Source organism: Cyclobacterium plantarum, from assembly GCF_011290685.1.
Lineage (GTDB): Bacteria > Bacteroidota > Bacteroidia > Cytophagales > Cyclobacteriaceae > Cyclobacterium > Cyclobacterium plantarum.
In genome coordinates this window covers 1-50,010 of record NZ_JAANYN010000008.1, presented here as the reverse complement: position 1 = coordinate 50,010, position 50,010 = coordinate 1, and the positions used below count along the sequence as shown (strand labels likewise).

The window sequence follows — 50,010 nt, the reverse complement described above, 5'->3', positions numbered from 1 at the left end:
TTGAGGAAAAAATCCTGGTTCCAAATGATTATTCCTCAATTGGAATGCGGCTTTAGGCCATTACTTTTTTGGATGTATGTTTTACCCTGGACAAGCCCCAGGCGAGCAACAGGCCGGAAATCATATCCCAGATGCCCCACCATCCGGCGATGATGGCCATGCCTCCCAAGCCATCAAAAAAGTTGAAGACCAGCACCAATGCAATGCCTGAATTTTGAATTCCCGTTTCTATGGTGATCGCCTTTTTATCCGGAATGGATAAACCAAAAAGTTGTCCCAGACCAAATCCTGCTCCATAAGCAAGGCCATTATGTAATAGTACTATGAGCACAATGAAATGAATGTATTCCAGAAAAATCGCAAAATTAGCAGCAAAGGCACCCACGATAAAAGCGATAAAAATAAGCATGGAGAGGATGCGGATCGGCTTGCGGATGGTAGCGATTATTTTGGTGAAATAATGATTGAGCAACATGCCCAGCAGCAAGGGAATGCCCACGATCAGCAGTATGGTTTCCAGCATATCCATAAAACTGATGTTAATCTGTGGTAAGGAAGTTCCACCGCTCAGGTACAGATTTCCCCAGAAGGTAAAATTGGCCGGAGTAGCGATCACGGCTGCCAGGGTGGCAATGCTGGTCAGGCTTACAGATAAAGCCCCATTGCCGCCGGCCATCACGGATAACAAATTGGATAGGTTACCTCCTGAGCAACTGGCCACCAAAAGCATTCCCAAAGCAACACTGGGAATAGGGTCAATGAATAAAATCAGCAAATAGGTCAACAAGGGTAAAGCCAGGAATTGGGCCATTAACCCGATAATTAAACTTTTGGGCTTTTGCCATACATTTTTGAAGTCAGATAGACTTAATTCTATGGCTACGCCAAACATGACCAGACCCATGCAGATGTTCAGCAGCAGCAGGCTATCCCGGTTAAAATTTAGCCTGATCTCATCTAGTATTTCCATGGTATTTAGCTGTTCTGTTTAAAGGTTCTGATAGCAATGGCTTTATTTTTCCCGGCTTTAACATCCTCTTATGCTGGTGCCAGGCTTCCATAATACAAAATAACTTATATTCAGGCAATCTGCTAAAAATATTTACAAGCTATTGTCTTGCAGGCTATAAGTTGTGGAAATAATTCTGAATAAGAGATAGTGATCTATTTTTTTAAAACACCTGGAAAAATAAGGAGGTTTTGGTCAAAATTATTCCATCTTAAAAGGAATGCAGCTTTTGCCGAAATGGATAAAATTGTGTAATATGGATTTGAAGGGTTATGGATAAAGGGTTTGGCTAAAGCCAATTTTGCATAAATACCAGGTTGCCCACAGCTAAAGCAGTGGGCAATTGAGGGAAAAAAAACCTTTTTTTAAATGATTATTACTCAATAGAAAATAGCCCATTCCTAAATGTTTGAACAAGCCCTCCTGGCTTTAGCCAAAATGGATGAACGGGAAATCTATAGGAGTATACATAATCCGGACGGCATTTTATCGGACAATGAAAGATTGTTTATACAAAAACACTACATAGAGCATACCTGGTAACAAATAGTTGAAGATAATATCGGAGCTATTACATCTAAAAGCTCTTTCGTTTGTACTGGCTGTACCATGTTGGCCACCGGGCTTATTTTTGTCCGATTGGTTTGGTTCCGGTTTTTTTAACTCTCTGCTCTATATATTTCAATAATTCTTCGAAGGTCATATTCTCTGTCTCTGAGCTTATTTTTACCCGGATTTCACGCTGAATTTTCACAGCATCCAATGTTTTTTCTTTAGTCGTTTTCATATCTTAAAAGGTCTTTGGGGCTTCGTATCTCGAGTATATGGTGTCCTTCCCGCATATTAACTGAATTGTATCCTTTTATTCTCTCTAAGTTCACTATATGTTTAAAATTCCAGCTTGCAAGTACGTCAACCTTATTTATGGTCGCAAGAGCAATATGCCTGCAATCTTCAAGGCTTGTTTTCCCCACAACTTTCTCTGCAATGTAAGCATTTGCCAAGTCAATTGCTTCTTGGGTCAGATTAATTCTCTCAAACTTATCGGGCGAAAATTTATGCAACAATTGTTTTACTTTTTCAGGGGCAAAAGTCAGTTCCAAATCAAGCAAATCGGAAACAACGAAGATTATTTCCTGTCTCTCAAGTCGGTCAAACAGTTGTCTGGTCGGCTCTTCAAATTCTTCGTCAAAGTATCCGCCTACCACTGAAGTGTCAACATAAATTCTCTGTTTCATACTTCAAATATAGGAAGAATTGTCCTTTAAAAAATCTGTGAAATCCCTTGTTTGCAGGGAATTAGGTTTATTGCCAACCTACTCCGGATTTGCATTCAGGCGGATTTCGAAGCACAAAGTGGATACCTTATTGCCACTCACTTAATAACTGCACCAAACCCACCCCTCTTCTTTGCCTTTTCAAATTAATCATTTCGGATTCGGAGGCAAGCGGCATGTTGACATTTCCTCAATGCCACTTTTGCCTGCATCACCAAAAAAAAGATTCCAGAAGGAATATGATGAAATTATTGTGAAATATGGATTCGAGCAGTTTAAGAATTAATGATAAACCCAAGGATCCTGGCATATCCAAGTTCCCTCAGTAGCAAAATTTGGCTAAAGCCATAGAGGTGGAATATCCTTATTGCCTCCAGCTATCGGGCAATACCGAGGTTAATCCGATCGCATTCATCTTCAATAGGAAATAGCCCATCCCCTGAAATAGCATTACCTACCCCGGCTTAAGCCGAAATGGATAAAATTGTGAAATATGGATTTGAAGGGTTATGGGTAAAGGGTTTGGCTAAAGCCAATTTTGCATAAATACCAGGTTGCCCACAGCTAAAGCAGTGGGCAATTGAGGAAAAAAATCCTTGTTTTAAATGATTATTACTCAATAGGAAATAGCCCATTCTTAAAATTGGAATAGAATAATCCCTGGCTTTAGCCAAAATAGAAAAAATTTATTTCATTTATTGATCTCATCGTAAATGATGTCACCATGCCATACTATTCGTGCCACGTGCTTACTTTTTCCGAAGGGATCTAATGGTGTCCAATGTTTGGCATAAAATATTTCCACTTCTGACCGCTTCATTTCGCTGCTTAGATTAACTATATCCCGAGCTCCATCAAGTCCGCGATTTATGTAATAATTTTTATTGTAACCTTCAATTTTCAATGAAATATCCCTCGTTTTTTCATTGCTAACAATTGAGACCAAATTTCCCTGAATCACTTCCGTGTCTTCCAATGTGCTGGTAGAAATTGGCCTTAGCCCAAAAATTATGGTCAAAAGGAATAGAAAGATCGAAAACCCAATAAAAATTGTTCGCTTTTTCATGTTGTTCAGGATTGATGTAGGCACAATGTGAATAACTATCAGACAAAAGGCAGGAAAATCCAATATGACCGGAAACTCCATAAAACTTATTCTTTTATCAGGCAGTTAGGATTTATAAATATAAAAAATTTATTTAATTTTTGACTAAAGCGAGGGATATCGGTTGAAATACTCCCTACCGATCATTTATTGCTGCCTTTTGTCCCCAAAATTCATTTATACATGGGGAATACCCATCATCATCAAAAAACAGATCTCCAGACATCTCCATCATTTGTCCAATTTTTCAGGAAATGCAAATTGTCCATTCCATAACTTTCTTCTGCAACGCCTAATCCACACAGAATCATCATATATTAAGGCTATAATGCATAATCAGGGGCTCTTTTCGGGGGATGGACAAGATAGGGTAAATAATCCTTGTTTTTACCCTCCAGGGTGACATTGGATTAAAACGCTTTAACCTGACTTTTGTGTAATAGCGCTTGCCTTCGCTAAATAGCACTTTCACAGAAGCGGTATTTTTACGGATCTTCAATTTGGTAATGGTACCGCTTATGGGAGTATCACATCTCTCCGATTTTAACTCCACAGTTCCCTCACCAAAAGAATAATACCCGGATTTACCGTACAGCACAAAACTAGTGGTATCCACCCCACCATAATCTGCCATATACCTGCCCACAATGGAGTCAGCCAATACGGTATGCACTACCCTGCTGGATGGGCTTTGTGCAGAAGTGACGAGGGGTAGAAAAAATAAATGCAAAATAATCAGGTACTTCATGATAATATTTTATTTAGGAATAAAATCACATAGATGGGTTACCATCTAAATAGTTATTGCGAACAATATAGTTGGTTTTTTTGGGAATGTCATAGAAATCGGAAAAAAATTCCAATTGGCCCGGGCATTTACCGGTACTGGCTTACATCCAAAAAATCTATTCTTTGATTTGTTTTCTCAGTAATAACTTAAATTGACTTAGATCCAACCATTCACATATTTATTTGGTTATCGGTTTGTCTATCAATACTCAATGGTTACAGTTTCTATCACTTTTCTTCTCATCTCTTTAGGTTTAACCATGTCAATTCGTTTAAGAAATTTATTGTGAACTTCAAGCGTAAATGAATTAGGAGAAAGGTCCTGCATTTTAAAAGAAAGTCTTTGCCGTTTATTACTTAAAATTAAAGAGTCCTCAAATACTTTATAGGTGAATTTTCTTCCTTTAAACAATAACTGACCCAATTCCTCAGAAACAGTGAAAGTTGAATCTCCAAGGACCCTGATATAGGGTTCATTAGCTAATAAGTATTTAACAGAATCATGATAAGTAATATCCTTTACCTGATAACCCATTAAATGATATTCACTAGGTTCAATAAACTTCTGTGAGGTGTCTTGTGATTTTTTACTGCAAGAGGCAGCAACAATTGAAACTATTAATAGAACGAAGAGATTTTTCATGATGGATTGACTTGGATACTTATTTTTGAATTGTTTAGATGGTTGGTTTTGTGGGTCTTATAGGTAATGAAGAAAATGATCCCTATATTTATCGAAATAAAAAATATTTTCAAATAGGAATGGGTATTAACATCATACAAAAAAGAATTCCATTCTTTTCCAACGAAAGCTTGCTTATTTAAAATGATGTACCCAATTCTAAGAACATTTAAAGTTCTAAACACAAAATAGACTATCAACCAACTAACTTGAATTGAAAGCACTTTTAAGCCTAATCTATGGACACCTTTAATTTGTTTCTTATTTAAAATCCATAATACCCATGGAACGATAACCGCCAAAATCGGATTCACAATGCAAAGAATAGGGGAAAAAGCGAGGATCAGCAAAAAATTAGCATTTTCGTTTGGCTCCCATTCCATGAAATAATCCAGATCCACTCCCAATGCAGTAGCCATTTTTTTCAATGAGTCTCCTGAGGGCTTCCGATTTTCATTTTCTACTCGCTGTATCGTTCTAAGGCTAAGGCCTGCAAGCTCCGCAAGAGCTTCTTGAGAAAATCCCCTCCTTTTTCTAAGAAGTTTTACTTTATGTGCCAATTGATTTTTGTTCATTGCTTAATAATCTGGTACCTCAAAATTAGAAATTTCATTTATTAAATAATTGACTATCATTACGTCAATTTTATGACACCCTAGTGACATTCTCTTTCTTCTACCTACACACCATGCCAAAATGCATAAAAATATAAATGGTGAAAACCAAAAACCCAACTCCCTTTTAAAGCCACATTTTAATTATTATCAAACTCATAAAATTGTGTTGGTCATCGATTTTACGGGGAAAATTCGCCAAAAACTCAAGATATTCCTACCTAAAAGATTGCCTTTTATAATGGTTCCTACTACTCGTCTAAATACCAGACAAAAGCCATAAAAACCCAATCAAATCCGCCAGGAAATTTCTGGTAAACTTATCTTTTCATCAAAAATAAAAATACTAAAGATTTCTTTAATACACATCAAGTGCAGCTATTATTCGCTGGAATGGTTTGTCCTGATCATCTTTTCACATAGCACGGTAATAAATCGGAAAAATATATCATTGTCCACAAACGGCTTGCTTGACATATGCATCGACTAACCAACTCGTCCTCAATAGGAATGTGGCTTTAGCCCATCCCCTGAAAAAGCATTACCTACCCCGGCTTAATCCGAATTAGATAAAATTGTGAAATATGGATTTGAAGGGTTATGGATAAAAGGTTTGGCTAAAGCCAATTTTCCATAAATGCCAGATTGCCCACAGCTAAAGCAGTGGGCAATTGAGGAAAAAAAACCTTTTTTTAAATGATTATTACTCAATAGAAAATAGCCCATTCCTAAATGTTTGAACAAGCACTCCTGGCTTTAGCCAAAATGGATGAACGGAAAATCTATAGGGGTATACCTAATCCGAGCAGAATTTTATGGGGAATGGGACGATCGTTTGGGAAGTTCAGCCAAAAAGAAACATTGGTGTTGGCGGCTGACATTTTTTCACTTAATTATCTTTTTTTTCTAAAAGTGTCAACTGCTGCTACCCAATCCTCAATAGGTTTATTCAAATCCGGAATAACATCTTTGTCGGTAAGTCCTACTCCAAAAGTTCTGAATAGACTTTCTAATCCTTTTGCTCCGCCTGGCGTCATAGTTCCAAATATTTTTCCTTTGTACCCACCTGTGTTTTTAAAACTATGTTCTACATGTGGCGGTACACTTATAAATGCTCCTTTTTTACATTTTATTCCTTTATTCATATCTTCAACGTAAAATATGAATTCGCCCTCAAGTATATAAAATGTTTCAGCTTCCGGGTGTGAATGAGGTTCAACATATGCTTTTGGGGGCAATTCTGTTTCACATATCATAAAGTTATCATTGGTCTGGTTTGATGCCACTTTAAAAGTCATTAGTCCAATACGAAAAAGTACTTTCTCGCCCTCGTCTGCTTGAAGTATTATCGGTTTCCAATTTTTATTCTTTTCATTCATTTCCCGAAGCTCTTTTTTGTTGCCGCCAACTCGTATACCTGTTAAACAAAGGGATACAATTCCGTCCCAGTTGTGATAAATCTGAATACCTTATTGGCACTGACCAAAAAGCATCAACTGCACCAAATCTCCCCTATTTTCTTTGCACTTTCAAATTAGTCATTTCGGATAAGTAGGCAAGCGGCATGGTGATATTTTTTTGATGCCAGCCTTGCCAGAACGTTGTGTTCTCAGGAAATAAAAGGTTATCGAATAGGAATGCGGCTTTAAGCCCATTCCGAAAAACAGCACTCCAAAAAATCCGGCTTTAGCCAAAATGGCTGAACTGAAAACCTTTTGGGCTATACAACATCCGGGCGGAATTTTAACCCTTATTTTGACCGGCCTGGGAGAGCTATGTACCAGCCGTCAAAAAACTTCGATAAGAGCCAGGGAGTGGCTGAAATAATCCTGTTTTTTACTTTTTAAATGAATTTTGGTATCGGTAATTCACTTTTTGACCTGACATGGCACCTTAGGCGACCCAAAAATCTCAACTCAAACATCAAAAGCACTTCACCGGTTTACCCGAAAAGATCGGGGCAGGCCGCTAATGATTGGTATTACAAGCCGCACAGCCTGATCCGCCTGAGCGGGGAATATTTATTTGTTGGCAACTGGCTTTATTTTATCAAATTGTAATTTAATTCTTTTATGTGATTTTCTAAATCCTCAAATCTTCATAATTTTCTGGTGTTATAGGTCTTTTTTGTCAGTCGATTTCTGGCATATGCCTCATTTTTATGATTTCAATTGAGTTATCAGAATGAAGATTAAGATGAGGATGTTCAATAAACATAGATGCGGCTTGCTCGTGGGATTCAGCGTGCACTATTGAATATGCTATCATTTTATTTTCCTTATCGGTAACTCCTGTCTGATTGACAGATTTAGCTCTTCCAAGGGGGCGTCCAAAATCAACTACTGAATCTTTGTGATTTTCTGCCCATTTCGCCCAGGCGTCCATAAATTCTTGTTGTAAGTTCTCATTCATTGGCGTGGATTTCTCTGATTCAGTCGCCCCTCCGAAATAAATTGCCAAATATTTTTTCATACTGTTGTATTGAATTTTATTAAACATAAAACAATTTCATCCATTTACTTTAGAAAGTCACAAAACACTCAGCACTAGGTGAGTCAACTTGTTACCAACTCGTATTTTTGTTAACCCAAGGTATATAAATCAATATACATTCTTGGTACTTTAAGGGAATCACCAACTGTGCCAAAGTTTACCCTCTAAGGAAGTACTCTGGCAACCTAAGCAGAACTGTGAAGGTCGCTCCGCAGGCTTATGGCCTGCGGCCATCCACTCGATTGGCGTTTCGTGTTTTTAATTTTAAAATGCATTTCTAATTTTGGCAATCTCATATCTCAACAGATTGTTAGATTCAAGTTCTTCATCAGATAGCTGATTGAGATTGATAATATTCATTTCAGGAGTTCTATCTCGATTAATGTATTTTTCTAGTTTACGGATAGCTGATAGAGGAATGTCATATTCACTCAACGCAGCTATATTAGGGTGTAAGAAACCGTTTTCTATGCTGCTTGATAGAAAGGAGTAGTTCCCATGACTAAGGTTGTTTTTCTTGAAAACATATTCTTGCAGATTGGATATAACGTTCAACCATTTCGGAAGTTTGTAATCGAACCAATGGCGAGTAATGTGAAGGATTGAATATGTTGCAGTGTCTATTCGTTTTTGTCTATCTGGAATTTTTTTAATCCAAAAGTCATTGTTGATATAGCTATTGATAACGGCACTAATGGATTTCAGGTTGATGTATGAAAAGGTAAAACTTGTTAACCATCGTGCAGATAGTCTACCTATTCCATCGATGTATGTTTTGTCTCCTGGGCCTGTAAGCGTATCCCAACATAGGTCAATAACTGTACTAAGATTATCAAAATTGTTTGGAAGGGATTTCCAAGCTAGTTGGCTATGATAAAAATTGAGATTTGATTCTATTTTATCTACGATAGCCATTTGAGCTTCTATTGAAATACCCGAGTTTAATTTGATTACTTCTTTTAAATCGTCAGGTAAGCTATTGAAGTTTTCAAGTCTAGGCTTTGCTTTGTCTTCTATTTCTTCATCTTCTAAGCCAATTAATATTTCTAAGGGTGCTTCTTCTTGATTAAAAAGTGGAATATCAACGATTAATTCCATTTGCTCAGGTTGGTCTTCAAATCGAATTACATTTCCAACAAAATGTTGTCTCATCCTACCTGACCTGCCTGCGATATTTTTATAATCAAAGAAATCAATTGGTTTAGGGCCTTTTTTCTTATCGAATAGAACGACATTCTTTGCAGATGTATTTACGCCTTCAATAAGAGTAGAAGTACAGAATAACCATTGGACTGAGCCATTATTAAAGCAGTCAACTATTGTGCTTCCTAAGTGTCTAGGAACGGCACCATGATGGAATGCAACACCATATTCAAGAGCTTCATTTAATGACCAACTGTCATTTATATTCTCTTCAATCCATTCAACAACATCACTATTTTCTTCTAGAAAAGGATTGTTTATCGAAATAGCGTTCTCTTTTAAAAATTGGAGAAATTCTAAGGCAAGATTTGTAGTTCTATTTGGTGCTGAGCAGTAAATAATTGTTTGTTCATTCTGCGAGATCAAATAATTGAAAAGATTGAGCTTTTTCAGCTCTTTCTTCTCTGTGGCTTTATGTTTACCTTCTACAGTATTATTGATTTCATCTACTGCAACTGTGGCAAACTCAGTAGGAAACCAAGTAAGTTCAAACTTGTTTTTGAAGTTTACGGGGATGTTTTTAATCATAGGCCCCAATAAATAGAACTTGTTTGTGAATTTTAGAAGTCTGTGAAATGCTTGGTTTAAAGCTATAGCTCTATCATCATCTCTATCAATGCTGAGCTTGTAGAATTCATCAATTACAAAAAAATCAATTTGAGAAAACTTATCATACTCTACAACTCTCTCACCTGTGAAAAGAAAGATGTTTCCTTTTTCTTCATCAGGTTCTTGGCTCGTGGACACAACTACCTTGTAGGAATCTTTATATTTAAGAAGTTTTTTTCTTGTTTCATCGAGCAGGGCAAGTGTTGGTTGGATCACGACAATCTGCTTATACAATTGACTGGCAATAACTTCTTCGATTAAAAGACTTTTGCCAAAGCTGGTTGGAGCACTCACTACAAGTGATCTTTTACTTTGTAGCTCAACAGATAATTGCTGTTGTTCTTCGTGTAGGTAAACTCCTTGCAAAAATCGAGATTTATGGTACTCGTATCGGAGAAGACCACTCTTGGATAAATATTCTGGATTAACATATGGATATAATCCTGCGGACTCGGTGATGTCGTTCCATATTGGCTTTGTGCTTTCAGGGAGCAGATTCCAACTGTCGTGGATCCGAATTACTAAATCTCTTCCTTCTTTTTCACTGTTGCGAAGAAGGTATGAGCAATACTTAGACAAGTCGAAACTATCTTCAATTGATATTTCCTTTTTCTGCATTAGAAAATCAATAGCTTGGGTATAAGATTCAAAACTCATATTCTCTGCATTGATTTTAATCTTTTGTCTAACTCACCATTTAGAGCATCTTTATCTGGAACAGGTAGAAGTAGGAGGATTATTTCTACATCTGATGTTGGTTTACCTTTATTGAACCGATCGCATAAATCATTACATTCTGCTACAAAGTCTTCAAAATATTCATTGGTGTTATCATTATGATTTTTAAAAAGGTCGCTGTTGTACGAGCAAACCATTGGGATTACAATGTTGGAGAATATCGTGTCTAGGCGTTGATGTTTGTCCATAAGCTCACGCCAATATTCAATTTCGGGAACCGCACTAGGAAGTTTTCTGGATATAAGATTAAATTCCTTTCTGATGTAATCTTCGTTTACATGTTTTGTAATGTCATCGAGCAAATCTCTTATGCCACCTTTACCTGTTTTATAGAGTTTAGATTCTCCTAGCCATAGTTTTTTCTCATCTCCGTTGATAGTGATTTGTACACCATCAAAACCATGAGCAGGTACGTTGTGTGAATCTTTAAAGTACATTTTAGAGATAAGTGGTACCGTATTGTGAAAGTCTCTAAGCAGTAAGTGTAGGATTAGCTCTCCAAATTCACCCCGTGTCTGATACTTCTCTGTCAGATATACAGTTTCAGCAGCTTCTTTGAGCCTTTCCACTATCTCCGTCAACGGGATGTTTTCTCCGCAATGATATCCTAGTGAGAACTCTGGTATTACGTTTCTAATGATGTCAACTAGAGGAGCAAACCTAAATTCATTCTTGTCAAAACCAACATGATAAGCCCTAATACCAACATCTGATATTTGTTCATTGATTACTAAATCACTTTTAAAAGGTCTTGCCATTTGTTATTCAAATTTTCTCTATAGTGTCATTTTACATAAACGCACAACGTTATCGGCTATGCGTAGTGCGGGATTTCAAGGCACTTCACTTTCCGGTTAGCAGTTAGTTTATTTAATGTGATTACTTTAATATCAGTACTTTCGCCCGCATTACGTATAGCCATTGTTGGGCAATCGTACTTTTTTTTCGTCCGTCTGTCAGCGTTGGCAAAGACATACTCTTTTGCAATTTTTGGTTGCAGCGTTGGCTGGTGCGAATTGCAAATGTGTATGGCTTTATGCGTTGGCATTATTCATTCATTTTTTTATAAACCTTTTTCATCATCAACTCTTTCACTAAGTTTCCAAATACTTTGTCTTCAAGGATTTTCTCAAAGATTTCCTGATTTTGGTCCATTCTGTCAATTAGTTTTGTGATGAACAAGTCCTCAAAAGCGTATTTAAACGTGTCAATCTTATTTACTTTTGCCTGTGTTTGAAGCGTTTCATCTTCCATTAATTCCGCTTCTATTTGGTCAAAGAAAAGTTTGTCGGCTTCTTCAAATTCAGTTCCAAAACGGTCGTTTAGTACATTGATAATTTCAGAAAGCAACGCTTCTTCATCTTTTGCTCTTTTCAAGCCTGCTTCTGTTGTTCCGCTTAATTCTCCTGTTTCGCCAGTTAGTAAATCAATTGAGCCTTCTTTAATTTTTTGTAAGCGATAATATTCCAAAGCCACTTCATCGTCTAAATGCAAACTTTCAGAAAGTTCTCGTTTTGGCAATCTTGTTTGCAACAGTTTAGCATAAGCATAAAAACGTTCGAAATCTGGGTCAACGAAAGGCATAATTTGAGCCAAGAAAGCATAAAGATTTGTCCATGTGCGTAATCCTTTTTTAAACTCGTCTTGTTTTTCTTCTTCCTCAATTTCCCTAAATCTATCAACAGCAGGGTCGGTAAATGAATAAAGGTATTTTTGTTGTTTCGGGTTGTTAAGTTTTGTTTCAGGATTGAAATATACATTTGCAAAGGCTTCAATTTCTGTTTCCCAATAAATCTGAAATTCATCTAATCTTGCTTTTAAGTCGTACAAGTGATTGATGTCCGTTTCTTCTGTAACCGTTGTGATTTCATAATAAGGCTGAAACGATGCAAAAATAGTTTCACGGTCATTTGCAAAATCTAAAACGAATGTATCTTCTTTACCTGCACAAGTCCTGTTTAACCGAGATAATGTCTGTACTGCTTTTACTCCCGAGAGTTTTTTATCTACATACATTGTTTGCAAAAGTGGCTGGTCAAATCCTGTTTGGTATTTGTCTGCCACAATTAAAATCTTGTATTCTTCCCTGTCAAAAATTTCAGGTAATTCTTTTTCGCTATATCCTGTCATTTGTGGTTCAGAAACGCCATCAGGTGTGTTGTTATCTATCACTTTACCCGAAAATGCCACAAGGATTTTAATATCATTTTGATAGCCTTTTTCTTTTATGTACTTATTAAATTCTTCAAAATAGCGTTTAGCGTGTAATCTAGAACCGCAAACCAACATTGCTTTGGCTTTTCCTCCAATTTTATGAGAAACAATTTGCTTGAAATGCTCAATAATGATTTCAGTTTTTTGAGCCAAATTATGCGGATGTAAGGAAACAAATTTACCAATTGCTTTTGCCGCTTTCTTTTTGTTCAAATTGGGGTCATCTTCAATGGCTTTGGTTAGTTTAAAGTAAAGTTCGTAAGTGGTGTAATTTTTTAAAACATCTAAAATAAAACCTTCTTCAATAGCTTGACGCATTGAATACAAATGAAAGGGTTGTGGTTTGCCTTCGGCATCTTTATGACCAAAAACCTGTAATGTTTTATACTTTGGCGTAGCCGTAAATGCAAAAAACGAAATATTACTTTGCTGACCTCTTGCCTGTGCAGAACGCTCTATTTGTTCTCTTACAAAATCATCTCCCGTATAGTCGTCCGTGGTGTCTTCAGTTGTTGCTTCTTCTAAGGATTTTGCAGCTAAAACCTCTTTCATTTTTTTACTGGCTTCGCCTCCTTGTGAGCTGTGTGCTTCGTCAATAATTACTGCATAATTTCGGTCGGGCAACTCACCAACTTTATCCACCACAAAAGGAAATTTCTGTAAAGTGGTAATGATGATATTTGTTCCATAGCCCAAAGCAGAAGCTAATTGTGTGCTGTCTTTATCTATTCGCTGAACAACGCCTGTTTTATGCTCAAATTGATAAATGGTATTTTGCAATTGTTGGTCAAGTACTTTTCTATCGGTAACCACAATCACCGAATCAAATATTCGCTTGTCTGTGTTATTATGCAAACTTGAAAGCCTGTAAGCCAACCAAGCAATGGAATTACTTTTACCTGAACCTGCCGAATGTTGTATTAAATAATTTGTACCTGCTTCTACTTCAAGTACGTTGTTACTGATTTTACGAACGGCATCTAATTGATGGTATCGTGGAAATATTAATTTTTCTTTCTTGTAAATTTTGCCGTTAGATTCAAATTCTTCCGTTTCTAAATGCAAGAAACGCTGCAAAATTTCCATCCAACTATCTTTCTGTAAGATGTATCCCCATAAATAGGCTGTTCGGTAACCATTTTCATTTTTAGGATTTCCCTTTCCGTTGTTTGCTCCTTTATTGAATGGTAGCCAATAGGTTTTGCTCCCATCTAATTTGGTGGTCATAAATACTTCATCTTGGTCAACAGCAAAGTGTACCAAGGTTCGTTTTTTGAAAGCAAACAACAATTCTTTATTGTCTCTGGTGGTGCTGTATTGTTTTAAAGCATTTCCAACATCCTGACCTGTAAACTGGTTTTTGAGTTCTAAAGTAGCCACAGGAATACCGTTAAGTGCCAAAACAACATCTACCGAGTTTTTATTCTTGGTGCTGTAATAAATTTGGCGGTACACTTTTAGGCTGTTTTTATTGTATAAATCAACAGCATCAGGGTTGAGACCCGAAGCTGGTTGAAAATATGCCATTTGGAAACGCACTCCATAATCTACAAATCCATTTCTAAGTACATCTAAACTGCCTCTTAAATCGAGTTCTTTGTAAAGACGTTGTATAATTCTATTATTGGTATCGGCTCCGTGAATGGCAGAAATTTTAGCCCACCTTTTGGGTTGGGATGCTTGCAGAAATGCAATCACTTCATATTTAAACATTCCCAGTTCTTTGCTATAATCTTCTGCATTTCCTTGTGTGTAGCCGCCTTTTTCTACAAGTGTTTGTACAAGGGCAGTTTCAAATGTATTTTCGGTTGTAATGCTCATAATTCCTCTATTTGTGCCGTTTGCTCGTCCTCTTGTTTCTTCACAAATTGTCTGTAAGCAACATCTTTAAAAATCAGTCTTAGTGTATGCTTTTCTTTTTCTGAAACGGTTTCTTTAAGATTGCCTGTTTCATCGTAGCAATCTTTTATAAATTCATAATCGTTTTGATAATCTTCTTCTGAAATATTGTTTAGTTTACTTGGCAAATCTGATTCTAAAATTTCAAAAGTGTCAGGGTCAAAATAGCGAACCAAAGGTTTGTTTATTTCGTTGTATTCTCTTCCTTGAAAACAAGGTTTTCCTTTGCTCGATTCCCAATAAATCCCAAAAAACTCTGTGCGGTTTGATTTGTATATTTTGGCAATTTGCAAACTGCCGTCAACTTCCCTTATATTCTTGTCAAGCGATATAGAACTCAAAACCCGTAAGGGTTCCATATCCAATTTTTTACCAAATTTATCTTCGTCAGAAAGCAGTTTTTTAAATCGTTCTTTGGCTTCTTTTTCTACATCAATATCGGCATTACCCAAAAATGTGTAAAAAATAGTTTGATTATTATCGTTGGTTAGTTCGTCAAAAACAAAGCCTTCAGCATCTTTAGTGTAGTGCAATTTCCAAACCCGATAAAGTCCTTTTTGCCAATCCCAACCACCAAACAAAAATTGAGCGGAGCCTCTTTCTTCGTGTATTCTTTCTTTGTCAATTTCAGTAATGGTTTTTACCAAGGTTGTAAATTGCTCGGACAAAAATTCCAATACTTCTTCGAGCGTAGCAGAAGGCGATTGCAAATATTTATCTAAGTGTATGGAAGAAACCATATTTAATACCAAAGGATATGCTCTAAACGTATCGCCTGCAAAACAGAGCAAACAGTCTTTGCGAGGCAGTTCAAACAACTTTATACCGTGTTTCCATTTTTCGCCACCCGTAAGGCAACTATCGGTTGCAAAAACCAATTCTTCGGTGTCGTTTACTTGGCGTATATGTGCTGTACAAAGTGTCATAGCTTATTCCGTTACTTTTATTTTACCTGTTACTACTTCGCTGATTAAGGCGGTGCGGTATTCGGTGAGTAGGTCGATTAGTTTTTTTGTATTACCAACTTTTAATCTAAGTCTATCTAATTCATTATTAACGTGGGCTATAATATTTTTTTGTTCGTCAATATTGGGGAATGCTATCCAAATATTCTTCAATTTCGTTTGATTTAGAATTGGCAAAGTTGTGTAGTCCGCTTCATTTAAAACCATCTCTTTATTACCAACAATAAAATAATATCCCCAATGTGGTATGACTATTTCTTTGTTGAATGAAATAATATTGATTTGTTGATTTGCCGATGCTTCAGATTCAGACAAACTCACTTTTCCAAGAGTAGCACCAATACTCACAAGATATATTGATTGTTTTGGAAATAACTCTACTTGATTTTTTTCAAAGGCTTCAGAAATAATCTTTCTTTTAGATTCTTTCAATATTTCGTTTCCATCAAAATCGCCTGGTGTATACCAATTAGTATCTCCATTTTCAAAAAAATCAATATCTGAATTTGCAATTTTTGGTGTTCTTCCTGTCTGAACATTAGCGGTATATTTTATAGGCAAAATTTCCCAATGCTCAGGAATTTCGCCCAACCATTCAATACCGCTGTCTTTCATTGGCACATTGGGATTAATACCTTTGGTAACGGCTTGGTTGATGATGGCGGTTTTTTCTTCTTCGTAGAGTTCGAGCAGGCGTTTTTTGTCGGCTATGAGTTCGTCTATTTCGGTGGTTTTGCGGTCGAGGTAGTTCGCTATGGCGGTTTGTTCTTCGGGGGTTGGTGGTAAAGCTATTTTAATATCCCCAAGCATACTTCTACTAATTCTTTGCATTGTAGCACCTCTTCCAACAAGTGAGGTATATTCAAAGTAATTAGTGTTCGTAAAAAAGTGTACTAAATAATTCTTTTTGTATTTAGGACTTGGACGTAAGATTACATTATCAACAGAAGTAACAATTTTATTCCCTAAATCAGGCACAAGGCAAGACCTTCCAATCGGTGGATTTAGTCTTGAAATAAGTAAATCATCAGGCACAACCTCTGTACAATTTAGTTTTTCAAAAGTTTCTTGTGTTATATAAGTATTGCCCTGTTCTTTATATTTCCCTTCACCAACATTTCCAGTTGTAATATATCTGTACTCCCCATTATCATAAATGATTTCTTTGCTTTCTATCCAGTCACCGTCAAGAAAGAGAGTATTATCTCCAATAGCTAAATGTTTAATTTGAATATTTTCCCAATGCTCAGGAATTTCCCCAATCCATTCAATGCCTGAATCTTTATAGTTGTCGTATTTCTCCATTAGTCAAGCACCGTTTTTTCAGTTTCCAAAGTCTTTTCTTCCAATGCCAAAATATCGGCTTTAATCTTATCTAAAGGTCGCAGGGGTTTGAACTCGTAGAAATATTTGGTAAAGTTTATTTCGTAACCAATTTTGGTTTTGGTTTCATCAATCCAAGCCGTTGGCAAGTGCGGTTTTACCTCTCGCTCAACGTATTCCTCAATGGTTTGCGGTACAAGTTTTCCGTTTTGGTCTGTTTTCAAAAAAGGGATGTTTTCATAATCTCGTAAAGAGCTGTCAGGCTTTGGTTTGCCTTTGCTTTTTACTACTTTGCCTTCTTCTATGAGTGGTTGTTCCACCGTAACACGGTAATAGGCAAAATAATCATTGGGTACAATTTTAGAGAACTCGTTTTCTTCAAAATTGCCATAAATTTGAGTGATAAAACCAATGCCTTTTTCGTTGCCGTTTTCAACAATCTTTTTACGTTTATTCCCAAGGCTTTTATCCATTTTTTGCCAAAAGCGGTTGTGGTCGAGCTTGCCCTCTTTCATCAATTCTTCATCTTTTACACCTGTGGTATTTATCAACTGTACTTTCCCTTTTCGTTCTGCACTTTTCTTATTGGTAACAATCCAGATGTACGTTGAAATACCTGTGTTGTAAAAGAGTTGGTCAGGTAGTGCAATGATGGTTTCCAACCAGTCATTTTCAATAATCCATTTTCTAATTTCACTTTCTCCGCTTCCTGCTGCACCCGAAAACAAAGGCGAACCATTAAACACAATGCCAATTCGAGTTCCGCCTGGTTTCATTTTGGAAATCATATGCTGCAAAAAGAGTAGCGAACCATCGTTTATTCTTGGTAAACCTGCTCCAAAACGTCCTCGCATTCCTTTGCTGTCCGCTTCTGCTTTGATTATTTTCTGTGCTTTTTTCCAGTCCACACCAAAAGGCGGGTTGGAAAGCATATAATCAAACTTTTCTTCTTCCAGTCCGTCCACCGTAAAGGTGTTTCCAAATTTCACATTGGAAGGATTCTGCCCTTTAATCAGCATATCCGATTTACAGATAGCATAAGATTCAGGGTTTATTTCTTGACCGAAAACTTTGAGTTCGGCTTTGGCGTTGAGTTCGTTCAAATGTTGTTCAGCTACCGAAAGCATTCCGCCTGTTCCGCAAGCAGGGTCGTACATTGTTTTTACAATTCCCTCTTTGGTCAAAGTCTCGCTATCTTCATTGAAAAGCACATTTACCATTAATCGAATTACTTCTCTTGGTGTAAAGTGTTCTCCTGCTGTTTCGTTGGATTGTTCAGAGAATTTACGGATAAGGTCTTCAAAAATGTAACCCATAATCATTGGGTCATCTTCCGAAAGGTCGATTTCTTGAAATGCTTTTACCACTCGAAAAAGAATGTCCGCCTTTGGGTCGTCCATTCTATCTATTTGGTCGTCAAAATTGAAGTACTCAATTATTTCTCTGGCACTTGTTGAAAATCCGTTGATGAAGTTTCTTAGGTTAGCCGCTACATTGTTTGGGTCGGCAATGAGTTTGTCAAAGTCAAATTGGCTTCGGTTATGGAAGTTAAAACCTGCTTTTTTATTCAAAGCAATGTCCTTAGCACTTTCTTTTAAACTGTCAACTTTTGGCAAATAGTCAAGAACATCTTGTTTGGTACTTTTTAACACGCAGTCCAAACGCCTTAGCACTGTCATTGGCAGAATTACTTTTCCGTAATCGGCTCTTTTGTAATCGCCTCTGAGAAGATTTGCAACTTCCCATATTTTGTCTGACTTTTCTTTAAAGTTCTTCATCTATATTTTTTGTCCTTTTATTCAGTTTCTAAATTTACTTTTTCAGTTTCGTTTTCCGTCCGAGCGTTGGCAAAAAACAGCTCTTTTGGTTTTTCAGCGTTGGCTTTTGTGTCGGCAAAAACCAAATGTGCTGTTTGTGCGGTGGGCTTTTTGTATGTTGCCCAACTCAAATATATCCCTGACCGAATCAGGGTTATCCAACAGTGATCTGGGGAATATCCCTGATAAATCAACACTTTCATTGAGGGTTTAATAATACTAAATATTTCTTTAATGACCAGCAAAAGCAGTTTTTTATCTGCTTGCTTCATTTATACACCGACAGACACAGTATGTACCATAAATCCAGGATATGACCCGAAAAAATGCGCTTTCACGCTACTTTAGGCCTGTAGCACATGCTTCTCCCCTATTTTTCGGTAAAACAACAACATTTTGCTGGTCCAGCCTGATCGGAAGATTGCAGGAATTCAGCACCTACCACCCGAATCCTGACTACAAGTAGGATTTACAGCTTATTTTCTTTGGTAGATGGGGATTCGCCTAACAGAAAGGTACTTCCAAAGCCCCCAAAGGTTGCTCGGAACCCCGACTAAGGACTTCAGAAATGGAAGCCTGGACTAAAAACTGACAAGCGTTCACCAAAAACTGACAGCCTTGAATATAAAAAATTCAACGTTTCGGTTCCTAAGTCGGATTTTGAAGCTCAAAACCGAAGATTTTTACTAAAAACTGACAGCGCTTTGTTTCCAAAACCAAAAGGCTGACATTTTTACCGGAAATTTTCGGTTTTATTATAAAAAGGGGGACTTCAGAACCCGAATCATGCAGTTCAGAACCTCGCCTGTCAGTTTTTTATATGCAACGTTTCGATTTTGAGGTCAATCGTCGCAGGTTTTTGGCAGCTTTTTGCAGCTTTTTTATGCAAAGTTTCACCTAAAAGGTGCACCGTTGAATAAAATTAACGCGTGTTTGACGATTGGAATTTGTGGTCTGGAAATGTGCGAGACTTTGCCTTGGTATAATGTTTTTCTTTCATTAAATCTTTCCAATCGGTAAATAGCTTTCACCCATTAGAATAGTCATTGTTGAGTCTATTGAAAATTTAAAAACTTTGCCCATATTTTAAAGTTTAAGTGGATTCGTTAATCTTAAAAATTCATGGTTTTCGAGACTAGGTGGAAAAACATAAATGAAAAATATAATGGCTAATCGTACTCCTAATCCCAGAATACTCCCCTCCGGACCGTGAATCCCTCCATTATAAACATCACTCGGAACTAGGTTTATATTCAGGAAGCCTACCGAATAGTCCCCCGAAACGGGATAGCCAAACATTGCACCCTGAACAAAATTCCATGAAAAATGTAAACCAATCGGAATTAAAATAGATTGAAATTTCACAAAGGAGTATCCATACATGATACCTGCCAGGAAATAACTAACAAAAAGTATGCTATTAGCTGGGAAATGATATAAGCAAAATATTAGAGCAGATAAAATAATCAAAACATTTCTATTCACTATGTAATGTATGAGACTTGTAAAAAATAAAATTCTAAAGATAAATTCTTCTAATATAGCAGTTGATAAATTTTTTGGAATTTGATAAAATAATATTTTATAATCATTAATAATAATCTGAAAAATATAGCCTTCATAATAATTTAACAAAGTTACTAGTGAAAATAATATTGTAACTAAAAAAACAAAATTAAATTTATATCAATATTCCTAAAAAATATAAACCAAAAATATTGGTTGAATTTTTTCTGTTTATATAAAGTATATAAAACCCTTTTATTGAAAGCAAAAAAATAATTATAATACTGAGTATTGATAATATTTCAAACATAAAATATTCTAAAATCATAAATATTAAAATGCTCTATTTTCTCCTATTATCAAATTATAAAATTCAAAATTTTTAATTTTATTTTTATATTATAGAATCAAGCTATTTTTTTTGATAAATTATTATTCAAGAAAATTTTTCTTTACTATTTTAATTTCAAAAATATAAAATAAAATACCAATAACTAAACCCAAAATTAACTGATAAAATTTAATAAAATCGGATCCTAGCCAAAAAATATAGTAAACCAAAACAAGACTTACGATAGGAGCAATGAATAGAATTCTATTTGAAATATTTTCTATAAATGCAAAAATTGAATATAAAAGCGTACATACAATAGCGACAGAAAAAATGACCGTATTATTTTCTAAAACAATTAAAATATAATCATTAAAAATAATAATCAACGTTATTAAAATAACATTGATAAGCAAAATTTTACTTTTTTCTTTTGCCATTATTCTCATCATAAAATATAAATTTAGTCCATCAGAAAACTTCCGATGGACAAATATTTAATCGGCCATGTAATTCCCCATCATTGCATTAGAATATACGTTATCAATATTTCTATCGTAATTATTTGCAATCATAGCAGCTACTTTACCGAACCATCTCCAAACATTTCCACCTCCTGAGATGGATACCATTTCTTCAAATTTTAAATCTTTCATTGCTATTTTATTCTAACTTCATTATAGCCTTCATTGAAATCTCTTTTTACTGAATCCCAGCCTTCGGTGACGAGTTCTACTAAGGCCGCACCAAATAAAGCACCACCAAAAAACTTTAAGCCTACACCTACTACAGGTAAGAAACCTCCAGTTATTTTTTCTTTTTCCGAATTGTTTAACTCTTTAAATTTATTCATAATTTAGTAATTTTAAAATTTAATTAAACATTTACTTCTGTTAAATTTTAATTTTCAATTATATTCACTCTTTAGATTATACGACTATAATCATGCTTTAAATGTAACAATGCTCCGTCTAAAATTTTAGACTCCAGTGAAAAAGTTAAATTTTCTCCCCCCAATACCATTCTTGCTTCATTTTCGTCGAGTACTTTTAAGGAGAAATTTAGATTCAAACCGCTACAATTCTTGTACTTGAAAGAGTTAATTTTTTTTGAGAAAACCACCTCCACTCCATAATCTCTTAGCTCCTCCAGCATTAAATATAGTTTTGCCCTACTTACCCCTAACCGCCTGGCCAATTCTTCCGGTCGTCCGGTGCATTCATCCTTTACAAGTTTATTCAGTACCTGAAATCGTTCTATTTGTTTAATGAATTCCATAATATATACAGTTTAGTTGTTTATATTGATTACCAAAAATTGCTTTTTTACCATTTCAAGATACTTGCCTTCTCTTTCCAATAATTCCTCATGAATCCCTTCCTCAATAAGTTGACCCTTGTCCAGAACAAAGATCCTGTCAAATTCCTGAACGGCTGCAAGCCTATGGGTAATAAATATGATCGTTTTCCCCTCGCTTGCCAATTGACCTATTGTATTGCGGACAAATTGTTCCGCATCTGGATCCAATGAGGCAGTAGCCTCATCCAGGATCAGGATTGCAGGATCTCTGTACAATGCCCGGGCAATAGCTATACGCTGTTTCTGGCCTCCCGATAATGCCGCTCCATTCTCACCCAGGTAGGTACCAAAACCATTGGGTAGGCTTTCTATAAAATCCATCATTCCTAGTTTGTTACAAAGGGTCACGATCCGCTGCATGTCAGGTTGATAATCTCCCAAGGCAATATTTTCAAGGACGTTCCCGGCAAAAAGATCAATGCGCTGCGGCACTACAGATACTATCTGACGAAGGCTGGTATTTTTGATATAATTGATGTTATGTTCACCGATATAGATCTGACCCGATTGTAGTGGGTATAGGTTTTGTAATAGAGCCACCAAAGTGCTTTTTCCAGAGCCGCTGTCTCCCACTACTCCGGAAATTTTTCCTCTTGGAATGCTAAGGTTCAGACTTTCAAAGACATTGGTCCTGGACCCATACCGAAAACTTACATTTTTAAAGGTGATATCCCCAACTTCTTCTTTTGTCAAAGGAAAGGTTTCCCCTTCACTTTCTTCTTCCAGATCCATGATTTCAAACAGGCGATCTGCAGCAATAAGGGCATTTTGAATGGTTTTATTCATGCCAATCAGGTCTGAAATGGGTCCCGTCAAATACCCCGTCAAAGCATAAAAAGCCATCAGTTCCCCAGGTGTGATATCATTTTTCAACACATAGCCAGCACCAACCCATAGTAAAATTATGGTAAATAGCCTGGAAACAGTTTCTGAGGATGTACCTGAAAAAATAGAACTTATCCCAGATTGATACACGGTTCTAAGTAATGACACAAAGCGAATTTCGGTCTTAATATTGGCATGATCTTCGGCTCCAAATTTTTTAATGGTTCCGGCAGCAGTAATGGATTCCACCAGTTGTGACTCCAATTCGGCTGATTCTTCCATTAGCCTCCGCTCAATTTTTTTATTGAGTTGATTACTGATTCCGTAAATCAATGCAAACAGTGGAACCACCAAAAGCATCACCATAGCCAACTTCCAATAAAAAGTAAACATCAAGGCAAAAGAGAATAAAACGATGAAGACATTCACCACCAAACCAATAGAAACATCATTGATAAATGCCCTGATTTTCACCGCATCATTGATGCGGGAGATGATTTCTCCCACGCGCATGGTATCAAAAAACCTTTGGGGTAGTGCCAATAGGTGTTTGTAATACCCCAAAATTAACCTGGCATCTATTCGCTGCCCCACCTTTATTACAAAAAGGGTTTTAAAAACTCCTATGGTGATCTGCAATAACAGCAAGACAACCATGGCCACAGATAATAGGTTGAGAAGATTGGTATTTCTTCCGATAAAAACATGGTCGATGATCTTCTGCACATATATGGAGGTAGACAATCCCAAAATAGTATAGATCATGGCTCCTATGAGGGATTGAAACATTACCCCACGGTGAGGTCGTATCAAAAACCAGAACCTGCTCCATGTACTCACTTTTCGGTTGACTGCCCTAAACCCGTCATTGGGCATTAGCAATACTAACACGCCTGTCCAAGTTGTTTTGAAATCCAGGTGACTTACCTTATGGACTTTTCCGTCTGATGGATCCATATAAGAAACGTGATGTTCCCCAATTTTGTAGATTACAACAAAGTGGTGAAGCACCTTTTGGACAACAATATGGGCAATAACAGGCATGGGTACCTCATTCAGTGCCTCAAACTCTCCCCTTACTCCCTTAGCTGAAAAACCCATTTTAGTAGCAGCTTCAATCAATCCCAAGACATTTGTTCCTTTCTGGTCTGTGGAAGCCATTAGTCTGATTTTTGCCACTGGCATTTGCAAATTATAAAAAGAGGCTACTGATGCCAGGCAGGCGGCCCCACAATCTGTAATGTCTCTTTGTTTAACATTTATCCCCATGACAAAGTAAAAATTATGGTTTGTTGTTGACCATCGGGTTTATCCAATCATTCACATTATCATAAAGCAACTGTGACAATGTGCGCCTTGCCACAATAAAACGGGCATTAAAGGTCATTCCTTTTTTGACATGGCCCTCAACCCCATTGGAAAGTGTCAAAAAAGGGCGGTCCAAAATACAGGTGACCAAATAACCCACTTCTTTTTCATTCAATAATGTCAGATCATCCGCAACATCCAAAACGGTACCTTTTGCAATACCCCATTGATTGTAATTATAGGCATCCACCTGAAAACTCACTTGTTGTCCTTTTTGGATAAAAGCGATATCAGCTGGTGAAATATATATCACAGCCTGTAATGTAGTGTCGGGGGAGATTTCTGCAAGCTTTTGCTGTGGATGGATGAAATCACCTTTATTAAGGTTTAACACATTGATCAAGGTACCATTCGTACCCGCCACAATGTTATATTGGTCCATTTGCTCCTTATACACCTTTAGTTGATTACTGACTTTGATCTTCTCATTCCTAAAGTTGTTCAGCTCTTGTTCCCATTTATGGATTTTTTGCTTTTGTATCAGTTCCAATTGAGCATTCGCCTGTTTGTACTCAACTTCTACCTCGTCAAAATCCGCAAAAGCCAATGTTTTGCTTTTCAATAGCGTATTGGCCCTTGTATAATCTCGCTCCAACTTTTGAACAGCTGCAGTTTGGTTAGCTATTTGGGTCTGATACTCCAACAAGGAAGCTTGAAAAAAATGGGTCCTTAAAGCAATCGGTTGAAGTGAAGACGCTGGCAAATCTTGAATTAGCAATTGCTCTAAATCAGAAATAAAATCTTCTAAAAGTGAAAGCCTTTCTTTTAGCCCTTCCATTTCCAGATTCAGTACCTCTTTTCTTATCACAGCCAATACCTCACCCTTAAATACTTTTTTGTTTTCCGCCAGATTCCAACTCTCCAATCTTCCTCCAACGGCACTCATCAATGGGTTTCTTTGCAGGGCAGACTGAAAAGTGCCCCGGGATTGTACAGCCACATCCACATGGACAAAAAACATGGAAATGCCGCTCAATACCAATATGGCCAAAATAATCAGGTATATAACTTTGGAGCGGACACTAATCCTTGCATCGAAAACTTCCACAGTGAGACTAGCTATGGCTGCAGGGAAAATTCTTGAATCCATACCTTAGAAACGGTAAGCAATTAGACAAAAGATCAAAAACCAGAATCCATTAAGGAACTCAATTCATCCTTTAACAGGTCATTTCCCCAATCTGCCCAATTTTCACTTCAAAATGGAAATAACTAACTATTAAAAGCCCAAAGACATCGCAATACGGTAGCAAGGAACGTTATCGAAAACCCTTAAAAACACATTTTTCCAACATCTAGATAGCGTACTTTAAAAATAAGGGCTTATCAATAATAACAATATAATAAAATTAAACCAAATTTTTTTGTGATTTATTTCATAAAAAAATTTAATTATGGCATATAAAGTTGAAGATCCATAATATTAATTTTTAAATAAATTTGAGCCAAAATTGAGTTATTTATTTGATCTAAAGGGCTAATTAATCATTTAATGGAATAATTTTCTAAAAGACCAAAAATGATTTCAAGAAAACGACGGTCTTTTCTTTTTTTGGTTCAATCAACTTTTTGGTTTAATTTCAATCATCCTACGTCACTACAATATTATGAATCTAACTATATGCTATCGCTTAACATTCTTTATAATCCTTATTTCTTCCCTATCCCTACCCCTCAAAGCCCAAAGCACTTTCTCCTTTGTACAAATGTGCGATACCCAGCTGGGAATGGGAGGTTATGATCATGATGTAAAAACATTCCGGCAGGCGGTAAAACAGATCAATGCGCTAGAGGCTGATTTTGTGGTCATCTGCGGCGACCTGGTGAACGATGCCAGCGACAGCAGCTATGCAGATTTCAAAAGTATCCGGGAGGGCTTTACCCTTCCCTCCTACCTGGTATCGGGTAACCATGACGTGGGCAATGTCCCCAATGATACCAGCCTCCAATACTACCGCAAAACCATCGGAAAGGATTATTACCGGTTCAGGCATAAAAAACATGCCTTTGTCGTGACCAACACCCAGTTGTGGAAAGTGAGGGTAGAAAATGAATCGGAAAAACACGACCAATGGGTGAAAAAGACTATAATAAAACAAAAGAATGAACGGTACCCTACCTTCGTATTGGGGCATTATCCCCTGTATACCGAAGATCCGGAGGAAGCCGATCACTACTACAACCTGCCGGATACTACCCGGAAGCAGTTGCTGGAATTGTTTGTGGATAACAATGTGGCGGCCTACCTGTCCGGCCATACCCACAAGCTGACGATCAACCAATACCGGCAGCTACAAATGGTAAGTGGGGAAACCACCAGCAAGAATTTTGACAACAGGCCCATGGGCTTCAGGCTTTGGCAGGTTTCGGCGGATACCGTCAAACACCATTTTGTCCCTTTAGCTCCTGTGGAAGGCGATTAGACAAATCCCTACCCTGGATAAACCTTCCTGAATATGGGTTCCCGGATGCTAGCAGCCTTAATGCCTTGCCCAAATTAGCCGGACAGGCTGATACAGGGGATTGGCTGCTAGTGGTTTTCAGTCAGCTGCTGTGCAAGCTATCTGTATGGAGGAATAATACGCAGGTAACTATTGTCAATTTAAATAAAAATTCCATTGGGATTTTTTTTAAATGAATTTTTGATTAATATTGTTGCGTATTAAACAATTGCGTAATGGAGTTTGAATTTGAATCATCATTCGGAAGAATACTTGGGGTAGCCCACACGGCCATGTTCAGGCATTTGAGCAAATTGATGAAGGAACGCCACTTGCCCATCACACCCGATCAGTTTCGCGTTTTGACCCATCTCTGGCAGCAGGACGGCTTGCAGCAAACGGCTTTGGCCTCCTGCACCAACCGCAACCGTGCCAATATTACTCGGATCATTGATATTCTTGAAAGAGAGGGCATAGTTGAGCGTAAAGATGATCCGGGAGACAGGCGGGTATTCCGGATTTACCTGACCCAAAAAGGTAAAGCACTCAAAAAAGATACCGCTGCCTGTGCGGCCCAGTCCATAGCCGATTCCTTGCAGGGGATCAGTGATTCGGAAATCGAAACCTGCAAGAAAGTCCTGCTCAAAATCAGGGAAAATGTAGGATAAAAAAATTTATTTATTTTGTTGCGTATTTATCAATTGCTTGCGTAACATAATAAACCAATCAATCGAATCAGTACACAAAAAAGGATCAGAATACCGAATAAAAACCAGTTTCCACTTTAAACATTCAATTACTATGAACATGAACACAGCGGATTTACTTGAAATCCAAAACCTGATTGCAACCTACACCATAGCTACTGACAACAAGGATGTAGCTGGCTTTATGAACTGTTGGGTTGGCCCCGAGGAATTTGAAGGCTATGACAGTGGGGCATTTGGCCACTTAAAAACCTGGGAGGAACTCCGGGACTTTGAAGCGCACCATGTGGGTGAAGGAGGCGATGCCAATGGCAAACGCCACCAGGCTACCAACATCATCATACAACCCCTCAGCGAAACGGAAGTGAGCGTAACCCATGACATGATTGTACTGGAAGTTGCCGCCATCCCTATGGTCATTGCCACCGGGAGGTACAACAACAGCAAAGTGGTGAAAACCGACAAAGGCTGGAAGTTCAAATGGAGAAAGCTCGATATTGATTCCGGCTTCTTCAAGCTGATGGAGCAATGGCAACAGCAGGCTTAATAGAATCACTTTGGGGCAAAGCTCTTGCTTTGCCCTTCTACAACTAACAACAAATTCAAATGAAACTTTTAGAAAAACATGAATCAAATGCAAGCCCGGCTAAAACCCTGGTTCTGTTTGGGGGAAGTGCCTACCGCCGGGATGAAGTAATCCGTTCCCTAATGCAAATTCCGGGACTTACTATTTACGGAGCCCTTTCGGAAGAAGAAGGAATGGCCTTGCTAACGACATTAAAACAGGTGGACCTGCTGCTTATTGGCGGTCGATACACCAACCGGCAGCGGACCCGGATCAAAGCATTTGTTCAGGCCAATTACCCGGGGATAAAAATAACGGAACCCGGAATTGATTATCCATATGACAATACAAACATTTTCAATGCAGTGAAAAGCCTGGCTGGTATGGATTTAAAACCATGAGCCTGAATGGTGCGCGGTCTTTAGGAACCTTTTTTGAAATGACCCTTTCAGCACTGATTTGGTGAAACTGGGGGTGGATTTAAATTCTAAAAGGTGTCTGTTATTCCTGTATAAGGTGATTTATCAAAAAAAACTACATTTTTCTATATATTAACGGAAAACTATTTTATTTTTATTCAAAGTATACCTGCCATTTTCCATTCTTTTAATCCAATATCCAATGAAAGCCTCCTTCCTTGTACTTTTGATTGTAGCATTTAATGCCTTGCCATTGGCCGCACAGTGTCCAAAGAAAATCGTAAAGTGGGTAGAGCAGGTCAGCCTGGATTACCCGGGAGTAGACATGAACCAGGCCAGTGCAGCAGAGATGAAGCGCATCATTTACAATTTGTACTCGGACAAATATTTTGTACCTGTATTCAAAAAAAGCATAGCGGAGGTATCGAAGAAAAAGCTGGAATACATTGTCAAAGCGGGATATTTTGGCGGCTGCAGCAGTACCATTCCCGGAAACTTATTTGAATTCTCTGCCCCTGCTGAAAATGCATTGGGGAAAAACAGAAATATCAGTGCCAATAATATGCGGGACTTCAGCTATGAAGTGGTCAAGGCAAAGGCAGGCGAACTGAGAAATATCCGAAAAGAAACTGCTGCCCTGGAAAAGAAACTAAAAGAGGAAAAAGCATCTCCTGACTTTGATTTCCTGGTGGATTGGGATCGATCCCTGAAGTCCCGGTATGCCCATTTGCTGATGCCTGCTGAAATCACTTCGCTCACAAGGCTGGTCAGCCAACATACTCAGAAAATAGCCAGTGATCAAATTGGCTTTGCCTTAGCGAAAGTCAGTATACTTGATAATGTTTATGCTTCACTCAATCCCCTGCTTTCCTTTGTAGCTGATAATGGCAGGTATTATTCCTATCTCCATGAGTCTGACAAAAAGAAAGTCGATGAGACAATAAAGAATAAAACAGGTCAAATCCTGGATGCCTGCGTAACGGCAGATATGAAGCCTTTGCCTTCCATGCAGATAAGAGAACTGAATGCCTTTTTTGAATCCTTTAACAACAAGTACCAGCGGGTATTCAATGCTGATCAGGTAAGAAAGGCGAATCAGGAAATCATTGCGGCTAAGGTGGCTTTGGTCACAAAGGAAAAAAACGAATTGTTGAGCAAGATTCAATCTGCAGAGACTGCCGCTGACCTTACCCAACTGGAGTCATTTTACCTTTCTCATATCCAATATTCGGACAATTTGGAGGTAAGTGGTTTGTATCAAATTATGGCAGACCGGCAGGAAGAAATCCGGCAGGAAAACATCCGCCGTGAAATAGCCAGGAAAGAAGCCATCAAACGGCAGCAGGAACAAGCCGAAAGAGACCGGCTACTGGCAGAGGCCGAAGCCCTGAAACAACTCGGTTTTGATTTCAACACCAATGGCTTGCAACATAGTGCCCTGTTTTTAAATATTTTTAAGGGCAATTTTGTAGATATTCCCTTCAACAGGGACGACATGAATTTTGGCACATTGATTTCGGAATACATGTATCATTATGCGCGCACCTGCTCCTCCAACCTGCCTGACAACCGTGTACAGATCTATGAAGACCAGTGCAAAACAGAATCTGTCACTACCAATGGATTTGGGGTGGAAGTCAGTCGCTATTGTGTAGATTGGGTGAAAGTACCTACGGGTTTGTATGCCGATCCCAATGTATACCAGGCCTATTCTCTGGTACAAAGCATTTTGGACAGGGATACCTTCAAGCATCTGGGCAAAATGCTGACGCAGATGGCCAGTGGGGATGGCATACAGGCCATGACAAGTATGGTAGGAGATGCCCTATCCATGAAAGCAGATCTGGCAGAACTCGTCAGGTTAAATGGCTGTGGCAATAAGGCCATGAAGAGATTTGAGGAAAACCTGATCCGTTTTGCCAATAACCAGGCCGCTTTAACAATAACCGGTGAGGTGGCAGGCAATGAAGTGGACTATAACCTGCCCCAAAACTTCAAGATCCTGATCGAAGACCTAATCTTTGAAAACTCAAAAAGCTGGGCCATGAACAAGTTTATCCGCAACAGTGTCGCGGGCGTCAGCGTCACGGCCAGGGATTCCCAAAACCGACCCAGTAACATGTCTGCCAGCTACCAGTTTGAAGGGCTGTTTGGCAGGCAACAATATTCCGTTAAAATTTCCTTCAGAGATGGGGTTCCGGACTGCCTCTATTTTCAGGATTATCCGAATACCTGCCGAACAGCCGACAGAAGGATAGTGGCTGCCTTCAGGGAAGGCAAATACATAGCCCGGTAAAGCTGTTGATCTGAAGTTTTCGAAAAAAAAATCCCCCCCTGAAAAATCAGGGCAGGCTTTGTCCCTCCGCCGCGGCGGAGGGAATTCGGGTACGAGGAGTTTACGGATTTGCACTTTAAAAACCAGTAAATCAATCTGTTTAAAAGCACATCGTCATCGCGAGCACAGTTGGCCCCTGAGCCTGTCGAAGGGAGCGATCTGAACCGGAGCGGAGTCGTATTTCCATCGGGAACCGGGAATAGGATCGAAAGGTCGCTTACGTTCCCCCTCAGGCTGCCGCGGGTGCAATGGGCTATTCGACCGAATCCAGGTCTGCACCCTACCGATGACGTATTTATTAAATATCTATAAATCAACATATTGAAAATAAACATCCTCATTCTGATTTCTGAGATTTAAAAGATGTTAAGTCAACCGATGACGTGAATAAAACCGTTCCTTAAAAAGTATAGGCCAATAATTAAATGAAGATTGACATTTGCATTCGCAAAGTGGGTTGGCCCGACAAAAAACCGGGGTGCGCAGGAGGCTTGTGGGGGGAAGGATTTTTTTGTCTTGATTTTTTGGTTCTTTTGCATCAAGGCAAAAGAACAGAGAATTAAAGGAAAATAGCTGATTTGAAGGCATAATCCTGATAAAACGACTAAATCTATATTCCCATATTTTGCAAAAAAACTTATCGTCATCCGGATTTCTGCGTTTTTTAAATAGTTAGGTCTCGCAGTGACGACACCTACCGTCACTCATGGTTAATAGCAAATCGGGTTTAAATCCTTTCCCTATCGTTTAAAACCTTTCATCCCCTGCCATTCAAATGCTTTTCTAAAAAATAAATAGAAGGAAAGGTGTATGTAAACAATTTCTCCTATTTTTACCCGAATAAAATATTGGAAAGCATGCAGTTTTGACCGGCTCATTCATTAGCATGAATCCATCACAATAATTATTTTCGCAAAAGCAGGCAAATACGCATTATAACCTATGATCGCAGCTTCACCTTCACCCAACCGAATCCTTTCCATAGATGTTTTGAGGGGATTTGATATGTTAATGATCATCTTTGCAGATCGTTTTTTCATGTCCCTTCACCGGGGCGCCGATACTCCGCTGACCCAATTTCTGGCCAATCAATTCGATCATCCGGACTGGTTTGGATCCACTTTTTATGACATCATCATGCCACTTTTCCTGTTTGTGGTGGGGGCAGTGATACCTTTTTCCCTGTCGCAGCGCATGCAGGAACAAAACACCAAAGGGCAACTTTACCGTAAACTGTTCCGGCGATTTGTTATATTATTTATCCTGGGCTGGATCGTACAGGGAAACCTTTTGGCATTGGATGCGGCACAGTTTAAGGTCTTTAGCAATACCCTGCAAGCCATTGCTGTCGGCTATGTTTTTTCCTGCCTGGCCTTTATCCACCTGAGCAAAAACGGCAGGTACTTGTTGTTTGCTTTTTGCCTGGTTGCCTATGCCTTGCTGCTTACCCTTCCTAATGTCCCCGGAGTAGGAAGAAGCACCCTTTTGCCGGACCAGAATTTTGCCTTGTATGTGGACCGACTGGTATTTGGTCCCTTTGACGATGGTTTGCAATACACCTGGCTATTGTCTGGATTGGGATTTACGGCTACCACCCTGTCCGGATTGTTTGCCGGAGAATGGATCAAGTCAGACATGCCCCGCAAAAAAGTAGCCAGTTACCTGGTAATAGCTGGTTTGATAGCCCTGAGTTTGGGATTGATCTGGGGCATCTGGCACCCCATTGTCAAAAAAATATGGACCAGCTCCTTTGTGCTGGCCTCCTCTGGTGTTTGCTACCTTTTGCTGGCCGCTTTTTACTGGATTATCGATGTGAAGGGAAAAACAGGCTGGATTTTTCCGCTGAAAGTAATCGGCATGAACGCCATCACAGCCTATGTACTTTCCCATGTGATTGATTTTCCCGGTATAGCAGAAGACCTGCTTTTTGGTCTGGAGCAATACAGTGAAGCCTGGTATCCGGTATGGACCAGTATAGGCGGTTTCGTGATCCTGTATATCCTGCTCTGGTACATGTACAAGAAAAACACCTTTATAAAGGTATAGCCTAATCCTTAAAAAAATGAAACCAATGGACTTCACGCATCACAGGCCTATCAAATGCCTTTGGTTTACCCAAATTACCATTTTACTGTTGATTGCCAGCTTTTCTCAAAGTGGCTTGGCGCAAAACAAGGGAACCATTGGTGTGCTGGTATCTCCTGCAGAACTGGCCGAAATCAAAGGCAAAGCCAGGGAAGGAATAGTTCCTTACCATCAGAACCTGGGGGAATTCCTCTACTTTACCGACAGCCTGATGCATGCTGCTTCCCAGTGGCAGGAACTGTCCGGAGAGGTGATTGTCCACGGCAGGAGTTCCAGTGATCCCATACAAATAAGTTCCACCGGAGGCAAACTGGTCTACGGCACCGCTCTGGCCTGGCACCTTACGGGGGAAGAAAAATATGCGGAAAAATCCAGAGAGCTGATTCTGGACCTCACGGATACATATGGCTACCGGAATGATGCCGAAGACAGCTTTCACTGGGGTGCACAGGGGATATTGAATTTAGCCCGTGGAGGTACTCCTTACATTTATGCCGCAGACCTGCTGGAATCCTGGCCGGGATGGTCGCAAAAAGACAAGCTACAATACCAGATTTGGTTGCGGGACATCATGTATCCCAAAGTAGCCTGGGCAAGCCGCTGGCGGAAAAACAATTGGGGGGTGGCTGGTTCCTTTTCCTCAGCCCTTATCGCCTGGTACCTGAGAGATCACCCAGACTGGCAGCTGAAAGAAATCAGCCCCAAGGTCCAAATACTCAGCCCGGAGGACGCTTTTGCCTCCCACAACCGGTACCAGATCGGCCGTTTGCTGACCAGCGATGAATGGAAAATGGATGGAAAGGTAGACCAATGGGGGATTTTACCCAACGGTGCCATTCCGGAGGAAATCAGGCGTGGTGATGATCCCATAGACGGAGATCACCTGCCCTCGGACGGTAGCGGTACGCACTATACCATGACTTTTATAGAGCACCTTACAGCCCATGCGGAATTTCTACGGAGACAAGGCGATACCAGGCTATACGACCATATCGCCAAAGATGGATCCGGATCGCTCCTGCAGGCGTATTTGTTTGTGGTCGATAACCCGATAAAATCACACTGCTTCACTTCCAACCGGATCAATGCAATGTATTTTGCCTATGATTACTACCGGCACCCTGCCCTGCTTTCTTCCCTGAAGCAATGCGGTCCGGGGAATATCTCCGGACAGCGGCTGGCACTTTTTGGCAGGCTTACCAGACCCCTGACCAAAACCCAGTGACCAAACCTGAGAAATAGCAATCAAACCTTTATCTTTAAGCTCAAAGCCATCAAAGACCCAAATAAAAATCAAAGGCAGGTAGCAATTATCATTTGATTCGAAGTATTTTTGCCGTCAATACCATTGTTTATTTACAAATGCCGGTGAAGCAACAGCGAAAACTCGATCATTGTCTGAATTGTGGCAAACCTTTGCCTGAAAGGGAAAATTACTGCCCCAATTGTGGGCAGGAAAACAAGGATGAAAAAGTTCCAGTAGGCATTTTCATCGAAGAATTGCTCACCAGCCTTTTCAGCTTTGACGGCAGGTTTTTGCAAACCCTGGCTGCCTTTTTTTTCCAACCGGGTAAACTGACGAAATCCTTCAATGAGGGGCATCGCAAAAAATATACCCACCCCATCAGGCTTTATCTGGTGTTTTCTTTGTTCTATTTCTTCATGATTGGCTTTCTGATCCCAAAAGACTTTTTTGACAGGATCCTGAATGCAGGACAGCCAACCAATATGCCCACCTACCAGGAAATAATCAAACAGCAAAGCGGAGAACCCGGGCCGGCAGATAGCGCCCGTATCGAAGAAGCCCTGAGAAAAGCGGTTGAAATCCAGTCGGAACATTTTTCAAATGAATCTCCCGAAGACAGCAGTACCTACAGGCAAAATTATTCCTGGAAAGCACTCCGTTTTCTATCCATTGATCCGGCAGTGAGTACGGAAAAATTTGGGCATGCACTGGACAGCAGCGCCTATACTTTTGACGTTGGACTTTCCCTGCAAAAAAAGCGGGACCTGGTGGCCCATTCCAATTTATTCCTGATTCAGGTAGCCAAAAACCTGCCCCTGATGATGCTCCTTTTACTCCCGTTTTTTGCCTTTTTTATCCATCTCTTATATGCCAATCGGTCAGTCTTTTACATGGAAAACCTGATTCTTGGCTTTCACCTGCATGCCTTTGCCTATGCCATTTACGGCATAGTGATTCTTTTGATGTTTTTTGGGGGAATCCAAAGCGGCTGGTTTATTGTCGGGGCATTTGTATTGGTTACAAGCTACGCTTACCTCGCCCTTCTAAAAATATACCGGCAGCACTGGTTCAAAACCCTGATCAAATTCTGGATACTCGGGGGCCTTTACCTGGCAGTATTGCTCAGCGGAATGGCAGGGGAATTGTACCTTTCCCTGCTGCTACTTTGATCTGTACCCCCTATTGATCCGACAGAAACGGATGTTGCCTGCCAGGGATATTTTTCATCTCTTCGGGAAGGAAAAACATATCTCGCCCCGTCAGGGCTGGGATTTACATCATGGATTTTGACACAGGGCTTCACCCTGTGCTTTGGTGTTGCGCACTTTCAGTGCTGGGATTTGCATCATTGGATAAGGTAAATGATGTTACAATTGATTAACCCTTAACTACCACCGTTGAGTCCGGCAAAAAGATAAAATTACAAATAGCCAGCTAAAAAAAGACTGGCCAGTAACCGGTACCAGAACAATTATCGCCTAATCCAATAACGCAGCTATTTGACACAATGGCAAATCACACTGATCAATGCGGTATTTATCATCAAAATATGCTGCCAGGGCCATGGTTTCGTAGGCTTTTTCAGGCTTATAAGCGACCCCCGGTTGGTATTTTTCCAATCCTGCCGCAGCCCTTTCCTGATCCAGCTTAACTTTTGAATTTTGCCATTGCCGGTAAATTTTCTCCCCTTTGGCATAAGGCAGCACATAATCCATAGAACGGGCCACAGAGGCCCCATCAGCTGATTCCCGGTAGAAAAAGTCCTTTCCACGACCTGCTTCATGCTCTAAAGTAATTAAAAATTGGAGAAGGGGTTTTAACCCGCTCACATGGTAGCTTAAGGCATCCCTCTGCCGTATATCTGCACTGCTCCCGTCGGCAAAAAGGGCTTTTTCCACATAGTAAGCCGCTTTTTCCTCCGCCCAGGAAACAAGCTTGTCATCTTCCAGCAACAAACCTATGCTCCCCACCAGATTAATGCGCTTGGTTTCCCAGTTATTTAAAGGAACCCGGTCATTCCCGATTTCAGCCCTTGCCATTTCTCTCAACCAGGTTTCCATCATGTTTTGCTGCCGGCTTTCCATATGCGGTTTCACAAAGGGATAGGCATAAACGATCGGAAGCAATTTATTCTCATTAATCGGGTTGCCGGTAGGTTGGAACTTATCTGCCCAGGCAAGGCTAAAATCCATCATCTTTTTCAGGCTATGGGCATCTCCAAAAAAGGCATGGTGCCAATAAAAAAGGGCCAGCTTATCCATGTCTTCCAAATGGCGGACTGTTTCAATGCGGGAAGGGTTATTGTCCAGTAATCCTTCATAATGTATTTCAAGGAGCGGATCAGGTTCGTCCTCCCCAATGTCCGCAAGGGCTGCCTGCAATTCTTTCCGGATGGATACAGGTACTTCCCTGGAATCCAATGATTTTAGTGCTTTAGGGTGCAGCAGGGTTCCGAAATCAGGGTAGATGGCACCGACCTGCAGGAAAATAAATGCGTACAAAACAGTTGAAATCAGCATCATGGTTATCTGGTTTTGGTATAGCTGAACTTAAATTTAAAGCTTTTTCAATGCTTAAATAAAAAAACCTAAAAAATACCTTGGGGAGGATAATTCGGAACCTAAAGATTTAATCAAAACGATGGATAAAATCCTTTTTGTACGCCAGCGGTGTCATGTTCATTTTCTCTTTGAATTGCCGGTTGAAATTCGACAGGGTATTGAAGCCACTTTCATAGCTGACCTCACTGATATTCAGGTTTTCCTTGTGCAACAGCTTGCAGGCATGGCTGATCCTCACCTCAGATAAAAAATCAGAGTAGGATTTATTCATCCTGGACCGAAAATACCTGGAAAAGGAACTGCTGCTCATGTTGATCAGTCCTGCCACTTCCTCCAGCTTGATGGGCTGCTGAAAATGATCCATCACAAAGGCATATACCTTACTCATCCGGTCCTTTTCGGATTCCTTGTTGGCATTGATATACCCTGCCCTTACGATGGGATTCACCTCATTGGAGCGGGCCATCAGCAGTAAAATTTTCAATAAACCAATGATTTTATCCAAACCTTTTTGCTCCAAAAGCCTGATCAGTAAAGGCCTGATGCTTTCATTGGTCCCTCCATGAATTTCCAGCCCAAGGGCAGCTTTTCCCAACAATCCCTGCAGTTCCTCAAATTCTTCCTTTTGCAGCAAATCCTGCCCGATGAAGTTTTCAGGAAAATACACCACAATCCCATGGGTCATCAATTGGCTGTCTTTGTCAAAGTATTCCTGGTCATTCCGCCACAGGTGGGGTAAATTAGGCCCTGTGAAGACCAGGTCATGTTCTTTAAAGCTACGCATGTCATCGCCTACAAAACGGGTACCTCTGCCTTTCAAAACCAAAAACAGCTGGTATTCCGGGTGGAAATGCCAGTTTTTATCAAAATTAGGCGCGATTAATTCCTTTATCACGAAGGCATTCTGCTCAGGAATTCGGGATTTTTGGAATGCTTTTTTCAACAGCTAGTTACTTTATGCAATAAATAGAGCTAAATATACGTAAAAATGACAAAATACAGTCACAATTAGATAAAAAACAGTAAGAAATACACTTATAAATCACTCAAATTAGTAGATTGAAACAATAAGACAATAAGTACCCAAACAATAATTACAATGAAGTATATCGGGTTAATCACTGTAGCCATGCTCCTGATGATGGGATGTGGTGGCAACTCTTCCAAAATCGAACTCTCGGATGGACCCCGAAGGGCAGAAATCCTGTTCCTCGGCCATGAGAGTACTCACCACAATTCCGAAAAACTAATGCCTGGCCTGGCCAGACACCTTTTTCAGCAAGGTATCAACCTCACCTATACGGCCGATCCTGATGACCTGAATGCCGAAAAACTCAGGCTCTACGATGGCCTGATGATCTATGCCAACCATGACGAAATTACAGCCGAACAAGAAAAGGCCTTAAAGGAATATGTGGAAGGGGGCAAAGCTTTGATTCCCCTACACAGTGCTTCCTTTTGTTTTCGAAATTCCGATTGGTTTGTGGAAACGGTCGGAGGGCAATTCTCCTCCCACGGTACCGGAGATTTCACGGCCAGCATTACCGATTCCTCTCACCCTGTGATGGAAGGCATTTCCGAATTTGAAACCTGGGATGAAACCTATGTACACAGCGAACTTAACGAGGACATGACCGTTCTTATGGAACGCGTAGAAGGAGATCACAGAGAACCTTACACCTGGGTCAGGGAGCAGGGAAAAGGCAGGGTATTCTACACCGCCTACGGACATGATGAGCGAACCTGGAATCAGCCTGAATTCCTGGAATTGGTTGCCAATGGCGTTTTGTGGGCCGTTGGGAAGGAAGTTGCCCAGCAAGTGGCCGATTATGATATTCCCCAAACGGTGTTTGAAGATGCAGTAATCCCCAATTACGAAAACCGGGATCCTGCGCCAAGATATCAACTCCCCCTCTCCCCGGAAGAATCCATGAAGCTGGTGCAGGTGCCAGTGGGCTTTGAATTGCAGTTGTTTGCTTCCGAGCCGGATATCATCAATCCCATGGCCATGTGTTGGGATGACAAGGGACGTTTGTATGTGATAGAAACCACCGATTACCCCAATGAGGTCAGACAGGAAGGTGGTGATGATAAAATTAAAATCCTGGAGGATACCGACGGCGATGGTAAAGCAGATAAAATCACGGTATTTGCAGAAGGCCTGAATATCCCTACCAGTATGGTGTATGTCAATGGAGGCATATTGATATCCATGGCACCTGATTTTGTGTTTTTGAAAGATACTGATGGCGATGACAAGGCAGACCAGCGGGAGACCATCATTACCGGATGGGGCAAAAGCGACACCCATGCCGGACCCTCCAACCTGCGTTATGGCTTTGACAACAAAATCTGGGGGGTATTGGGCTATTCCGGTTTCCGGGGCGAAATAGACGACAAACCCTTTTCCTTCAGTCAGGGCGTTTACCGTTTCGATCCGGATGGGACAGATTTTGAATTTCTGGGCAATACCAGCAACAATACCTGGGGCCTGGGTTTTACTGAGGAAAACAATGTATTCATTTCTACAGCCAACGGTCAGCACAGTGCTTACCTGGCCATGCCTGGAAAATACGTCAGGAGGCCTGTTCATGGAGGATCCGTCAATGCCGTGCACGGTATTGATTCCCATTATGACATGCCTCACCTGACGCCTTTTTTGAGGCAGGTTGACTGGCATGGCGGCTACACCGCGGCCGCGGGACATCACTTTTATACCGCAAGAAATTTTCCCAAATCTTACTGGAACAGGGTAGCCTTTGTAGCAGAACCCACCGGCAGGGTATTGCACAATGCCATCATCGAAAAGGATGGCTCTGGGTTCGTAGAGAAAAATGGCTTCAATATCCTGGCCAGTTCAGACGAATGGTTTTCTCCCGTACATGCGGAAGTAGGTCCTGACGGGGCCTTATGGATTGCCGATTGGTACAATTTTATCATACAGCATAACCCCACCCCTAAAGGTTTTGAAAATGGGGAGGGAAATGCCTACATCAATCCCATGCGGGACAGGGAGCATGGCAGGATCTACAGAATGGTTTATAAAGGATCGGATAATTACCAGACCATGGACATTGATCCCTCCGGTAACGCTGACCTGATAAGCGGATTGAAAAGTGACAACATGTTTTGGCGCATGACTGCCCAAAAACTGATTGTTGAAAACCAGAACACCAGCATTACCAATGAATTATTAAAATTGGTGGACAATACATCTGTGGATGAAATCGGGCTAAACAGTCCTGCTGTGCATGCTTTGTGGGCCTTGCACGGAACCGGGGCACTGGATGGTAGCAATGAAGCTGCATTGGAGGTCGTCACCCGGGCATTAAACCATCCTGCTGCAGGAGTGCGAAAAAATGCCCTGATGGTATTGCCCAGAGACCAGCAGGTTTTGCAGGCCATTCTGGATGCCAACTTACTCAATGACCCGGATCTGAATACCAGGAAAGCGGCATTTCTGGCCGTTGCAGATATGCCCACATCGGATGCAGCATCCAAACTAATCCTGGAAGCCAGCAATGACGCCAACAATTCCACCGATGATTACCTGCCCCAGGCCATATTTGCCGCAGTATTGAGCCATCCACAATCATTCAATGAGTTGTCCGGAACTATTCTGGATGTCAACAAACCGGATTCCCTGATGACCTTGGGGGAAAAAGTAACCAAGAGTCTTGTCGAGGAACAATACAGTCTCGACAGGCGGGCAGGTATTCCCTACCCGCCGGAAATAGCCGGAAAGGAAATTCATGTTCAAGCGACCATCAGTAAGGCAGATGAGGCACTTGAGGGTGTCATTCTCGCTCAGGGCAACGCAGAAAACGGCTATAGTCTTTACATTCAAAATAACAGGATCTACTGGTTGGTGAAACAGGCCGGAAAAACCTATCAGGCTACCTCCAGAGGTGCACTACCGGAACAGCAGTTTGAACTGAAAGCCAGCTTGCTGGAAAATGGTAATATGGCCATCAGTATAGATGATAAACAAGTTGGTTCGGCGATGGCCCCCGGTTTGTTTTCCAAAACACTTAGCCCGGATAGAGTCAGAATCGGCCATGACAACATGGGCTCCGATCAGGTGGGTAGCTATCCCGACCGGTATTATTTCAGGGGAAGAATGAGTAGCCGTACTTCACACCTGAATTTAAAAGTCCCTGCAGGTGGCGATGGCGAAAGCAGCACAGCATCAGCTGAGGTAGCTTCTGGCAGTACTGCCGGAGCTGTGACCATCAAGATGGGGGTGATTCAGCATGAAATGAAATTCGATAAACCAACTTTCACCGTTAAGGCAGGACAGCAGGTAACCATAGATTTTGTCAACGATGACTTCATGCAGCACAACCTGCTGATCGGAAAGGCTGGTAGCCTGGAAACCATTGGAAAGGCAGCCGATGCACTGGCCCGGGATCCAAATGGAATGGAAATGAATTTCGTACCCAAAATCCCTGAAGTGCTGGCGGCTACTCCGCTGGTCAATCCTGAAACGAGCGAGAGCCTGGTATTTACTGCTCCCACAGAACCAGGAGAATACCCTTACCTTTGTACTGTTCCCGGACATTGGAGGATCATGAACGGCATCATGATTGTAGAATAATTTTTTTCAACAAAACCCAAGAATATGGCTTTAGACATAAAATTAGGTGTTACTACCTGGCTATGGACCTCCCCTTTTGGATCCGAATCGGTATCCCTTTTTCCAAAAATCAGAAAAATGGGCTATGATGCCGTGGAAATCCCGGTGGAGGACCCCTTGCTGATCGACACAGGGATAGTTAAGAAGGCTCTTGCAGACAATGGATTGAAACCCATTATTTGCGGTGCTTTTGGTCCCGGAAGAGACCTCACTCACGAAGATCCCTCCTTTCACAAAACCAGTTTTGATTATATCCAACAGTGCCTGCACATCAGTGCGGAGCTGGGAGCCTCCTTTGTGGCGGGTCCCATGTATTCAGCTGTGGGAAAGGCCCGGCTTGTATCCCCGGAGCAAAAAAAGATAGAATGGGACAGGGCGGTCAGCAACCTTTACAAGGTATGTCAAATGGCCGAATCGGCCGGGCAGGAAATTGCGCTGGAAGCATTGAACCGCTTTGAAACCGACCTGATCAATACCACAGCTGACCTAATGAGGCTGATTGCCGACATCAACCATCCTGCAGCCAAAGTGTTGTTGGATGGTTTTCACATGAACATAGAAGAACCTGATATAGAAAAAGCTATCGAACAGGCAGGAGACAAGCTGATCCATGTGCAGGTATCCGAGAATTACCGGGGCACTCCGGGAACAGGACAAACACGATGGGATGCTTACAAAAGGGGGCTGGAAAAAGCAAATTATTCCGGCACCGTCACCATAGAAAGTTTTACGCCTGAAATCAAAGAGTTGGCCGGAGCCGTCTGTATCTGGAGGCCTTTGGCAGAAAGCCAGGATGCTTTCGCTGCCGATGGCTACAAATTTCTTAAATCCTGGGCGGCAGACTGAAACCTGCCAACCGCATAAGTTAAGTTTCATTCCTTGATTGAAAGCAGCTGGAAGCAGTATATGCCCTTACAGATCGATTTAAATTTTGATTGTATTTTCCAAATGATAGTGCTTGTTCGTTTGCTGACGACCTCCAGTTAGGTACAAATTACCACGGGTTGAATCCCCTGGTTAATAAGAGAATAATATGCAGTTTTGGCGAAATTTTTGCTTTTTCATGCAAAAATTGTGACAAAACGGGAATTGCGAATCATGAGTTTCATAAAATAATAATTATACCATGACTGACAAAAAATTAAACATCGCCATAATCGGCTTGGGTTTTGGAGCAGAGTTTATCCCCATTTACCAAAAGCATCCCCTGGCCAATATGTATGCCATTTGCCAGAGAAATGAAGAAAAGTTAAACGAAATCGGAGATGCTTTTGGCATAGAAAAGCGGTACAGCGACTATGATGAACTATTAAAGGATCCGGATATTGATGCCGTACATATCAATACTCCCATTCAGGCACATGCCGAGCAATCCCTGAAAGCGCTGAGGGCAGGGAAACACGTGGCTTGTACCGTACCTATGGCTACTACAGTAGAAGAATGCCGGCAGATCGTAGAAGAAACCGAAAAGTCCGGACTTACCTACATGATGATGGAAACGGTCATTTACAGCAGGGAATTCCTCTTTGTCAAAGAGATGTATGAAAAGGGTGAAATGGGCAAACTGCAATTTCTCCGTGCCAGCCACCAGCAGGAGATGGCGGGATGGCCGGGCTATTGGGAAGGTTTGCCTCCCATGCACTATGCCACTCACTGCGTAGGTCCGGTACTTGCATTACCGCAAGGACAAGCGGAATATGTTTCTTGTTTTGGCTCCGGAAGGATAGACGAAAATTTGATAGAAAAATATGGCTCACCCTTTGCGATAGAAACCTGTCATATCAAGCTAAAAGACTCTGATTTATCGGCAGAGGTTACCCGATCTCTTTTCAACACTGCCAGGCAATACCGGGAGAGTTTTGATGCCTACGGTTCTGAAAAATCCTTTGAATGGACCCTGATAGAGCATGAAGACAGTGTGGTGCATACCGGAGAAGAACCTGCTAAAGTAAAAATACCAGACTATGGCCACCTTTTACCCGATGAAATAGCTGGTTTTACCCAACAAGGGGTTTATGATTCCGATGAAAACCAGCACCTTTCCTTTATTCAGGGAGCGGGTCATGGAGGCTCCCATCCCCACCTGGTGCATGAGTTTCTTACAGCTTTACATGAAGGAAGGGCACCCTATCCGGATGCCCGCCAATCAGCAAATATCACCTGTGTGGGCATTTTGGCGCATGAATCAGCCATGAAAGGCGGCGAAATCAGGAAATTGCCTGAGTTTACTTTGAAAAGTTAAAGTTATAAACCATCAAAAGGGGCCTGTGCATTTGATGCCAGGCCTTTTTATTTTTGGTATGGATCAGATACTCCTATCCTCCTGATGGTAAATTTTCCTGAAAATCTTTCCAGTATTCACTGGGACTTATTCCTTTTTCCTTTTTGAAAGCGTTGAAAAAAGTTATTCTGGAATTAAATCCAGATTGTGCTGCCAATGCCTCCATCGTAAAATTATCCAGGTATCCCGATTCGATGAGTTGGATGGCATGTGTTATCCGATATTGGTTCAGCAATTCATTAAACCTTTTACCAAAATCCTTATTGATTACCTGAGACACCAGGTTTTTGGGTATTCCAAGAAGTTTGGAAAATTCGGCCAGTTCCAGTCCGCTTGCCAGGTATACCTTTTTCTCCGCCAATAGACTGATGATACGCTCTTTTATCGGAGACACTGTATCTTCTTCCGGGGCATTACTTCTCCTTGCTTTAAATGACATGCTTTCTCCTGTAATCGGAAGTGCTCTTCCCTGTCTGCGAACAGAGATTTTGGCCTTTTCTTCCGACCGAAAGGTCCGGTCAGGCTTGAAATTAATGTAAAGGTTTAATAAAAGCAGTCCTACCAGGGAGAGTTTTCGGAGCAGGGAATCAAAACCTTCCGAAGTCGCTATTTGGTAAAAACTCAGGAACTCCACCACCAAAAAGGAAAACTGAAAAAGCACTATCCACCCCATGCAAATCATCGCTATCGCCAGCCCATTTTTTGAGGAAGCCTTGAGGGCATCTTTAAAAAAACGTGGTTTCAAGCTGTGTATCCAATACAGCAGGTAACAGTAATACCCTGTCTGCAGTAAAATTCGTGCGGAATAATGGACACGTATGGGTATCCATCCACTTGCTATGCGGTCTATTTGATTGGGGTCGGCAACTGCCATCGACACCGTTTCAAGTTTGAATGTGGACGTTGCCAGAAAATAGGGGATTAAATCCAGGTAATGGATCACAACCGGAAGAAAATGCAACCAATCACTTCTTCTCCAATCACTTGTTTTTTCCAGGGAATTTCTGACATAAACATAAAACAAGGGAGCACACAAATATATCAAAGGGCTCATTATCCGTAGCATGTAGGGCATGTCCAAAATATACCCTGCCTCTATCCATAAAAAATATACCAGCAGAAAAATATTGTAAAGGAATAAAGACTTGTCCAAAAACCGATCGTTTGATCGATTGTAAAAGTCTTTGGCAAAGAGCATCAAACTATTGAATACTCCTATTGACAGTAAAATTATAATAAGAAGAAGCCCAATTTCCATCTGTACCCAGCAAAAAGCAAAAATTTTGTCAATTATACAGAGAATTGACTAGTAAATAACCAGGATTGCGCTAAAAGTACTATTTTTCGGAGCTGTTTTTCTTCCAATCAAAGCTAATCCCATCCTTTTCATCGGGATGCATTCTTTCAATAGAAGCTCACTGCATTACATGAATGATGAAAAAATGACAGAAATCCATACAAGTTTACTGCATCAGCAAATTTAGTATTCCTTTTCTAATGGTATTAAATTCCCCGATTTCGATGGTCCAGAAATAGGTACCAACAGGAAGGACTTTTCCGTTTGAGGTTCCATCCCACTTTTTGTCTGGATTTTCGGTATAAAAAATTCTTTTTCCGCTTCGTTCAAACACCTGGATCCTCACTCCCGAAAAATACCTTAATTCGGGCACCCACCAGGAATCGTTGATCCCATCTCCGTTTGGGCTAAACGTATTGTTTACGGGAATATCATCACTATCGGGCCGGTGCCTGGTGATTTCGAAAAATTTATCCAGAAAATTCCCATCTCTATCTTTAACCCGTACGATAATCGTAAAAGTGGTCTTACCTGCTGCGCTTGATTGACTTTTCCATACCAGGGTATTTCCCTTTATTTCAAATAAAAGGTTATCATAGCCCTCATTCAGCAGTTTTATCCAATGCACATCATCAAAACTGTCTACAACAGAAAATGCTCCGACTTCGTAATTTGAGGAGCCGCTGACAACGGTGAATTCGCTATTAGTCAATAGAATATCTTCCGGGGCTGCCTTAGGGAGCACCTCGACCAACATCTCGGGAATTATTATATAGGGATTAAAAATCCCATCCGGTAAGTCAATCTGGCCATTTACCTTGTAAGTTCCATGTGAATAAACATCAACCATTTGAGGCTTCCAAAGGATTGGAATCTGCTCCAGTCTACCACTTCCCGTCATAGCCAGAATACTGTCCTGTAAATCATGCATCCAGCCGGTATCTCCCCATTCAATTGTCCGATGAAGATCGTCCAGGATAGAAATAAGGGATCGGTTATAGGTATAATCGGGAATGCCATCACTGTTACTATCCAGATAATCCATTTTATTATTGGGGTCTGTTTGATCAAGCATTTCAATATAGTCCGGAACCCCATCTCCGTCAAGATCTGAATAACTACCTGCATTGCTCCAGCTGGTGAGTTCTTTCAATTCCTGAACATCTGGAACTTCGTCAAAGTCACTGTCGGTAGTGATGGTTTTTATGGTGAATTGATTGCTTTCTGACCAGGTATTAAAATTTTCGTAACCTACACGAGTACCTGAAATTGGAACAGGAAGCATTTGCCAATCGCCTTCTGATTTGCTTACCAGAGCTTTCAACACAAAGGGCTTTGGTTCAATACCTTCTTCCCATTCAAAAAAAAGGTTGGTTCCGGATTTTTTATCTGTAGCCACAGGATCAATAGACCAGGTAAAGGGTAAAGATTGGTCTGAAGGCAGGGATTGCATTCCAACAGCAAAGGCGGCACCTTCCTGATGAGCCGTCAATTTAACGATCGTCTTGCTGCTAATTCCTACTGGCAATTCATAGGTTTCTCCTGATACCAACCCACCGGTTAGCAACCTTGCCTCCGGGCTTTTCACCTGGATATAGGTAGATTCCCTTAATTGAATCCCGGCTGGGTGAATCAACCGGCTGCGATCTTTCAGTTGGATCCCTGGCGTGCTCAAGCCCAAACCTCCTTCCTTAATACTGACTAGCGCATTGCCCCTCAAAGTCATTTCTTGGGCATTTGCCGTAAGGATAAAAAGTATCAAAATCAATCCTAAAAATCCTTTCATTTTCTATATTCAATTGATATCGTGAATAAGCTCTATTTAATTCCGCTACCTAACCCAGTACCAAATTACCGCTGGTGTGGGGTTCTCTGAACTCATCCAGGGAGCGGTCCTCCAATTTGAATGACTTGTGACCAATGTTCCCCACCAATTCCCTGTACCATCATCTGTTGTGATAAAGGCATTATTATGTGTAGACCTCCAAGGCATACGCGGTTGTAATGAATTGTGTTCGGCCAGGCTATACCTATAATTATCAAATCTGATATTTCTGGTAATGTCGGTTTGAGAATTGTTCGTTTTTACGAAAGTATATTCCTGGTTAGCCGTGAAAATTCCACCCCACCTGTTTCTGGAAGAAGCCTCCAGCATGTATTGAAAGCCAACGGCACTCCTTTTTATGGCATCTGCCCAGGCAATGATGGAATAATTGGCGGACAAGGAAGCTGAATTTTGGTTGCGTAGAATCGCATTGCTAAAGGTCCATCCTGAATAACCTACATTACACATGATCAGTGTCCAGCCTCCGCCATCAGTTGTCATATCCGCATAAATCCGAAAAGGCTCCCCGCCATTTATCGTAGGATGAGCGATCCAATAATAGCCGTCTTCCGATTCCGGATAATCCTGTTTTATTTGGTAGGCGCTGGTAGAAGCCGTTTCCATGCTTAACCCGTCATTAAACCGAATCCTCTTTTTCTCTCCATAGAAGCTTAATCCTAACGATCCCCCTCTTCTACCATTGGCATCCACATAGCTGTTCCCTGAATCGACAGTTTCCCCAAAGGAATTGGTAACAAGAATATGGTCTACAGTCAGGGTGGTACTGATGGATCCACTGAAAAAATCACCCGCAGCAGCTTGGGTGGCGGTGATGGTGGTTTCTCCAGGATTTATGATTTGTACCGTAAAGCCGGAAACAGTGGCCACCAAAGCATTACTGCTGGTAAAGGAAAATTCCCCTTCACTATCACTTGATGGAGGACTGATTTCAAAACTATCTTCAAAAGTATTCTTTATAAGGGGATTGAAATCTCCAAATTCGGGGTTGAAGGTTTGTGCCACCGCCCCGGAAACCAGACTAAAAATTGAGAAAAACAGGATTACTTTTTTCATGGGATCCATCATTAATAATAATAGTCAAATTGAACCCTATCTCCTGTGGTCAACGCATAATTCCCATTATTTGTCGCTGTATAGGTTAAGGTAGATCCCGAAATTGAATAAGCAGTGTTGCTGATCCGAATACCATTCACATACATTTTGACTTTACTGTTTACAGAAGGAGTTTGTGTCAAGGTGAAATTTGTTTGAGCCGTGGTTGCACTGAATTCATCTGCTACTTCTCTAATCGGAGCGGCAGGATTAGTCCAGGACGTCTCTCCGGCACCGTCCGTCATCAATACCTGGCCATTGCTACCGTCAGTATTCGTATAGGTTACGGTGCCAGCTGTTAGCGTACCGCTGGTTTTAACATTGGTAATAGCAGCGTTTCCCAGCTGGATCGTGTTACTGGCTGACACAATAGCATTAAAACCAATAACGATCGAATTAGAAATACCATCGGTTGCGACATTGGCATTCGTCCCAATTCCTGTATTTGACGAACCTGTCTGATTGTCCTTCAAGGCCTGACTGCCCACAGCGACATTATCTGAGCCCGACGTATTATTTGAGAGGGGAATATAACCAATGCTTGTATTGCCATTCCCGCTGGAATTAGCCGCTAATGCACCTCTTCCTATACCCGTATTGGCATAACCTTCATTTAAATTTAAGGCTGCAAGTCCTATTGCCGTATTTGAATTTTCGTTGTGATTTCCACGACCTACCGTAATATCATTGATCATGATATCGGAAGCGAACCGTTTTACCCCTCCAACAGTTTGATTAGAGGTCAAATCCATAAATTTTGAAGCCGATGCAGCTGCAGTAACAAACGCAGTTGTTGCTATTTGAGAAGTATTTGTCCCTGCTTCTGCCGTAGGAGCAGTAGGCGTACCCATCAGCGCAGGTGACGCCAAAGGCGCTTTTGAATTTATAAGGTCCTTATTCTCTTTGATGATGGCATCCAATACCTGGTCGGCCTGGGAAAGCGAGGAAACACCTGAAATATAGTTGGCACTACTACTTGCTAAATAACTACCATTTGCGTCAAATCCCGAAGCTCCCTTGATGGTCTGAATTTCTGTTCTTAGGTTAGTTGTAGTGGTATTGATTACTTCTATATCATCTGCATTTTCCTTTATATGGATATCCAGTAAATCGTCCGCTTGAGAAAGCGATGAAGCGCTTGCTATATAGGTGCCATCAATATTCGGTTTGTAGGTGCCATCTGCATTTAATCCGCCCCCACCAATGATGGCTGCTGCCTTAATAAGAACTGGATTCAGTTGCACATCCACGTAATCCTTTACCGCTTTGGCGCTGGTATATTTGATATCGGATGCCCCGTCTGTGGTGATATCTGTGGACTTATTGGAAAGGTCTTCCTTTTCAGCTTCCGCGGACTGGGCACGGGCGGTTTCCGTAGCAATGGCGGTTTCCAAAGTGGCATCACTGGCAATTCGATCGGCCGTTTCAGTGGTCAGCGCGGTTTCTATAGTGGCATCTCCGGATGCGCGTGCCGCCGTTTCGGTGCTTAGATCTGCAATAAGAGTCGCCTCCGCTGCTTCAGCCCGGTCAGTTTCGGCGGTAATGGCCGTTTCTAAACTGTTATCGGCCGCCTGCCGAGCACTGCTTTCAGTGGACAGGTCAGCGGACAACTGGTTCTCTGCTCCTTCCGCACGGCTTGTTTCTGTGGCTATGGCTGCTTCCAGTACGCCTTCTGCAGCCAGGGCACGGGCAATTTCTTCATTCAAGGCGGTCTGGTTACCGGAGGCAGAAGCATCTACGTAATCCTTTACCGCTTTGGCGCTGGTATATTTGATATCGGATCCCCCGTCCGTGGTAATATCGGTGGACTTATTGGAAAGGTTCTCTTTTCCGGCTTCCGCGGCCTGGGCTCGGACGGTTTCAGTGGCAATGGCAGTTTCTAAAGTCGCATCACTGGCGGTTCTTTCGGATGTTTCAGTTTCCAGTGCAGTTGTTAAGCTGAGGTCTGCTGTCTTTCTTTCCTCTGTTTCGGTGATCAGATCAGCAATAATCGTCGCTTCTGCTGCTTCTGCCCGTTCGGTTTCGGCGGTTATGGCCAGGTCTAAATTGGTATCGGCCGCCTGTCTGGCGCTGCTTTCACTGGACAGGTCAGCGGACAACTGGTTCTCTGCCCCTTCCGCACGGCTTGTTTCTACTGCAATAGCTGTTTCCAGTGCAGTATCTGCTGCTAGTCTTTCGCTGGATTCGGTATTCAGACCGGCTACAATCCCGGCTTCTGCTACTTCTGCCCGTTCGGTTTCGGCGGTTATGGCCAGGTCCAAATTGGTATCCGCCGCCTGCCGAACACTGCTTTCAGTGGACAGGTCAGCGGACAACTGGTTCTCTGCTCCTTCCGCACGGCTTGTTTCTGTTGCTATGGCTGTTTCCAATACC

41 protein-coding genes and 1 pseudogene are annotated in these 50,010 nt (G+C 40.9%); 13 read left to right on the top strand and 29 right to left on the bottom strand.

Features of this window, described 5'->3' with window-relative positions; translation table 11 throughout:
* Positions 1-52: 52 nt before the first annotated feature.
* The 8 genes from G9Q97_RS17685 to G9Q97_RS17650 all read right to left on the bottom strand — a co-directional run bounded on the left by G9Q97_RS17685 (position 53) and on the right by G9Q97_RS17650 (position 6,855).
* Positions 53-970: a bile acid:sodium symporter family protein gene (locus G9Q97_RS17685; RefSeq protein ID WP_166149239.1), complete on the bottom strand. Its 918-nt coding sequence runs from the start codon at positions 968-970 to the stop codon at positions 53-55.
* A gap of 664 nt (positions 971-1,634) precedes the next feature.
* Complete coding sequence (locus tag G9Q97_RS17680; protein WP_166149237.1) at positions 1,635-1,796, bottom strand: hypothetical protein; 162 nt, start codon at positions 1,794-1,796, stop codon at positions 1,635-1,637.
* A complete protein-coding gene (locus tag G9Q97_RS17675) occupies positions 1,783-2,247 on the bottom strand; it encodes a type II toxin-antitoxin system VapC family toxin (protein ID WP_166149235.1) in 465 nt (154 codons plus the stop codon). Before G9Q97_RS17675 ends, G9Q97_RS17680 begins: the two co-directional genes overlap by 14 nt.
* Positions 2,248-2,977: 730 nt before the next feature.
* A complete protein-coding gene (locus G9Q97_RS17670) occupies positions 2,978-3,352 on the bottom strand; it encodes a hypothetical protein (protein ID WP_166149233.1) in 375 nt (124 codons plus the stop codon).
* 349 nt (positions 3,353-3,701) lie between these two features.
* Positions 3,702-4,139 (bottom strand): hypothetical protein, encoded by a 438-nt coding sequence (locus G9Q97_RS17665; protein ID WP_166149231.1) that lies wholly within the window; start codon positions 4,137-4,139, stop codon positions 3,702-3,704.
* A 243-nt stretch (positions 4,140-4,382) separates the two neighbouring features.
* The gene (locus tag G9Q97_RS17660; protein WP_166149229.1) at positions 4,383-4,823 is read right to left on the bottom strand and encodes a hypothetical protein; all 441 of its coding nucleotides are present in this window, start codon (positions 4,821-4,823) and stop codon (positions 4,383-4,385) included.
* Positions 4,820-5,437 (bottom strand): helix-turn-helix domain-containing protein, encoded by a 618-nt coding sequence (locus tag G9Q97_RS17655; RefSeq protein WP_166149227.1) that lies wholly within the window; start codon positions 5,435-5,437, stop codon positions 4,820-4,822. Before G9Q97_RS17655 ends, G9Q97_RS17660 begins: the two co-directional genes overlap by 4 nt.
* Positions 5,438-6,369: 932 nt before the next feature.
* Positions 6,370-6,855, bottom strand: coding sequence for a cupin domain-containing protein (locus G9Q97_RS17650; RefSeq protein WP_166149225.1), 486 nt, complete (start codon positions 6,853-6,855; stop codon positions 6,370-6,372).
* Between the two features lie 468 nt (positions 6,856-7,323).
* Here G9Q97_RS17650 and G9Q97_RS17645 point away from each other — a divergent pair, with 468 nt between their 5' ends.
* Positions 7,324-7,536: a hypothetical protein gene (locus G9Q97_RS17645; RefSeq protein ID WP_166149223.1), complete on the top strand. Its 213-nt coding sequence runs from the start codon at positions 7,324-7,326 to the stop codon at positions 7,534-7,536.
* Positions 7,537-7,606: 70 nt separating this feature from the next.
* Here G9Q97_RS17645 and G9Q97_RS17640 read toward each other — a convergent pair whose 3' ends face one another.
* The 8 genes from G9Q97_RS17640 to G9Q97_RS17605 form a co-directional block, all read right to left on the bottom strand.
* On the bottom strand, positions 7,607-7,948 hold the full coding sequence (locus G9Q97_RS17640; protein WP_166149221.1) for a hypothetical protein: 342 nt from the start codon (positions 7,946-7,948) through the stop codon (positions 7,607-7,609).
* 285 nt (positions 7,949-8,233) lie between these two features.
* Positions 8,234-10,438 (bottom strand): DEAD/DEAH box helicase, encoded by a 2,205-nt coding sequence (locus G9Q97_RS17635; RefSeq protein WP_166149219.1) that lies wholly within the window; start codon positions 10,436-10,438, stop codon positions 8,234-8,236.
* Complete coding sequence (locus tag G9Q97_RS17630) at positions 10,435-11,277, bottom strand: HamA C-terminal domain-containing protein (RefSeq protein ID WP_166149217.1); 843 nt, start codon at positions 11,275-11,277, stop codon at positions 10,435-10,437. Before G9Q97_RS17630 ends, G9Q97_RS17635 begins: the two co-directional genes overlap by 4 nt.
* Positions 11,278-11,566: 289 nt before the next feature.
* Positions 11,567-14,554 (bottom strand): type I restriction endonuclease subunit R, encoded by a 2,988-nt coding sequence (locus G9Q97_RS17625; RefSeq protein ID WP_166149215.1) that lies wholly within the window; start codon positions 14,552-14,554, stop codon positions 11,567-11,569.
* The gene (locus tag G9Q97_RS17620; protein ID WP_166149213.1) at positions 14,551-15,558 is read right to left on the bottom strand and encodes a hypothetical protein; all 1,008 of its coding nucleotides are present in this window, start codon (positions 15,556-15,558) and stop codon (positions 14,551-14,553) included. The genes G9Q97_RS17625 and G9Q97_RS17620 overlap by 4 nt, the downstream gene beginning before the upstream one ends.
* 3 nt (positions 15,559-15,561) lie before the next feature.
* Positions 15,562-16,902, bottom strand: a complete 1,341-nt coding sequence (locus tag G9Q97_RS17615) for a restriction endonuclease subunit S (protein ID WP_166149211.1) — start codon at positions 16,900-16,902, stop codon at positions 15,562-15,564.
* The gene (locus G9Q97_RS17610) at positions 16,902-18,698 is read right to left on the bottom strand and encodes a type I restriction-modification system subunit M (RefSeq protein ID WP_166149209.1); all 1,797 of its coding nucleotides are present in this window, start codon (positions 18,696-18,698) and stop codon (positions 16,902-16,904) included. Before G9Q97_RS17610 ends, G9Q97_RS17615 begins: the two co-directional genes overlap by 1 nt.
* A gap of 17 nt (positions 18,699-18,715) precedes the next feature.
* On the bottom strand, positions 18,716-19,009 hold the full coding sequence (locus tag G9Q97_RS17605) for a hypothetical protein (protein WP_166149157.1): 294 nt from the start codon (positions 19,007-19,009) through the stop codon (positions 18,716-18,718).
* A 41-nt stretch (positions 19,010-19,050) separates the two neighbouring features.
* Between G9Q97_RS17605 and G9Q97_RS17600 the strand changes: the two genes are divergently transcribed.
* Positions 19,051-19,203 carry a hypothetical protein gene (locus G9Q97_RS17600; protein ID WP_166149207.1) on the top strand — a complete coding sequence of 51 codons (153 nt, stop codon included), beginning with the start codon at positions 19,051-19,053 and terminating at the stop codon, positions 19,201-19,203.
* Between the two features lie 620 nt (positions 19,204-19,823).
* Here the strand turns inward: G9Q97_RS17600 and G9Q97_RS25410 are convergent.
* From G9Q97_RS25410 to G9Q97_RS17565, 7 genes are all read right to left on the bottom strand, one after another.
* Positions 19,824-20,372 (bottom strand): CPBP family intramembrane glutamic endopeptidase, encoded by a 549-nt coding sequence (locus tag G9Q97_RS25410; protein WP_166149205.1) that lies wholly within the window; start codon positions 20,370-20,372, stop codon positions 19,824-19,826.
* A gap of 303 nt (positions 20,373-20,675) precedes the next feature.
* Entirely contained in the window at positions 20,676-21,026 is a 351-nt protein-coding gene (locus tag G9Q97_RS17590; RefSeq protein WP_166149203.1) for a hypothetical protein, read from the bottom strand.
* A gap of 45 nt (positions 21,027-21,071) precedes the next feature.
* Positions 21,072-21,230 carry a hypothetical protein gene (locus G9Q97_RS17585; protein WP_166149201.1) on the bottom strand — a complete coding sequence of 53 codons (159 nt, stop codon included), beginning with the start codon at positions 21,228-21,230 and terminating at the stop codon, positions 21,072-21,074.
* A 2-nt stretch (positions 21,231-21,232) separates the two neighbouring features.
* Complete coding sequence (locus tag G9Q97_RS17580; RefSeq protein WP_166149199.1) at positions 21,233-21,427, bottom strand: hypothetical protein; 195 nt, start codon at positions 21,425-21,427, stop codon at positions 21,233-21,235.
* A 71-nt stretch (positions 21,428-21,498) separates the two neighbouring features.
* Positions 21,499-21,852, bottom strand: a complete 354-nt coding sequence (locus tag G9Q97_RS17575) for a TrmB family transcriptional regulator (RefSeq protein ID WP_166149197.1) — start codon at positions 21,850-21,852, stop codon at positions 21,499-21,501.
* Positions 21,853-21,864: 12 nt separating this feature from the next.
* A complete protein-coding gene (locus G9Q97_RS17570) occupies positions 21,865-24,027 on the bottom strand; it encodes a peptidase domain-containing ABC transporter (RefSeq protein WP_166149195.1) in 2,163 nt (720 codons plus the stop codon).
* Between the two features lie 13 nt (positions 24,028-24,040).
* The gene (locus G9Q97_RS17565) at positions 24,041-25,216 is read right to left on the bottom strand and encodes an HlyD family secretion protein (protein ID WP_166149193.1); all 1,176 of its coding nucleotides are present in this window, start codon (positions 25,214-25,216) and stop codon (positions 24,041-24,043) included.
* Positions 25,217-25,733: 517 nt separating this feature from the next.
* On the opposite strand from G9Q97_RS17565, the gene G9Q97_RS17560 reads away from it, so the two are divergent.
* The 8 genes from G9Q97_RS17560 (at position 25,734) to G9Q97_RS17525 (ending at position 35,093) form a co-directional block, all read left to right on the top strand.
* A complete protein-coding gene (locus G9Q97_RS17560) occupies positions 25,734-26,549 on the top strand; it encodes a metallophosphoesterase (RefSeq protein ID WP_166149191.1) in 816 nt (271 codons plus the stop codon).
* Positions 26,550-26,803: 254 nt separating this feature from the next.
* Positions 26,804-27,235 (top strand): MarR family winged helix-turn-helix transcriptional regulator, encoded by a 432-nt coding sequence (locus tag G9Q97_RS17555; RefSeq protein WP_166149189.1) that lies wholly within the window; start codon positions 26,804-26,806, stop codon positions 27,233-27,235.
* Positions 27,236-27,368: 133 nt separating this feature from the next.
* The gene (locus G9Q97_RS17550) at positions 27,369-27,821 is read left to right on the top strand and encodes a nuclear transport factor 2 family protein (protein ID WP_166149187.1); all 453 of its coding nucleotides are present in this window, start codon (positions 27,369-27,371) and stop codon (positions 27,819-27,821) included.
* A gap of 59 nt (positions 27,822-27,880) precedes the next feature.
* Positions 27,881-28,240, top strand: a complete 360-nt coding sequence (locus tag G9Q97_RS17545) for a hypothetical protein (RefSeq protein WP_166149185.1) — start codon at positions 27,881-27,883, stop codon at positions 28,238-28,240.
* A gap of 220 nt (positions 28,241-28,460) precedes the next feature.
* The gene (locus G9Q97_RS17540) at positions 28,461-30,554 is read left to right on the top strand and encodes a hypothetical protein (RefSeq protein WP_166149183.1); all 2,094 of its coding nucleotides are present in this window, start codon (positions 28,461-28,463) and stop codon (positions 30,552-30,554) included.
* Between the two features lie 981 nt (positions 30,555-31,535).
* Entirely contained in the window at positions 31,536-32,639 is a 1,104-nt protein-coding gene (locus G9Q97_RS17535; RefSeq protein WP_166149181.1) for an acyltransferase family protein, read from the top strand.
* A 16-nt stretch (positions 32,640-32,655) separates the two neighbouring features.
* A complete protein-coding gene (locus G9Q97_RS17530; protein WP_166149179.1) occupies positions 32,656-33,903 on the top strand; it encodes an alginate lyase family protein in 1,248 nt (415 codons plus the stop codon).
* Between the two features lie 92 nt (positions 33,904-33,995).
* Entirely contained in the window at positions 33,996-35,093 is a 1,098-nt protein-coding gene (locus G9Q97_RS17525) for a DUF3667 domain-containing protein (protein WP_166149177.1), read from the top strand.
* Between the two features lie 309 nt (positions 35,094-35,402).
* On the opposite strand, the gene G9Q97_RS17520 is transcribed toward G9Q97_RS17525, so the two are convergent.
* Positions 35,403-36,446 carry an alginate lyase family protein gene (locus G9Q97_RS17520; protein WP_166149175.1) on the bottom strand — a complete coding sequence of 348 codons (1,044 nt, stop codon included), beginning with the start codon at positions 36,444-36,446 and terminating at the stop codon, positions 35,403-35,405.
* A gap of 106 nt (positions 36,447-36,552) precedes the next feature.
* Positions 36,553-37,428: an AraC family transcriptional regulator gene (locus G9Q97_RS17515; protein ID WP_166149173.1), complete on the bottom strand. Its 876-nt coding sequence runs from the start codon at positions 37,426-37,428 to the stop codon at positions 36,553-36,555.
* A 156-nt stretch (positions 37,429-37,584) separates the two neighbouring features.
* Here G9Q97_RS17515 and G9Q97_RS17510 point away from each other — a divergent pair, with 156 nt between their 5' ends.
* From G9Q97_RS17510 to G9Q97_RS17500, 3 genes are all read left to right on the top strand, one after another.
* Positions 37,585-41,082 carry a PVC-type heme-binding CxxCH protein gene (locus tag G9Q97_RS17510; protein WP_166149171.1) on the top strand — a complete coding sequence of 1,166 codons (3,498 nt, stop codon included), beginning with the start codon at positions 37,585-37,587 and terminating at the stop codon, positions 41,080-41,082.
* A gap of 24 nt (positions 41,083-41,106) precedes the next feature.
* Positions 41,107-41,967 carry a sugar phosphate isomerase/epimerase family protein gene (locus G9Q97_RS17505; protein WP_166149169.1) on the top strand — a complete coding sequence of 287 codons (861 nt, stop codon included), beginning with the start codon at positions 41,107-41,109 and terminating at the stop codon, positions 41,965-41,967.
* A gap of 280 nt (positions 41,968-42,247) precedes the next feature.
* On the top strand, positions 42,248-43,363 hold the full coding sequence (locus tag G9Q97_RS17500) for a Gfo/Idh/MocA family protein (protein WP_166149167.1): 1,116 nt from the start codon (positions 42,248-42,250) through the stop codon (positions 43,361-43,363).
* A 73-nt stretch (positions 43,364-43,436) separates the two neighbouring features.
* On the opposite strand, the gene G9Q97_RS17495 is transcribed toward G9Q97_RS17500, so the two are convergent.
* The 4 genes and pseudogenes from G9Q97_RS17495 to G9Q97_RS17480 form a co-directional block, all read right to left on the bottom strand.
* The gene (locus G9Q97_RS17495; RefSeq protein ID WP_166149165.1) at positions 43,437-44,555 is read right to left on the bottom strand and encodes a helix-turn-helix domain-containing protein; all 1,119 of its coding nucleotides are present in this window, start codon (positions 44,553-44,555) and stop codon (positions 43,437-43,439) included.
* A gap of 310 nt (positions 44,556-44,865) precedes the next feature.
* Positions 44,866-46,485: a gliding motility-associated C-terminal domain-containing protein gene (locus G9Q97_RS17490; RefSeq protein ID WP_166149163.1), complete on the bottom strand. Its 1,620-nt coding sequence runs from the start codon at positions 46,483-46,485 to the stop codon at positions 44,866-44,868.
* 45 nt (positions 46,486-46,530) lie between these two features.
* On the bottom strand, positions 46,531-47,598 hold the full coding sequence (locus G9Q97_RS17485) for a fibrinogen-like YCDxxxxGGGW domain-containing protein (RefSeq protein WP_166149161.1): 1,068 nt from the start codon (positions 47,596-47,598) through the stop codon (positions 46,531-46,533).
* Positions 47,599-47,609: 11 nt separating this feature from the next.
* Positions 47,610-50,010, bottom strand: a pseudogene (locus tag G9Q97_RS17480) (hypothetical protein); the annotation flags it as partial.

Bases quoted from the DNA above. Each gene is read 5' to 3' on its own strand.
- G9Q97_RS17540 (WP_166149183.1), top strand. From the start codon at position 28,461: ATGAAAGCCTCCTTCCTTGTACTTTTGATTGTAGCATTTAATGCCTTG.
- G9Q97_RS17585 (WP_166149201.1), bottom strand. From the start codon at position 21,230: ATGAAAGATTTAAAATTTGAAGAAATGGTATCCATCTCAGGAGGTGGA.
- G9Q97_RS17685 (WP_166149239.1), bottom strand. From the start codon at position 970: ATGGAAATACTAGATGAGATCAGGCTAAATTTTAACCGGGATAGCCTG.
- G9Q97_RS17670 (WP_166149233.1), bottom strand. From the start codon at position 3,352: ATGAAAAAGCGAACAATTTTTATTGGGTTTTCGATCTTTCTATTCCTT.
- G9Q97_RS17605 (WP_166149157.1), bottom strand. From the start codon at position 19,009: ATGAAGCAAGCAGATAAAAAACTGCTTTTGCTGGTCATTAAAGAAATA.
- G9Q97_RS17630 (WP_166149217.1), bottom strand. From the start codon at position 11,277: ATGGCAAGACCTTTTAAAAGTGATTTAGTAATCAATGAACAAATATCA.
- G9Q97_RS17570 (WP_166149195.1), bottom strand. From the start codon at position 24,027: ATGGGGATAAATGTTAAACAAAGAGACATTACAGATTGTGGGGCCGCC.
- G9Q97_RS17660 (WP_166149229.1), bottom strand. From the start codon at position 4,823: ATGAAAAATCTCTTCGTTCTATTAATAGTTTCAATTGTTGCTGCCTCT.
- G9Q97_RS17565 (WP_166149193.1), bottom strand. From the start codon at position 25,216: ATGGATTCAAGAATTTTCCCTGCAGCCATAGCTAGTCTCACTGTGGAA.
- G9Q97_RS17535 (WP_166149181.1), top strand. From the start codon at position 31,536: ATGATCGCAGCTTCACCTTCACCCAACCGAATCCTTTCCATAGATGTT.
- G9Q97_RS17610 (WP_166149209.1), bottom strand. From the start codon at position 18,698: ATGAAGAACTTTAAAGAAAAGTCAGACAAAATATGGGAAGTTGCAAAT.
- G9Q97_RS17640 (WP_166149221.1), bottom strand. From the start codon at position 7,948: ATGAAAAAATATTTGGCAATTTATTTCGGAGGGGCGACTGAATCAGAG.
- G9Q97_RS17490 (WP_166149163.1), bottom strand. From the start codon at position 46,485: ATGAAAGGATTTTTAGGATTGATTTTGATACTTTTTATCCTTACGGCA.
- G9Q97_RS17510 (WP_166149171.1), top strand. From the start codon at position 37,585: ATGAAGTATATCGGGTTAATCACTGTAGCCATGCTCCTGATGATGGGA.
- G9Q97_RS17620 (WP_166149213.1), bottom strand. From the start codon at position 15,558: ATGACACTTTGTACAGCACATATACGCCAAGTAAACGACACCGAAGAA.
- G9Q97_RS17560 (WP_166149191.1), top strand. From the start codon at position 25,734: ATGAATCTAACTATATGCTATCGCTTAACATTCTTTATAATCCTTATT.
- G9Q97_RS17550 (WP_166149187.1), top strand. From the start codon at position 27,369: ATGAACATGAACACAGCGGATTTACTTGAAATCCAAAACCTGATTGCA.
- G9Q97_RS17650 (WP_166149225.1), bottom strand. From the start codon at position 6,855: ATGAATGAAAAGAATAAAAATTGGAAACCGATAATACTTCAAGCAGAC.
- G9Q97_RS17520 (WP_166149175.1), bottom strand. From the start codon at position 36,446: ATGATGCTGATTTCAACTGTTTTGTACGCATTTATTTTCCTGCAGGTC.
- G9Q97_RS17555 (WP_166149189.1), top strand. From the start codon at position 26,804: ATGGAGTTTGAATTTGAATCATCATTCGGAAGAATACTTGGGGTAGCC.
- G9Q97_RS17645 (WP_166149223.1), top strand. From the start codon at position 7,324: ATGAATTTTGGTATCGGTAATTCACTTTTTGACCTGACATGGCACCTT.
- G9Q97_RS17635 (WP_166149219.1), bottom strand. From the start codon at position 10,438: ATGAGTTTTGAATCTTATACCCAAGCTATTGATTTTCTAATGCAGAAA.
- G9Q97_RS17665 (WP_166149231.1), bottom strand. From the start codon at position 4,139: ATGAAGTACCTGATTATTTTGCATTTATTTTTTCTACCCCTCGTCACT.
- G9Q97_RS17675 (WP_166149235.1), bottom strand. From the start codon at position 2,247: ATGAAACAGAGAATTTATGTTGACACTTCAGTGGTAGGCGGATACTTT.
- G9Q97_RS17625 (WP_166149215.1), bottom strand. From the start codon at position 14,554: ATGAGCATTACAACCGAAAATACATTTGAAACTGCCCTTGTACAAACA.
- G9Q97_RS17615 (WP_166149211.1), bottom strand. From the start codon at position 16,902: ATGGAGAAATACGACAACTATAAAGATTCAGGCATTGAATGGATTGGG.
- G9Q97_RS17500 (WP_166149167.1), top strand. From the start codon at position 42,248: ATGACTGACAAAAAATTAAACATCGCCATAATCGGCTTGGGTTTTGGA.
- G9Q97_RS17655 (WP_166149227.1), bottom strand. From the start codon at position 5,437: ATGAACAAAAATCAATTGGCACATAAAGTAAAACTTCTTAGAAAAAGG.
- G9Q97_RS17505 (WP_166149169.1), top strand. From the start codon at position 41,107: ATGGCTTTAGACATAAAATTAGGTGTTACTACCTGGCTATGGACCTCC.
- G9Q97_RS17600 (WP_166149207.1), top strand. From the start codon at position 19,051: ATGACCCGAAAAAATGCGCTTTCACGCTACTTTAGGCCTGTAGCACAT.
- G9Q97_RS17680 (WP_166149237.1), bottom strand. From the start codon at position 1,796: ATGAAAACGACTAAAGAAAAAACATTGGATGCTGTGAAAATTCAGCGT.
- G9Q97_RS17530 (WP_166149179.1), top strand. From the start codon at position 32,656: ATGAAACCAATGGACTTCACGCATCACAGGCCTATCAAATGCCTTTGG.
- G9Q97_RS17580 (WP_166149199.1), bottom strand. From the start codon at position 21,427: ATGAATAAATTTAAAGAGTTAAACAATTCGGAAAAAGAAAAAATAACT.
- G9Q97_RS17545 (WP_166149185.1), top strand. From the start codon at position 27,881: ATGAAACTTTTAGAAAAACATGAATCAAATGCAAGCCCGGCTAAAACC.
- G9Q97_RS17485 (WP_166149161.1), bottom strand. From the start codon at position 47,598: ATGAAAAAAGTAATCCTGTTTTTCTCAATTTTTAGTCTGGTTTCCGGG.
- G9Q97_RS17575 (WP_166149197.1), bottom strand. From the start codon at position 21,852: ATGGAATTCATTAAACAAATAGAACGATTTCAGGTACTGAATAAACTT.
- G9Q97_RS17590 (WP_166149203.1), bottom strand. From the start codon at position 21,026: ATGATGAGAATAATGGCAAAAGAAAAAAGTAAAATTTTGCTTATCAAT.